The organism is Pseudomonas sp. BP8 (assembly GCF_017875955.1).
Lineage (GTDB): Bacteria > Pseudomonadota > Gammaproteobacteria > Pseudomonadales > Pseudomonadaceae > Aquipseudomonas.
In genome coordinates this window covers 4124817-4181913 of record NZ_JAGINK010000001.1, presented here as the reverse complement: position 1 = coordinate 4181913, position 57097 = coordinate 4124817, and the positions used below count along the sequence as shown (strand labels likewise).

The 57097-nt window shown below is 63.2% G+C and carries 50 protein-coding genes (2 of these 50 only partly in view); 19 read left to right on the top strand and 31 right to left on the bottom strand.

Features of this window, described 5'->3' with window-relative positions; genetic code table 11:
- A protein-coding gene (locus J3B00_RS18205; protein ID WP_209869755.1) for an LLM class flavin-dependent oxidoreductase crosses the window boundary here: on the bottom strand, positions 1 to 488 show its start. The gene continues 556 nt to the left of window position 1, outside the view; only the first 488 of its 1044 coding nucleotides appear in the window; its start codon is at positions 486 to 488; the stop codon falls past the left edge of the window.
- 95 nt (positions 489 to 583) lie between these two features.
- Positions 584 to 1069, bottom strand: a complete 486-nt coding sequence (locus J3B00_RS18200; protein ID WP_119141391.1) for a flavin reductase family protein — start codon at positions 1067 to 1069, stop codon at positions 584 to 586.
- A 317-nt stretch (positions 1070 to 1386) separates the two neighbouring features.
- Here J3B00_RS18200 and J3B00_RS18195 point away from each other — a divergent pair, with 317 nt between their 5' ends.
- A complete protein-coding gene (locus J3B00_RS18195) occupies positions 1387 to 2790 on the top strand; it encodes a cytosine permease (RefSeq protein WP_209869752.1) in 1404 nt (467 codons plus the stop codon).
- Between the two features lie 81 nt (positions 2791 to 2871).
- On the opposite strand, the gene J3B00_RS18190 is transcribed toward J3B00_RS18195, so the two are convergent.
- The 3 genes from J3B00_RS18190 to argC all read right to left on the bottom strand — a co-directional run bounded on the left by J3B00_RS18190 (position 2872) and on the right by argC (position 6887).
- Positions 2872 to 4497 carry a methyl-accepting chemotaxis protein gene (locus J3B00_RS18190; RefSeq protein WP_209869749.1) on the bottom strand — a complete coding sequence of 542 codons (1626 nt, stop codon included), beginning with the start codon at positions 4495 to 4497 and terminating at the stop codon, positions 2872 to 2874.
- Between the two features lie 703 nt (positions 4498 to 5200).
- A complete protein-coding gene (locus J3B00_RS18185; protein ID WP_209869746.1) occupies positions 5201 to 5887 on the bottom strand; it encodes a GNAT family N-acetyltransferase in 687 nt (228 codons plus the stop codon).
- A 73-nt stretch (positions 5888 to 5960) separates the two neighbouring features.
- Positions 5961 to 6887 carry an N-acetyl-gamma-glutamyl-phosphate reductase gene (gene argC / locus J3B00_RS18180; RefSeq protein ID WP_209869742.1) on the bottom strand — a complete coding sequence of 309 codons (927 nt, stop codon included), beginning with the start codon at positions 6885 to 6887 and terminating at the stop codon, positions 5961 to 5963.
- A gap of 105 nt (positions 6888 to 6992) precedes the next feature.
- On the opposite strand from argC, the gene J3B00_RS18175 reads away from it, so the two are divergent.
- Positions 6993 to 7874 (top strand): LysR family transcriptional regulator, encoded by an 882-nt coding sequence (locus J3B00_RS18175; protein WP_209869737.1) that lies wholly within the window; start codon positions 6993 to 6995, stop codon positions 7872 to 7874.
- Positions 7875 to 7954: 80 nt separating this feature from the next.
- On the opposite strand, the gene J3B00_RS18170 is transcribed toward J3B00_RS18175, so the two are convergent.
- Entirely contained in the window at positions 7955 to 9082 is a 1128-nt protein-coding gene (locus J3B00_RS18170; protein WP_245362473.1) for a DDE-type integrase/transposase/recombinase, read from the bottom strand.
- 338 nt (positions 9083 to 9420) lie between these two features.
- Between J3B00_RS18170 and J3B00_RS18165 the strand changes: the two genes are divergently transcribed.
- From J3B00_RS18165 to J3B00_RS18150, 4 genes are all read left to right on the top strand, one after another.
- Complete coding sequence (locus tag J3B00_RS18165; protein ID WP_209869733.1) at positions 9421 to 9933, top strand: sigma-70 family RNA polymerase sigma factor; 513 nt, start codon at positions 9421 to 9423, stop codon at positions 9931 to 9933.
- The gene (locus J3B00_RS18160) at positions 9934 to 10908 is read left to right on the top strand and encodes a FecR family protein (protein ID WP_209869729.1); all 975 of its coding nucleotides are present in this window, start codon (positions 9934 to 9936) and stop codon (positions 10906 to 10908) included.
- A gap of 101 nt (positions 10909 to 11009) precedes the next feature.
- Entirely contained in the window at positions 11010 to 13442 is a 2433-nt protein-coding gene (locus J3B00_RS18155) for a TonB-dependent receptor (protein WP_209869726.1), read from the top strand.
- A gap of 77 nt (positions 13443 to 13519) precedes the next feature.
- The gene (locus J3B00_RS18150) at positions 13520 to 14455 is read left to right on the top strand and encodes a 5'-nucleotidase (protein WP_209869723.1); all 936 of its coding nucleotides are present in this window, start codon (positions 13520 to 13522) and stop codon (positions 14453 to 14455) included.
- Between the two features lie 3 nt (positions 14456 to 14458).
- On the opposite strand, the gene J3B00_RS18145 is transcribed toward J3B00_RS18150, so the two are convergent.
- The 6 genes from J3B00_RS18145 to J3B00_RS18120 form a co-directional block, all read right to left on the bottom strand.
- Complete coding sequence (locus J3B00_RS18145; RefSeq protein WP_209869719.1) at positions 14459 to 15109, bottom strand: TIGR04211 family SH3 domain-containing protein; 651 nt, start codon at positions 15107 to 15109, stop codon at positions 14459 to 14461.
- Between the two features lie 185 nt (positions 15110 to 15294).
- Positions 15295 to 16668, bottom strand: a complete 1374-nt coding sequence (ppnN, locus tag J3B00_RS18140) for a nucleotide 5'-monophosphate nucleosidase PpnN (protein WP_209869716.1) — start codon at positions 16666 to 16668, stop codon at positions 15295 to 15297.
- A 379-nt stretch (positions 16669 to 17047) separates the two neighbouring features.
- On the bottom strand, positions 17048 to 19228 hold the full coding sequence (locus J3B00_RS18135) for an ATP-binding protein (protein ID WP_209869713.1): 2181 nt from the start codon (positions 19226 to 19228) through the stop codon (positions 17048 to 17050).
- A 276-nt stretch (positions 19229 to 19504) separates the two neighbouring features.
- Positions 19505 to 20002 carry a signal peptidase II gene (locus tag J3B00_RS18130; protein ID WP_209869709.1) on the bottom strand — a complete coding sequence of 166 codons (498 nt, stop codon included), beginning with the start codon at positions 20000 to 20002 and terminating at the stop codon, positions 19505 to 19507.
- Positions 20003 to 20180: 178 nt separating this feature from the next.
- Positions 20181 to 21425, bottom strand: a complete 1245-nt coding sequence (locus J3B00_RS18125; protein WP_209869706.1) for a saccharopine dehydrogenase family protein — start codon at positions 21423 to 21425, stop codon at positions 20181 to 20183.
- A 31-nt stretch (positions 21426 to 21456) separates the two neighbouring features.
- Complete coding sequence (locus tag J3B00_RS18120) at positions 21457 to 22554, bottom strand: carboxynorspermidine decarboxylase (RefSeq protein ID WP_209869703.1); 1098 nt, start codon at positions 22552 to 22554, stop codon at positions 21457 to 21459.
- Between the two features lie 269 nt (positions 22555 to 22823).
- Between J3B00_RS18120 and J3B00_RS18115 the strand changes: the two genes are divergently transcribed.
- Positions 22824 to 23096: a PepSY domain-containing protein gene (locus J3B00_RS18115; RefSeq protein WP_209869700.1), complete on the top strand. Its 273-nt coding sequence runs from the start codon at positions 22824 to 22826 to the stop codon at positions 23094 to 23096.
- A gap of 736 nt (positions 23097 to 23832) precedes the next feature.
- Here the strand turns inward: J3B00_RS18115 and J3B00_RS18110 are convergent.
- The 3 genes from J3B00_RS18110 to J3B00_RS18100 form a co-directional block, all read right to left on the bottom strand.
- Positions 23833 to 24756 carry a pyridoxal-phosphate dependent enzyme gene (locus tag J3B00_RS18110; protein ID WP_209869697.1) on the bottom strand — a complete coding sequence of 308 codons (924 nt, stop codon included), beginning with the start codon at positions 24754 to 24756 and terminating at the stop codon, positions 23833 to 23835.
- A 16-nt stretch (positions 24757 to 24772) separates the two neighbouring features.
- A complete protein-coding gene (locus J3B00_RS18105) occupies positions 24773 to 25474 on the bottom strand; it encodes a PAS domain-containing protein (protein ID WP_209869694.1) in 702 nt (233 codons plus the stop codon).
- Between the two features lie 238 nt (positions 25475 to 25712).
- Positions 25713 to 27416, bottom strand: coding sequence for an amidase (locus J3B00_RS18100; protein WP_209869689.1), 1704 nt, complete (start codon positions 27414 to 27416; stop codon positions 25713 to 25715).
- A gap of 224 nt (positions 27417 to 27640) precedes the next feature.
- On the opposite strand from J3B00_RS18100, the gene betT reads away from it, so the two are divergent.
- Positions 27641 to 29611, top strand: coding sequence for a choline BCCT transporter BetT (gene betT / locus J3B00_RS18095; RefSeq protein WP_209869686.1), 1971 nt, complete (start codon positions 27641 to 27643; stop codon positions 29609 to 29611).
- A gap of 156 nt (positions 29612 to 29767) precedes the next feature.
- On the opposite strand, the gene yghU is transcribed toward betT, so the two are convergent.
- Positions 29768 to 30607 (bottom strand): glutathione-dependent disulfide-bond oxidoreductase, encoded by an 840-nt coding sequence (gene yghU / locus J3B00_RS18090; RefSeq protein WP_209869683.1) that lies wholly within the window; start codon positions 30605 to 30607, stop codon positions 29768 to 29770.
- Positions 30608 to 30868: 261 nt separating this feature from the next.
- Here yghU and J3B00_RS18085 point away from each other — a divergent pair, with 261 nt between their 5' ends.
- The 6 genes from J3B00_RS18085 to J3B00_RS18060 are packed head-to-tail and all read left to right on the top strand — an operon-like array spanning position 30869 to position 36299.
- Positions 30869 to 31720, top strand: a complete 852-nt coding sequence (locus J3B00_RS18085) for an STAS domain-containing protein (protein WP_209869680.1) — start codon at positions 30869 to 30871, stop codon at positions 31718 to 31720.
- A gap of 4 nt (positions 31721 to 31724) precedes the next feature.
- On the top strand, positions 31725 to 32087 hold the full coding sequence (locus tag J3B00_RS18080) for an STAS domain-containing protein (protein ID WP_209869677.1): 363 nt from the start codon (positions 31725 to 31727) through the stop codon (positions 32085 to 32087).
- Positions 32084 to 32488, top strand: a complete 405-nt coding sequence (locus tag J3B00_RS18075; protein ID WP_209869673.1) for an anti-sigma regulatory factor — start codon at positions 32084 to 32086, stop codon at positions 32486 to 32488. Before J3B00_RS18080 ends, J3B00_RS18075 begins: the two co-directional genes overlap by 4 nt.
- Positions 32479 to 33495, top strand: coding sequence for an ATP-binding protein (locus tag J3B00_RS18070; protein WP_245362583.1), 1017 nt, complete (start codon positions 32479 to 32481; stop codon positions 33493 to 33495). The genes J3B00_RS18075 and J3B00_RS18070 overlap by 10 nt, the downstream gene beginning before the upstream one ends.
- Positions 33488 to 34363, top strand: a complete 876-nt coding sequence (locus J3B00_RS18065) for an ATP-binding protein (protein ID WP_209869670.1) — start codon at positions 33488 to 33490, stop codon at positions 34361 to 34363. The genes J3B00_RS18070 and J3B00_RS18065 overlap by 8 nt, the downstream gene beginning before the upstream one ends.
- Complete coding sequence (locus J3B00_RS18060; RefSeq protein ID WP_209869666.1) at positions 34353 to 36299, top strand: response regulator; 1947 nt, start codon at positions 34353 to 34355, stop codon at positions 36297 to 36299. Before J3B00_RS18065 ends, J3B00_RS18060 begins: the two co-directional genes overlap by 11 nt.
- A gap of 125 nt (positions 36300 to 36424) precedes the next feature.
- Here J3B00_RS18060 and J3B00_RS18055 read toward each other — a convergent pair whose 3' ends face one another.
- Positions 36425 to 37516 (bottom strand): tartrate dehydrogenase, encoded by a 1092-nt coding sequence (locus tag J3B00_RS18055; protein ID WP_209869663.1) that lies wholly within the window; start codon positions 37514 to 37516, stop codon positions 36425 to 36427.
- 97 nt (positions 37517 to 37613) lie between these two features.
- On the opposite strand from J3B00_RS18055, the gene J3B00_RS18050 reads away from it, so the two are divergent.
- Positions 37614 to 38525 carry a LysR substrate-binding domain-containing protein gene (locus J3B00_RS18050; RefSeq protein WP_209869659.1) on the top strand — a complete coding sequence of 304 codons (912 nt, stop codon included), beginning with the start codon at positions 37614 to 37616 and terminating at the stop codon, positions 38523 to 38525.
- Positions 38526 to 38611: 86 nt separating this feature from the next.
- On the opposite strand, the gene J3B00_RS18045 is transcribed toward J3B00_RS18050, so the two are convergent.
- From J3B00_RS18045 to ribBA, 5 genes are all read right to left on the bottom strand, one after another.
- Positions 38612 to 39760, bottom strand: a complete 1149-nt coding sequence (locus J3B00_RS18045; RefSeq protein WP_209869656.1) for an ABC transporter ATP-binding protein — start codon at positions 39758 to 39760, stop codon at positions 38612 to 38614.
- A 19-nt stretch (positions 39761 to 39779) separates the two neighbouring features.
- Positions 39780 to 40589, bottom strand: coding sequence for an ABC transporter permease (locus J3B00_RS18040; RefSeq protein ID WP_209869652.1), 810 nt, complete (start codon positions 40587 to 40589; stop codon positions 39780 to 39782).
- Between the two features lie 6 nt (positions 40590 to 40595).
- On the bottom strand, positions 40596 to 41513 hold the full coding sequence (locus J3B00_RS18035; protein ID WP_209869648.1) for an ABC transporter permease: 918 nt from the start codon (positions 41511 to 41513) through the stop codon (positions 40596 to 40598).
- The gene (locus J3B00_RS18030; protein WP_209869645.1) at positions 41510 to 42535 is read right to left on the bottom strand and encodes an ABC transporter substrate-binding protein; all 1026 of its coding nucleotides are present in this window, start codon (positions 42533 to 42535) and stop codon (positions 41510 to 41512) included. Before J3B00_RS18030 ends, J3B00_RS18035 begins: the two co-directional genes overlap by 4 nt.
- A gap of 199 nt (positions 42536 to 42734) precedes the next feature.
- On the bottom strand, positions 42735 to 43856 hold the full coding sequence (gene ribBA, locus J3B00_RS18025; RefSeq protein ID WP_209869641.1) for a bifunctional 3,4-dihydroxy-2-butanone-4-phosphate synthase/GTP cyclohydrolase II: 1122 nt from the start codon (positions 43854 to 43856) through the stop codon (positions 42735 to 42737).
- A gap of 78 nt (positions 43857 to 43934) precedes the next feature.
- On the opposite strand from ribBA, the gene J3B00_RS18020 reads away from it, so the two are divergent.
- A complete protein-coding gene (locus tag J3B00_RS18020; protein WP_209869638.1) occupies positions 43935 to 44228 on the top strand; it encodes a DUF1330 domain-containing protein in 294 nt (97 codons plus the stop codon).
- A 124-nt stretch (positions 44229 to 44352) separates the two neighbouring features.
- On the opposite strand, the gene J3B00_RS18015 is transcribed toward J3B00_RS18020, so the two are convergent.
- Positions 44353 to 45075 (bottom strand): pirin family protein, encoded by a 723-nt coding sequence (locus J3B00_RS18015; RefSeq protein ID WP_209869635.1) that lies wholly within the window; start codon positions 45073 to 45075, stop codon positions 44353 to 44355.
- Positions 45076 to 45130: 55 nt separating this feature from the next.
- Entirely contained in the window at positions 45131 to 46150 is a 1020-nt protein-coding gene (locus J3B00_RS18010) for an alpha/beta hydrolase (protein ID WP_209869632.1), read from the bottom strand.
- Between the two features lie 144 nt (positions 46151 to 46294).
- Here J3B00_RS18010 and J3B00_RS18005 point away from each other — a divergent pair, with 144 nt between their 5' ends.
- A complete protein-coding gene (locus J3B00_RS18005; RefSeq protein WP_209869628.1) occupies positions 46295 to 47170 on the top strand; it encodes a LysR family transcriptional regulator in 876 nt (291 codons plus the stop codon).
- 126 nt (positions 47171 to 47296) lie between these two features.
- Here the strand turns inward: J3B00_RS18005 and J3B00_RS18000 are convergent, their stop codons facing one another.
- From J3B00_RS18000 to J3B00_RS17970, 7 genes are all read right to left on the bottom strand, one after another.
- Positions 47297 to 47899: a sarcosine oxidase gene (locus J3B00_RS18000; protein ID WP_209869626.1), complete on the bottom strand. Its 603-nt coding sequence runs from the start codon at positions 47897 to 47899 to the stop codon at positions 47297 to 47299.
- 3 nt (positions 47900 to 47902) lie between these two features.
- Positions 47903 to 50806, bottom strand: a complete 2904-nt coding sequence (locus tag J3B00_RS17995) for a 2Fe-2S iron-sulfur cluster-binding protein (protein WP_209869623.1) — start codon at positions 50804 to 50806, stop codon at positions 47903 to 47905.
- Positions 50803 to 51108 carry a sarcosine oxidase subunit delta gene (locus tag J3B00_RS17990; RefSeq protein ID WP_209869618.1) on the bottom strand — a complete coding sequence of 102 codons (306 nt, stop codon included), beginning with the start codon at positions 51106 to 51108 and terminating at the stop codon, positions 50803 to 50805. The genes J3B00_RS17995 and J3B00_RS17990 overlap by 4 nt, the downstream gene beginning before the upstream one ends.
- 12 nt (positions 51109 to 51120) lie before the next feature.
- A complete protein-coding gene (locus J3B00_RS17985) occupies positions 51121 to 52362 on the bottom strand; it encodes an FAD-dependent oxidoreductase (protein WP_209869615.1) in 1242 nt (413 codons plus the stop codon).
- Positions 52344 to 53255 (bottom strand): bifunctional methylenetetrahydrofolate dehydrogenase/methenyltetrahydrofolate cyclohydrolase FolD, encoded by a 912-nt coding sequence (gene folD, locus J3B00_RS17980; RefSeq protein WP_209869612.1) that lies wholly within the window; start codon positions 53253 to 53255, stop codon positions 52344 to 52346. Before folD ends, J3B00_RS17985 begins: the two co-directional genes overlap by 19 nt.
- Positions 53252 to 54118 (bottom strand): formyltetrahydrofolate deformylase, encoded by an 867-nt coding sequence (gene purU / locus J3B00_RS17975; RefSeq protein ID WP_209869609.1) that lies wholly within the window; start codon positions 54116 to 54118, stop codon positions 53252 to 53254. The genes folD and purU overlap by 4 nt, the downstream gene beginning before the upstream one ends.
- A gap of 416 nt (positions 54119 to 54534) precedes the next feature.
- Entirely contained in the window at positions 54535 to 55128 is a 594-nt protein-coding gene (locus J3B00_RS17970) for a cupin domain-containing protein (protein ID WP_209869606.1), read from the bottom strand.
- Between the two features lie 259 nt (positions 55129 to 55387).
- Here J3B00_RS17970 and glnT point away from each other — a divergent pair, with 259 nt between their 5' ends.
- Positions 55388 to 56722 carry a type III glutamate--ammonia ligase gene (gene glnT / locus J3B00_RS17965; RefSeq protein ID WP_209869603.1) on the top strand — a complete coding sequence of 445 codons (1335 nt, stop codon included), beginning with the start codon at positions 55388 to 55390 and terminating at the stop codon, positions 56720 to 56722.
- 128 nt (positions 56723 to 56850) lie between these two features.
- Positions 56851 to 57097, top strand: the start of a protein-coding gene (locus tag J3B00_RS17960; RefSeq protein WP_209869600.1) for a glutamine amidotransferase family protein. Its footprint extends 659 nt past the window's final position; 247 of the gene's 906 nt are visible here — the first part of the coding sequence; it begins with the start codon at positions 56851 to 56853; the stop codon falls past the right edge of the window.

The window sequence follows — 57097 nt, the reverse complement described above, 5'->3', positions numbered from 1 at the left end:
TTGGGCACGCTGGTGGACAACGGGAACTTGTACACCTCACCTTCAAAGGCATAGTCACCTTTCCACAGCTCGCGCACCGCCGGGACCATCTCGCGCAGGGCCTTGCCGCCGTCGGTGGCGGGCATGCCGTTGGCCATGCGGTCGAACTCGAACTGGTAGGCGCCGCGGGCCAGGCCGACTTCCATGCGACCGTTGCTGATCACGTCGAGCAAGGCGCATTCGCCGGCAACCCGGATCGGATTCCAGAACGGCGCAATGATGGTGCCAGCACCCAGGCGGATTTTCTCGGTGCGCGCGGCAAGGTAGGCCAGCAGCGGCATCGGGCTCGGCGAGATGGTGTATTCCATGGCGTGGTGTTCGCCGATCCACACGGTGCTGAAACCGCCGTCTTCGGCCATCAGGGTCAGTTCGGTGAGGTCTTCGAACAGCTGGCGGTGGCTGACCTGATCATCCCAACGTTCCATGTGCACGAACAACGAAAATTTCATGGGGCTTTCCTCGAAACTTGAAGGTCACGCCGGCCGGGGCCGACGTCAGGAATCTCGACGGGCACGCCCGGTACCCGTCAACAGAATAGGTAGCTTCAGGCGAAGGCGGGCAGGCTGGCCATCTTGCCGCGGCAGTAGATCATCGGCAGTGGCGCTTGCTCGGGGACGATCAGGTTCTGCACCTTGCCGACCATGATGGCGTGATCGCCACCTTCGTACTCGCGCCACAGTTCGCATTCGATGATGGCCGTGGCGTTGGCCAGCAGCGGGTTGCCCAGCGCGCTCAGGGTCCACTCGATGCCGGCGGCCTTGTCCTTGCCTTTTTTCGCGAAGGCATAGGCTTCAGCTTGCTGGTCACCGGAGAGCAGGTGAATGGCGAAGCGCTTTTTCGCGATCAGCACAGGGTAGGAGTCGGAGCTGTAGTTGGGGCAGAACAGCACCAGCGGCGGGTCCATCGACAGCGAGGAGAAGGCGCTGGCGGTCAAGCCCACGATCTGGCCGTCATCGTCCAGGGTGGTGATGACGGTAACGCCGGAAGGGAAGGAGCCCAGGACGTTCTTGTAGACGGTTGCGTCGATCATGACGTGTTCCTCGGATGGGGCAGCGGTGATCCGCTTTTTATCGTTGATGTGTCTGATGGTATACCGTAATACTCGATTTGCAAGCGGAATTTTGCTGCTGCAAAAAATCACGATGAATGGCGCAAGCCCACAGAATCCGTGGCCTTGCTGTTAAAGCGCGAAGATTGATGGAGTTGCTGAACCGGATCAGTTACTGATTTTTCAAGCGGAGCAGTGTTGTCAAAAGTTTGGAATACCATAATATGGTCCGCAGCTGAGAGGCCGCCCAGAGCGGTTTCCTACAACGATAAAAAACGACCCTTTCGAGCTGAAAACCTATGTCCCAGTCGTCTTCGCAACACCAGTTTGTCGAAAATCACACGGTCGATTACGTTCCACCTGCCGAGCGCCATGGGAAGGCGCGCGACCTGTTCACTCTCTGGTTCAGCACCAATATCGCGCCACTGCCAATCGTCACCGGTGCCATGGTCATCCAGGTGTTTCACCTGAACCTGGTGTGGGGGCTGCTGGCGATTGTCATCGGCCATTTGCTGGGCGGCGTAGTCATCGCCCTGGCGTCTGCGCAGGGCCCGCAACTGGGCATCCCGCAGATGGTCCAGAGCCGTGGTCAGTTTGGCCGCTACGGCGCCTTGCTGATCGTGTTCTTCACCGCGCTGATCTATGTCGGCTTCTTTATTTCCAACATCGTCCTGGCGGGCAAGTCGATCCATGGCATCGTGCCGAGCGTGCCGATGCCCAGCGCGATCGTTATCGGCGCATTGAGCGCGACGGCGATTGGGGTGATCGGCTACCGCTTCATCCACGCCCTGAACCGCATCGGTACCTGGGTGATGGGCACGGCCTTGCTCGCCGGCTTCATCATGATGTTCGTCCAGGACCTGCCGGCCGACTTCTATAGCCGTGGCAGCTTCAACCTCTCGGGCTTCATCGCCACGGTGTCGCTGGGGACCATCTGGCAGATCAGCTTCTCGCCCTACACCTCCGACTACTCGCGCTACCTGCCGCGTGAGGTGGGCATCGCCAAGCCGTTCTGGGCCACCTATTTTGGCGCGACCCTGGGCACCATCCTGTGCTTCAGCTTTGGCGCCATCGCCGTGCTCTGCGTGCCGGAAGGCACCGATGCCATGGTTGCAGTCGAGCAGGCTACAGGTTGGTTGGGGCCGATCCTGATGGTGTTGTTCCTGCTCAACATCATCAGCCACAACGCGCTCAACCTGTACGGCGCGGTGCTGTCGATCGTTACCGCGATCCAGACCTTCTTCGCCCAGTGGACGCCGAGTATCAAGGTGCGGGTGATCCTTGCTGCGGTGATCCTGGCGGGCTGTGGGCTGGTGGCCTTGAATGCGTCGGCTGACTTCATCGGCCAGTTCATCGGCCTGATCCTGGCGCTGCTGCTGGTGCTGGTGCCGTGGGCATCGATCAACCTGATCGACTTCTACCTGATCAAGAAAGGCGTGTATGACATCGCCTCGATCTTCCGCGCCGACGGCGGTATCTATGGGCGCTTCAACCATCACGCGATCATTGCCTATGCGTGCGGGATCCTCGTGCAACTGCCGTTTGCCAACACCGCATTGTATGTCGGGCCGTATTCGAACCTGGTGGAAGGGGCGGACCTGTCGTGGTTGTTCGGGCTGCTGGTGACCTGCCCGCTGTATTACTGCCTGGCGACTCGGGGCAAGACCGAGAAGGCGGGGCGGGCGGTTGGCGTTAACGACTGACTCGGCGTAGTGGGGCTGCCTTGCAGCCCTTCGCGGGCCCGCGAAGGGCCGCAAGGCGGCCCTCGCTATTTCAGGGCACGATCAAACCTTGAACTGCGCGACCATCCCATTGAGGTCTACCGCCAGCCGCGACAGATCCTGCGCCGCCGCGCTGGTCTGGTTGGCCCCAGCCGAAGTCTGCATGGCCAGGTCGCGGATGTTCACCAGGTTGCGATCCACCTCGCGCGCCACCTGCGCCTGCTGCTCGGAGGCACTGGCGATGACCAGGTTGCGTTGGTTGATCGAGGCAATCGCCTCGGCAATCACTTCCAACGCCTGACCCGCCCCTTGCGCTACTTCCAGGGTGCCATTGGCGCGCCCGCGGCTGCTGTGCATGGCACTGACTGCGCGTTCGGTACCGATCTGGATACCGGCAATCATCTGCTCGATTTCTGCCGTGGACTGTTGCGTGCGGTGGGCGAGGGCGCGCACCTCATCGGCAACCACGGCAAAGCCGCGGCCTGCTTCACCGGCCCGTGCAGCCTCGATCGCAGCATTGAGCGCGAGCAGGTTGGTCTGCCCGGCAATCGAACCGATTACATCGAGCACACGGCTGATGTCGCTGGCGTTGCTGGCCAGTTGCTCGATCTCGGCGGACGTACCGCTGACATCGTCGACCAGGTGCTGGATCGAGGCCAAGGCCTGGTTGACCTGGTCGCGGCCGTCACGGGTGGTCTGATCGGCTCCCCTGGAGGCATCGGCGGTGCTCACCGCGTTGTTCGCCACCTCTTCGACGGCAGCGGTCATCTGGTTGACTGCCGTGGCAGCCTGGTCGATTTCGGCGCTCTGTTGGTGCAGGCCGCGGCTGGTGTCTTCGGTCACGGTGTGCAGCTCTTCGGAGGCCGACGCCAACTGGTCGGAAGAGGCGGCAATCTGGCGCAGGGTGTCGCGCAGGCTGTCCTGCATGCGGCTCAGCGCACCCAGCAGCAGGGCTGGTTCGTCACGGCCGCGCACTTGAATCTGACGGGTCAGATCGCCAGTGGCCACCCGTTCTGCGACGGCCACGGCTTCTGCCAGCGGGACGACGATGCTGCGGGTCAGCAAGGTGGCGATGGCGACCAAGGCAAGAATGATCACCAGCAGTGACCCGACAATGACCGAGAACGCTTCATCGGCCACGTCGCTGCTACGTTGCGAGGCGCTTTCGGCGCCATTGCCGTTGTAGCTGATCAGTGCGGCCATGGCTTGCATCATGGCGTCTGCGGCCTGGGTCAGCGCGCCGCTGATCTGCGCCCGGGCCTGGCTGGTATTACCCATCGCGAGGCTTGCCAGCACCTGCTTCTGCACCTCGCTGTAGTGCTGGTATGCAGTCGTGAAGGCGTTGAACAGCGCGCGGTCATCGGCGGCGATGATCGTGTCCTGGTATTCCTTGATGCTGGTGTGCAACCGCTGGTTGATGCCGTCGAGCATGGCCACGGTGCGTTGGCGGTCACTGGCATCCTCATCCAGTGCGGCGCGCAGGGTTACCGCGCGGGCGCGGCCGAGGTTGCTGCTGATGTCGTTGAGTGCGACAACGGCGGGCATCCAGGTTACCCGGATCTCGTCGGTGGCACTGTCCATCTGACGGGTTTCGTACAGCGATACCAGGCCCATGGCCAAAACCATGACACCCAGTAGCGCGAACACGCTGGCTGCCCGATTGCCGATCTTCATATTCCGGAACTGCATTGGAATGCTCCTTGACGGTGGCGTGCAGGCGTCAAGAGCATGGTCGGCGAAGCCGGGTCACCGTGGGGTGGCCAGGCTCTCGAGGCGCTGCAAAAAGTGTGGTTGGTCCTCACCCTTCGTTAATCGTTTTATTTTCGATGATGCCATAGCGCCATTATTATTGACCAGTCATTCAATGTAACAACACGTATGGACAGGTAAGTCATAATCTGGCTGATCGGACAGGATATTTGCCGTCAGACGATAGCTATCGCGGGGTCTGCCGCCGCCAGTGCAGTGGCTCGATCCGCAGCGGGCGGGTAGATCCACACCGAGTTGATCTGGCCCGCCGCTTTGGGCATAAGGCGTCGGCCGAGTTTGGCCAGAAAGACAATGACCGGTGGGTAAGCGGCGTGAGGACAAGGGTGGGAGGGGAGATACCACTGACCCAGGTGTGAGTGTGTGCCTGGACTGGCCCCTTCGCGGGGCAAGCCCGCTCCTACAGGGGCAGCACATGCCTCAAAACGTCGCCATCCCAGATCCTGCAGGGACAGCATCTGCCTAAAAACGTTGCCATCCCCAAATCCTGCAGGGGTGGCACATGTCTCAAAACGTCGCCATCCCCGGATCCTGTAGGAGCGGGCTTGCCCCGCGAACACCGGCGAAGCCGGTGCCAGACACCGCAGTCCCTGCTTCGCGAGCCAATTCGGTCCCTCCAGCCTGCCTAATGCACCAGTCGCCGCTGCCGCACGCACGCTTGCGCCTGCAACCCCAGCTGATCCAGGCGCTCATCGCGCAGGCGCTCTGCCTCGATCATCGCCTCTTCACCCTGCTGCTTGAGCAGGTACGCGTGGATCTGCCGCACCTCGACGGTCTGGTAGATCGGCGCGATATCGAGCCTGCCGACCAGCGCACCACTGGCCTGGCCGGTACTGCTCATCAGCACCTGCGGGCCCCTGGCTGCGACCACCTGCATGCCTCGCTCCTCGAACCACGGCACCTGCGCCGCGAAGGCATTGAGTTCGACGCACTCATAGCGGCTTTGCACGTCGCCCAGCAAACCGCAGCCAACGCCTTGGCGGCGATGGCTGGCGCCCACGGCCATGAACGCCAGGACACAGGCCTGAGGGTTATCCTGCGCCGGCAAGGCCAGGGCAAAACCGAGCAGTTGGTCGGGCGCCTCGGCATCCAGTGCCAGCAGCAGTTCGACGGCCAGGCCGCGGGTGCCATCCATGGCCTGCAGGTACTGGTGGACCTCCAGGCCAACGCCGTATTGATACAGCGGGTACAGTGCATTGTCGGCGCTGATGGCGACGCTGCTCAGTTCGCCAACATGGTCTATCACCAGTTGGCGGATCTGGTTCTGGAAGGATTCGGGCGGCACGCTGTCGAGGCGGCGGAGGATGTACATCGCAGGCTAAGCTCCGGCTGGGCAGAAACACCCCGCGCCGGTCGTGGCGCGGGGCTGACCAGTCTACCCGGTTTTACCCGGCAAGCATCAGGTCGAGGTTTTGCACGGCTGCACCCGAGGCGCCCTTGCCGAGATTGTCGAACACCGCCGTGAGTACCACCTGGCCGTGTTCGGCATTGGCAAACAACGCCAGGCGCAGGTCGTTGCTGTCGTTCAGCGCCTCCGGGTCCAGCGCCGCTGCCGGCCCATGCTGGTGCAGGGGCATTACCTGCACATGACGGGCGCCCTGGTAGTGCTGCTCCAGGCACGCCTGAAGGTGCTCGGCGTTCACCCCGGCAGGCAGCAGGCGCAGTTGCAACGGGATGCTCAGGACGATGCCCTGGCGATAGTCGCCATAGCCTGGGAGGAACACCGGCCGCGCGCTGAGACCGGCATGCTGCTGGATCTCCGGGACATGCTTGTGGGCCAGGTCCAATCCATACAGTTGCAGGGTCGGCAAGCTGCCTTGGCGAGGCTGCTCATGCCGTTCGACCGCCGCGCGGCCGCCCCCAGAGTAGCCCGATATGGCGTGTACGCTGAGGGGGTAGTCCGCGGGAACCAGCCCGGCGCTGATCAGCGGGCGCAGCAGGGCGATGGCGCCGGTCGGGTAGCAACCCGGGTTGGTCACCCGTGTGGCCTGGGCGATGCGCTCGGCTTGATGGGCATCCAGTTCGGGCAAGCCGTAGACCCAGTCGGGGCTGGTGCGGTGCGCAGAGCTGGCGTCGATCACCCGCACGGCGGGGTTGTGAATGGCCGCCACTGCATCGATCGCGGCGGCGTCGGGCAGGCACAGCAGGGCGATGTCGGCGCTGTTGATCGCTTCAGCCCGGCGCTGCGGGTCTTTGCGTTCGGCCTCGGCCAGGGTCAGCAGGCGCAGGTCGTCGCGGCCGTGCAGGCGTGCATGGATCTGCAAGCCGGTGGTGCCTTGGTCGCCGTCGATGAAGACAAGAGGTGTAGCCATGGTCGATGTCCGTGTGAAGAAGTGATGGCCTATGCTCGCTTGCTGCTGGACGAAAGAAAATTTGAATATCATGATGCTGATCTTCATAAAAACTGAATCTCGGCCATGCGTGAAATCAGCCTCGACCGTTTGCGTACCCTGGTCGTCATCGCCGACCTCGGCTCCTTTGCCGAAGCTGCCCGCCAGCTCAACCTAGCACCGCCGACCATCAGCCTGCACATCGCCGAGCTGGAGGCACGGGTCGGCGCCGCGCTGCTCACCCGCACGCGTGGCCAGGTACGCCCGACGACGCTGGGTGAGACGTTGCTGGTCCGTGCCAGGCGGCTGCTGGCCGATGCCGATATGGCCCTGGAGGAAGTGCGGCGTCAGGTCGAAGGCTTGACCGGGCGCGTGCGTCTGGGCGCTTCGACGGGGGCCATCGCCCATTTGCTGCCGCGTGCGCTGGAGGTATTGCGGGTTGAGCATCCGGGGATCGACGTGCAGGTTCAGGTGCTGACATCACAGGCTTCCCTGGCCCGGCTGCGCGAGGGCAGCCTGGACATCGGCCTGGTGGCCTTGCCCCAGGTCGCAGGCAAAGGCGTGCGGATCACGCCGTGGCGGCGCGACCCGATCATGGCCTACGTGCCCAGCGACTGGCGTCCGCCGGCCAAGGTCACCCCGGCATGGCTGGCGCAACGCGCGTTGATCCTCAATGACAGCGGCACCCAGTTGTCGCGGGTCACTTCGGAGTGGTTTGCGGCGGTGGGGTTGTACCCGCAGGCGAGGATCGAGCTGAACTTCAACGATGCGATCAAGAGCCTGGTGGCGGCGGGGTACGGGGCTACCTTGCTGCCACAGGAAGGCGAGGCGGTCGAGCTGGACCCGCGTGTGGCGCGACGGCCACTGCGGCCGGGGTTGTGGCGGCAGTTGGGCATTGCCTGTCGGCAGGGCGAGGTGGAGCGGGGGGTCGGTTATGTGCTTGAGGCATTGGAGCGGTTGCGCCAGTGAGTATTGTGCGGTGTCAGGGGCGGCCTCTTCGCGGGTGTACGACCGGAGACATCCTTTACATCTTAAACCGGGGACATGGTTTACACATTTGAGGCTTGAACGCGGTTTTCACCCCGTTCCAGCCTCCCCAGGAGATGGTCACACAGAAACACATCCCAAATATCATCCTCCACCTCTTTCAGGCCAATCCTCTCGCCAGACAAGGCCTCGCTGATGAACAGCAGCTTGCCTTTCCACTTGATCGAGCCATTTTGCCTGACACTGCGGACAGCCATTTCGGCGGGATACTCCACGACAGGCAGACATCCGGGGTAAGGCCGATTGGATGGTACATACAGCTCAAATGGACGCTTCATCCCCAGTGCTTCGTGGGGACGGACATAGTTGAATTCGTGGCGGAAATGCTCAAGCAACAATTGTTGATGGATCAGATTGTGACCCAGAGGCAGTTCAAGCTTCATGCTGCGATGCATCCGCTCGTGACGACCATTCTGATCTGGGCGCGCGGGAGCGGTCCGTTCGGGAAAAATCCCGAGGCGGATCAACCAAACAGCGATAGTGGACATCCTTGCCAGCCCGACTGAAGCAAATGGGCTGCCGTTGTCAGAGCGGATTACCTCTGGCATTCCATGCTCCTGAAAAAGCCACTCAAGCGTCTGTATGACCGGCTGCGTCATGATGTTCTTGTGGGCTTTGCAGGCCAAGAGGAGGCGCGAGGCGTGGTCCGTGACTGTTAGCGGGTAGCACCACTGGCCGTTGAGCATTTTGAACTGGCCCTTGTAGTCGATGCACCAGGTCTTGTTCGGCTCGTTGGCCTCTCTCATCTTTGTGGGGCTTTTCCCGTATCGCCGCTTTGGCCCACGTTTGTGAACCATGCCCAGTCGGTCTAGCCACTGCCCTGCGGTGCTCGGGGACGGCCAGTCAACGGATGGATCTTCAAGGCGCAACAGCTCAATGAGCTTCTTGGGGCCCCATTTGTCGTGCGCTTCTTTCATCGCAACAATGCGGGCCAACAGCTCATCACTTGTCTTGTTAGGACTGTTGTCGGGACGCCGTGAGGCATCGGACAGCGCTTCAACGCCGCCCGCAGAATATCGCGATATCCATTTGTCGATCGTGGGGCGGCTGACGTTGTACCGGCGAGCAAGCTGACTCTTGGTGTAATCACCGGAAAGCCATTCGCCAATCAATCTGACTCGTTGATCCATGGGGGACTCTTGGTTCCAGGGCATGATCAAATACCTCCTGATCATGCGTATTAGCCTGTAAACCATGTCCCCGGTTTGAAATGTAAACGATGTCTCCGGTTTGTACCGGGACAAGCCCGCTCCTACAGGGGTAGCGAAACGCTGCGGGGGCGTTGTGGGGTGTCAGTGCCGGCCTCTTCGCGGGACAAGCCCGCTCCTACAGGGTTTCGCTACCCCTGTAGGAGCGGGCTTGTCCCGCGAAGAGGCCGGCACTGGCAACCCGCAGAAATGAGTTTGCCATCGATACCGGCTTTAACTTAACATTGGAAATAGTTCTCAATTACAAAAAATATCGCCCCATGAGCGAAGCCCTGCCTCCCTCCGATAGCCGCCTACGCAACGTCGCAGCCCTCTACAGCGGCCATCAAGGCTGGTTGTACGCGCGCCTGTACCGCAAGCTGGGCAATGCCCTCGACGCGGCCGACCTGGTCCAGGATACCTTCACCCGTATCCTCGCCTCCAAGGTCTCGGTGTTCAACGAACCGCGTGCTTACCTCAATTGCGTGGCAGGCGGCATTCTCGCCAACTGGTGCCAGCGCAAGGCGTTGGAGCGTGCTTATCTGGCGGCCCTGGAGCAAGTTGCGCCCGCCGAGGCGCCTTCGCCTGAGTCGCGCTACCTGATCCTGGAAACCCTGCATGAAATCGACGCCATGCTCGATACCTTGCCGCCCATGGTCAGGCGCGCGTTTCTGCTGTCGCAACTGGCCGGCATGAAGTACGAAGCCATCGCCGAGCAGCTCGACGTGTCGCTGATCACCGTCAAGCGCTACATGAAGCAGGCGTTCCTGCAGTGCTTGAGTGTGGTCGAGTAAATGGCCGCCAATCAGCCTGACCCGATCGACCCGCAAGCCCTCGAGGAGGCTGCCGAGTGGTTGATGAGCATGAATGCCGGTGAGGCTTGCGAGGCACAACAGGCGGCCTGGATGATCTGGCGCAACAGCAGCGTCGAACGCGAGCGTGCCTGGCAGCGCGCCGAGCTGCTGATGGGCAAGCTGGCCGGTTTGCCGCCGGCTGTTTCACTGTCGGCGCTGGAGCGTCCGGCCGATCAGGGCAGGCGCGTGCTGATCAGTCGCCTGGCGTTGTTGCTTGCCGTTGGCCCTGCCGGCTGGATGGCTTGGAACCTGGCAGAACGGCAAGCATGGGCAGCCGATTATCGCTCAGCGATTGGCGAGTGCCGCGAGCTGGTCCTGGCCGACGGCAGCCAAGTCTTTCTCAACACCGATTCTGCAGTCGACGTGCGCTTCGACACCCACCAGCGGCTCATCCACCTGCGGCGTGGCGAGATTCTGGTGCAGACCGCCGTGGATACCCTGGTGCCGGCGCGGCCGCTATGGGTTGCTACCGCTGAAGGGCGGATGCAGGCGCTGGGCACCCGCTTTGTGGTTCGCGAAGCCGCCGGCCGTACCTACCTGGCGGTGATCGAGGGCGCGGTCCGGGTGCAGCCGAGCAATACGCAGCACGCCGGATCACGGGTGGTCATGGCCGGTGAACGCACCGACTTCGATGGCTCCGCCCTACGCCCCGTGCAACCTGCCGACAAGAGCGTGGGGGCGTGGATCCAGGGCATGCTCCTGGCGGACAAGATGCGTCTGCAGGAGCTGGTCAGCGAACTGGCGCGCTATCGTCGAGGGTTCATCCGTTGCGACCCGCTGATTGCCGATCTGCCGGTCTCGGGGGCTTTCCCGGTCAGCGACTGGCGGCGCACCGTGAACATGCTGGTGGCAACCTATCCAGTCGCGGTGAGCGAGCACATGAATGGCTACTGGACTCTGCTCTCAGCCCGCTGAGCCTGGGTCCTGAAAAAAATTCCAGCGTGGCTGATACTTTTTTCCTTTTCGACTGGCAACAAGAGTGACAACCACTTTTTACCCAGAAGGATCCATCCGCCATGCCTGTTGCAAGTCGTCCTCGTGCTGAACGCGCCTTAGCCCTTGCCGTGCGTAGCGCTGTGTTGGGCATCGCCTTGGCTGCGGCCGGTGCCAGTTGCTGGGCGGCCGCGCCTGCCCAACTGGATGCCGTCGAAGTAAAACGCTATGAGATCCCCGCGGGTGCCTTGGGCCGTGCGCTGTCCAGTTTTGCCATGCAATCGGGCATCGCCTTGTCGTTCGAACCGGCCTTGACTGAAGGACTGCAGAGCCCGGGCCTGGCGGGCAATTTTTCGCCGCGTGAAGGCATTGCGCAACTGTTGGCTGGCAGCGGCCTCGAGCTTGCGGCGCTGGGCGATGGGACGTTCATGCTGGTGCGCCAACCTGAGGTCAGCGCTGATGGCCTGACCCTGGCCGCGACCAACATCGATGCGAGCAGCCTGCGCACGGGGGGCTTGCCCGATGCCTATGCCGGCGGCCAGGTGGCGCGCGGTGGGCGCGTGGGCATGCTGGGCAACAAGGATGTGCTGGACACACCCTTCAGTGTCACCAGCTACACCGCCAAGACCTTGGCCGACCTGCAGACGGTGACCGTCGCCGATGCCCTCGAGCGCGACCCTTCGGTGCGCTCCACAGGGCAGGCCGGCGGCATCGTCGACTCGTTTTTCATCCGCGGCTTTCCGGTCGGCGAGGGTAACCTGGGCGAGCTGGCGTTCGACGGCGTGTATGGCGTGGCGCCCAACTACCGGGTGTTCACCGAGTACGCTGAACGTGTCGAAGTGCTCAAGGGGCCTGGCGCGCTGATGTACGGCATCTCGCCGAACAGTGGCGTCGGCGGGGTGATCAATATCGTGCCCAAGCGCGCTCTGGCCGAAGACCTGACACGCCTCACGGCGAGCTATGCCTCCGACACCCAGGTGGGCGGTCATGTCGATATCAGCCGCCGTTTTGGTGCCGAAAGGCAGTGGGGCGTGCGCTTCAACGGCAGCCTCGCACAAGGCGACACTGCCATCGACAATCAGCAGCGGGCGCTGGACATCGGCGCGATTGCTCTGGATTACCAGGGTGAGCGGCTGCGCTTGAACCTGGATTTCATCAGCCAGAAAGAACAGTGGGACGCCGCGTCGCGACCGTTTACCGTTGCGGCGGGCACCGAGGTGCCCTCGGCACCAAACGGGCGCAGCAACCTGCCACAGGATTGGGGCTGGTCGGAGACTCGCGAGCAGTCGGCGTTGCTCGGTGGCGAGTATGACCTCAACGATTCGCTGACGCTGTTTGCCCATGCCGGTGGGGGCAGGGCGGACGTCGCGCGGATGTCCGACCAGGTGCCACGCATTCTCAATGCCGCGGGGGACACCAGCAATACCCCGGGCTACTACAAATTCAACGTCGATCGCTCGACGGCGGATATCGGTCTGCGCGGCCTGTTTGAAAGCGGCCCGGTCAACCATACCGTGACCTTGATGGCCACCCGTTACCAGGATGAGCTGTCTCGGGGCATCACCAACGGCACGGAGGTCTTCTCCAATATCTACCATCCGCTCGACAGGTCGAAGCAGTACCTTCTGGCCCCGAAGGTGCTGCGGGTATCCGAGACCGAGCTGTCGGGCGTCGCTCTGACCGATACCCTGGCAGTGCTCGATGACCGTGTGCAACTGACGCTGGGCCTGCGCCGCCAGGCGATCGAGTCGCGCAACTACAGTGCTGCCGGCGTGGTCACCTCGCGCTATGACGACAGCGCCACGACACCGGTGGTGGGGCTGGTGGTCAAACCGTGGGACAACGTATCGTTCTACTACAACTACGTCGAGGGCCTGAGCAAAGGCGATGTGGCCCCGGCCACTGCGGGCAATGGCGGTGAGGCCTTTGCGCCCTACGAGACCAAGCAGCACGAGCTGGGGGTGAAGTACGAGCACGCGACGTTCATGACCACTTTGGCGCTGTTCCAGATCGAGAAGCCCAGTGGTGAGGTGGGCGCCGACAATCTGTTTTCAGTCCAGGCCGAGCAGCGGAATCGCGGGGTCGAGCTGAGTATGTTCGGTGAGATCGCGCCCGGCACGCGCCTGCTGGGTGGAGTGACATTGCTTGATGGCGAGCTGACCGATTCGGCGACTGCCGCTAATCGGGGCAATGAACCGGTGGGAGTGCCAAATGTTCAGGCCAACCTGTGGGCAGAGTGGGACACGCCGTGGGTTGAAGGCGTAACCCTCACGGGCGGAGCGATCTACACCGCCAGCCAGTACATCAACCAAGCCAATACCCAAGCGCTCGATGCCTGGACGCGGTTTGACCTCGGCGCGCGCTACGTCACGCGTATCGACGGTCGGCCGACCACGTTCCGGGCCACGGTGCAGAACGTGTTTGATCGTGAGTACTGGTCGGGGGTTGCTTCGTATGGGGCTATTTCGCCGGGTTATCCGCGGGCGTTGCAGCTGTCGGCCACGGTCGATTTCTGACGGCATATCGGCAGTGCGCCGGTCTCGGGTAAGCTGGGCTATTGAATAGCGTTGTCGGCTCGATAAAGGAACACCCCATGGCCTATGAAGTAGATGACCGCCTGGTGATCGGCGTGGCGTCGAGTGCGGTATTCGACCTGAGCGACTCCGATGCTGTGTTTCGCCGCGAAGGCGAGGCGCAGTACCGCAAGTACCAGCAGCAGCACCTGCACGTGCCATTGGCGCGCGGCATGGCCTATCCGTTCATCAAGCGCCTGCTGGCGCTCAATGACCTGTGCGACAACCCCGAAGACCCGCTGGTCGAAGTCGTGCTGTTGTCGCAGAACGACCCCGACACCGGTCTGCGGGTGATGAAAACCATCGAACACTACGGGCTGAACATGACCCGGGCGATCTTCATGCAGGGCCGGTCACCCTACGAGTACATCCCGGCGCTGAACATCGCCTTGTTCCTGTCCGCGGACAAGCAGCACGTCGATGCCGCGATCAAGGCCGGCTACCCGGCCGGCCAGGTGCTCGACTCGCAATTCGATGATGACGAGCGCGACGATGGCCTGCGCATCGCCTTCGACTTCGATGGCGTGCTCGCCGGCGATGAATCGGAAGCAGTGATGCAGCGTGACGGCCTGGTCGGCTTTCACGCCCATGAAGTGACCAACGTCACCCAGCCGCACAACCCCGGGCCGCTGAAGGAGTTCTTCGTGCGTATTGCGCGGATCCAGGCGGCTGAGGAACAGTACAAGCTTGCCCATCCCGGCTACGAGAACCGCCTGCGGGTGTCGATCGTCACCGCGCGCAATGCGCCTTCGCACGAGCGCGCCCTGAATACCCTGAAGAGCTGGGGAGTGATGGCCAACGATGCGTTCTTTCTCGGCGGCATCGAGAAGCGCCGGGTGTTGCAGGTGCTCAAGCCGCACATCTTCTTCGATGACCAGTCGGGGCATCTGTCCAGTGCGCGCACCGTGGTGCCCTCGGTGCACGTACCTTTTGGCGTCACCAACCAGCCGGTCTGAGCCTCAGAACCAGCGGTCGTTGCGCTTGCGCCCGCGCGTCAGCGCCGGCAGGATCAGGCCAAGCAGCAGGCCCGCGCCGGCAATGCTGCCGCCGTAGACCATGTAGCGCATCATCACCTGCTTGTTCTCGTCACCCAGGCGCGCCTGGGTGTCGCGCAAGGACGACTGCGCTTGGTCGAGCTGTTCATTCAGGTCTTTATTGCGGGTTTGCAGTTCGTCGATCAGCGCCTTGCGTGAGTCTAGGGTCTCCTGCATGCCCTGGACACGGGTCTTCCAGCTGTCATCGATGGTCTTCAATTGCTCGGACACCTGTGCCGCTTCGCTTTCGAGCTGAGGCAGGCGCTCGGCTTGGCCAGGCACGGCTTGCAGGTCGCTGGTGAGGATCCACACCAGGTCGCCGCTCTGCCCGCGGACTTGGCTGTAGTCGCCCTGGCTGGTGACCAGCGTGACTTTTTGCCCAGACTTGATGCTGCCGACAATGCGGTGGCCGTTGGTCGGGCCACTGCGTACATAGGTGCTGAGGCTGTCGCTGACCCAGCGGGCGTCGCTGCTCGGCTCTTCGGCATGGACCGGGGCGGCGAGGGCGATCAGGGCGGCGATCAGGCTGCCACGCAGGGCAGTCAGGGCGAATGGGGTCGGGCGGGAGTCGGGCATGATGGTCTTCGCTGAAACTGGACAAAAGTAGGCCCGGTGGCTGGGCCGATGAACCGGTCGGTGATTTGACCGTCAGCGAAAGACCGTTTTTTTGTAGGCAGGTTCACTGCCCAGTGCGGGAAATGTCAGCAGAGTGTTGCTGAATTGTTCAAAACAAAGGGGCCGCACTGCGGCCCCTCGGGTGATCAGGTCACAACCTGATAACACGGCACGTACTCTGCACCACCCGGCAATTTCATCCGGTGCTGATCGACAAATGCCTGCAGCAGCCGACCCAAAGGATCGAGCACCGCGCTGTCCCCACGAATCTGATAGGGCCCGTGCTCTTCGATCAGGCGGATGCCATTGTCCTTGACGTTACCGGCAACAATGCCCGAAAACGCCCGACGCAAATTGGCCGCCAGTTCATGCGGTGGCAGCTCGCGACGCAAGGCGAGGTTGGCCATGTTCTCGTGGGTGGGGTCGAACGGGCGCTGGAAACCTTCCTCGATCTTCAGCAGCCAGTTGAAGTGGAAGGCGTCATTGCGCTCGCGGCGGAACTGCTTGACCGCCTTGAGGCCCTCGACCATCTGCCGGGCCACCTCGGCCGGATCATCGATGATGATCTGGTAATGGCGCTGGGCCTCTTCGCCCAACGTCGCGCCAACAAATGCACTCAACTGTTGCAGGTAGGCCTCAGCGCTGCGCGGCCCGGTCAGTACCACCGGGAACGGCAGGTCCTGGTTGTCCGGGTGCATGAGAATACCCAGCAGGTACAGGAACTCTTCGGCCGTACCGGCGCCACCGGGGAAGATGATGATGCCGTGGCCAACCCGCACGAAGGCTTCGAGGCGCTTCTCGATATCGGGCAGGATCACCAGCTCGTTGACGATCGGGTTTGGCGCCTCGGCGGCGATGATCCCCGGTTCGGTCAGGCCCAGGTAGCGGCTGCCGTGCATGCGCTGCTTGGCATGGGCAATGGTGGCGCCTTTCATCGGCCCCTTCATCACGCCCGGGCCACAGCCGGTGCAGACATCCAGCTTGCGCAGGCCCAGCTCGTGGCCGACCTTCTTGGTGTACTGGTATTCCTCGGTGCTGATCGAGTGACCGCCCCAGCACACGACCATTTTCGGCTCTACGCCGGGGCGCAGGGTGCGCGCGTTGCGCAGCAGGTGGAAGACGTAGTCGGTGATGCCCTGGGAGCTTTCCAGGTCGATGCGCTGGCTGGCCAGTTCGCTTTCGGTGTAGACGATGTCGCGCAGGGCGCTGAACAGCATTTCGCGGGTGCTGGCGATCATTTCGCCATCGACGAAGGCATCGGCGGGCGCGTTCAGCAGCTCAAGGCGCACACCGCGGTCTTGTTGGTGGATACGCACTTCGAAGTCTTTGTAGGCTTCGAGGATGGTCTTGGCGTTATCGACGTGGGCGCCGGTGTTGAGAATCGCCAGGGCGCATTGACGGAACAGGGTGTAGAGGCTGCCGGTACCGACCTCACTCAGTTGCTGGACTTCACGTTGCGACAGCGTTTCAAGGCTGCCTTTGGGGCTGACGGATGCATTGATTACATTGCGTTGGGGCATCTAAGTCTTTCCTGTGCATGTAAAATTCCTACTTGGTTACCACCATACCGAGAAATGCGCGTCGCAACGAGAGGGGCACACAAAAAGGTGCGTGGTGCCTGAGGGCAATGTCCGCCACTGGCTGATTGTCAGGCCGGCCTTACGCCCATCCCTTTCAGGGTCTTTGCGATACCTCCAGATTTCATCATGGAGGCCAGCAGTGCTGGGGGCGCTACGCACCCCTTTCGCGACACAAGGCCGCTCCCACAAGGGCAAACCGCGCCGCTCTTGAGGCATGCGCTATCCCTGTGGGAGCGGCCTCGTGTCGCGAAAGGGCTGCAAAGCAGCCCCGGCTCACTCAAGCCAGACCAAATTTCAAAGACCTTGAAAGGGATGGGCCTTACGCCGACCCAAGGATCTTGCCCAGCATCCGGCACAGCTGCTCCGCCGAGTATGGCTTGGCCAGAAAATCGAAGCCCTGATGGCCACCTTCGGCCATGGCCTCGCTGTAACCCGAGGTCAGCAGCACCGGCAATTGCGGGTAGTCCAGGCGCAGTTGCCCGGCCAGCGCGAGGCCGCCCATGCCAGGCATCACCACATCCGAAAACACCACGTCAAACTGCGCCGACGGCTCGCTTAACAGGCTCAGCGCGGCTTCGGCCGAGACAGCCCAACTGACGGCATAGCCGTGGTCGGTAAGCACCTGCGCAGTAAAGCTGCCGACATCAGGGTTGTCCTCGACCAGCAGGACCCGCTGCCCGCCACTGTCACCTGGCAGCCCCGCAGCGCAGCTCTCGTCAGGCTGGTGCAGCTGCCCCGCAAGCTGCTCCTGGGGCAGGTATAAGGTGAACGTGGTGCCTTGGCCCGGTACGCTACTGACCTGCACATCGCCACCCGATTGCTTGGCGAAGCCAAATACCTGCGACAGGCCAAGGCCGGTGCCTTCGCCTGCTGCTTTGGTGGTGAAGAACGGATCGAAGATCCGCTCCAACAGCTCCGGGGCGATGCCGGTACCGCTGTCGCTCACCGAAATGGCCGCGAACTGGCCGGCGGCTGCCGGCTGGCCTGGCATCGGCTGATCGGCGCGCAGGCGCAGCAGCAGGCTGCCTTCGCCGGCCATGGCATCGCGGGCGTTGATCATCAGATTGATCACTGCCGTTTCCAGCTGGCCGAGGTCTGCGCGAATATGGCAGGGCGCGTCAGGCAGCTCCAGGCTCACCTGGATGCGCGCACCGGTAGTGGTATCGAGCATTTCAGCGATGGCCTCGAGCCTCGGCCCCGCGTCGAACACCTGCGGGCTGAGGGCCTGGCGGCGGGCAAAAGCAAGCAGTTGGCCGGTCAGCTTGGCGCCGCGGTCGACCGTGTCGGACATGGTCTTGAGGTAGCGCTGGCGCCGGTCGTCGTCCAGGCCCGGCCGCTGCAGGAAGTGCAGCGACGAGCGAATGATGGTCAGCAGGTTGTTGAAGTCGTGGGCCACGCCCCCGGTCAGTTGGCCAATCGCTTCGAGCTTCTGCGTCTGGCGCAACACCGCCTCGGTGTGCTGCAACTGTTGCGTGCGCTGTTCTACACGCTGTTCCAGGGTGGCGTTGAGCGCCTCCAGGGCCGCGGCCGTTTCGCGCACCTGGGCATACGCCTGGACCCGCTGGATGTGCGCCCAGCAGCGCTCGGTAACTTCGCTGATCAGCACCTGTTCGTGGTTGGTCCAGGCGCGCGGGTGGCGGTCATGGATCGCCATCAGAGCGGTCAGGCGACCGTCCTTGATCAACGGCATGCAGATGGTCGCGGTGATGCCGATGGCCTGAAAGGTCGCCGCTTCCTGTGGCGCCAGCTCGCTGACGTTGTCGTTGATCACCAGGGGCAGGCCGGCGCGCAACTGCTGCACTGCCAGTTGGCCAAAGTCGGCGAGGCGGTACTGGCCGATCAGGCGCGGTGAACCGGGAGCTACCGAGTCGCCACAAATGGTGAAGCCGTCCTGGTCGGCGTCCATCACTGCATAGGCGCTACTGGACAACTGCAAGTGCTCTACCAGCATGCGCGTGGTGGTGGCCATGATCCACGCCGGATCGGTGGCGTTGCTCAGCGCGCGGCCCAGCTGGTCGAGAAAGTTCAGGCGCTGGTTGGCGACCACGTTGGAAGTGGTTTCCGTGACGGTGTCGAGCATGCCGACGATGTGGCCGTTCTGGTCGCGAATAGGGCTGTAGCAGAAGGTGAAATAAGCCCGCTCAGGGCCGCTGTGTCTTTCGATGATCAGCGGAAAGTTCTCGATGAACACCGCATCGCCGGCCAGTGCCTGATTCGCCATGGCGCGGATGTTGTCCCAGGCTTCCTGCCAAACGTCTTGAAACGGGCGGCCCAGGGCGGACGGCTTGTCGCCGAGGATCTCCAGGAAGGCATCGTTGTGCAGCGTGATCAGCGCATCGCCCCAAAGTACAGCCTGGGGAAAGTGCGAGCCCAGGCACAGCGCGACTGTGGTCCTGAGTGTATCGGGCCAGGCCTCGAGCGGCCCCAGCGGTGTGGATGCCCAGTCGTGCTCGCGAATGCGCTCGACCATCAAGCCGCTGCCTGCCAACCATTTTGCCATGTGCGTTGCCGATCAATTCTTTGAGAAACCCAAGGGTGCACTGAGACGCAGGGGATTGGCGAGTGATTTGTACTGGCACCTCGCTTCAGGCGCTTTCTCGGGCCACCAGCTCGCAGTGCAGCAGGTTCAGCCGTTGTACCTCACCAGTGGGTTCGATTGCACCCAAGTGCATGTCGGCAAAAGCGTAGTCGCCAATTGTCCAAGCCGGTAGAAATTGCCGGGGCGTTCTGGCAGCGCGACGGTGTGGTCTGTAGTCCAATTCCAGCAGGCCTGCTCTCAGGCCTTTACCGGCTTCTTCAGACCATCCAAGGCCAGCACCGCCGCCCCGACCATGATGGCAATGTCGGCAATATTGAACACGCCGGTGTGTAATGGGCCGAGATTGATCACCAGGTAGTCCACCACATGCCCCTCGCGTACCACCCGGTCGATCAGGTTGGACAGCCCGCCGAGGGCAATGAAATAGGCCGCCGCGGCTTTCGCCGGGGTGCGCGTCCAGCGTGACAGGGCCCAACCGATCGCCCAGCAGCAGACCACGCCGACCGCGAGGACGAAGATCAGTTGCTTGAGGCCGGGCGCCAAGTTGGCGCCAAGGCTGAGAAAAGCGCCAGGGTTGAGGCTCAGGGCAACGTCCAGCCAGGCCAGGCTGTTGCCGAAGGTAAAGCTCTGCGCCTGAAGGCCTGCGAGGGCGAGCAGCTTGACCCATTGATCGAGAAAGACGAAGGCTAAACCGATAAGCACCGCGATGTAGCGGCTTTGCAAAACCTGTGGCATTGACGACAGTCCTGTTCGTGCGCCTGTGTGGCCGGGATTGGCAGGCGGGTGCGCAGCGCCGGGAAGATAGCGCAGGCCAGCCAGTGCGTCTATCTGGCAGCAGCACGGTGCAGGCGCAGCCGGTTAGCCCTGCACAATGCAGAAGGGGCGCCATGATGGCGCCCCTTCGGCTTGTTGCTTAGGCTTCAGCGTCCCAAGGACGATCGCCGTTTTCATCCTTGATGCGGGTCGGCAGACCCATCACGTCCAGCGCCTTGAGGAACGGCTCTGCTGGCAGCTCCTCGACGTTGGCCATGCGCTGCACGTCCCACTGACCGCGCGCGACCAACAGCGCAGCGGCTACCGGAGGGACGCCTGCGGTATAGGAAATACCCTGGCTGTCGGTCTCGGCGTAGGCCTCTTCGTGGTCAGCTACGTTGTAGATGAACACTTCGCGCGGCTGGCCGTTCTTGGTGCCCTTGACCAGGTCACCAATGCAGGTTTTGCCGGTGTAGCCCGGCGCCAGCGAGGACGGGTCAGGCAGCACGGCCTTGACCACTTTCAGTGGCACCACTTCCAGGCCTTCGGCGGTCTTCACCGGTTGCTCGGAGAGCAGGCCGAGGTTTTTCAGCACGGTGAACACATTGATGTAGTGCTCACCGAAGCTCATCCAGAAACGCACGTTCGGCACGCCAAGGTTCTTCGACAGCGAATGCACTTCGTCGTGACCGGTCAGGTACAGGTTCTGCGAACCTACCACCGGCAGGTCGTCGGTGCGCTTCACCTCGAACATGGTGTTGCTGGTCCATTGGCTGTTCTGCCAGCTCCAGACCTGACCGGTAAACTCACGGAAGTTGATTTCCGGGTCGAAGTTGGTGGCGAAGTACTTGCCATGCGAACCGGCATTGACGTCGAGAATGTCGATCGAGTCAATCTGGTCGAAATACTGCTGCTGTGCCAAGGCGGCATAGCTGTTGACCACACCCGGGTCGAAACCGACGCCGAGAATGGCTGTGATGTTCTTTTCCTGGCACTCGTTGAGGTGTTTCCACTCGTAGTTGCCATACCACGGCGGGGTCTCGCAGATCTTGCCCGGTTCTTCGTGGATTGCGGTGTCCAGGTAGGCGACACCGGTATCGATGCAGGCGCGCAGCACCGACATGTTGAGGAAGGCGGAGCCAACGTTGATCACGATCTGCGATTCGGTCTCGCGGATCAGCGTCTTGGTTGCTTCGACATCGAGGGCATTGAGCGAGAAGGCCTGGATGTCGGCGGGTACCTTGAGGCTACCCTTGGCCTTGACGCTGTCGATGATGGCCTGGCATTTGGAGATGTTCCGCGACGCAATGGCAATACGACCGAGTTCGTCGTTATGCTGCGCGCACTTGTGGGCCACCACCTTGGCGACACCTCCTGCACCAATGATAAGAACGTTCTTCTTCAATTTATCCCTTGCTCCTTACTAAAGGCCGGTCTTACGACAGGCTGGAAACGTAGTCTTCGAAACCGAACTCGCGCACCACTTCGACGCTGCCGTCGAGCTGCTTGACCGCGATGGAGGGCATCTTCAGACCGTTGAACCAGTTTTTCTTGACCATGGTGTAACCCGCCGCGTCGACGAACGACAGGCGATCACCGATGGCCAGCGGGCGCTCGAATTGATACTCGCCGAAGATGTCACCGGCCAGGCACGATTTGCCGCAGACCATGTAGGTGTGCTCGCCATCGTTGGGGGCCATCTTGGCGTCGAGGCGGTAGATCAGCAGGTCGAGCATGTGTGCTTCGATCGAGCTGTCGACCACGGCGAGGTTCTTGCCGTTGAACAGGGTGTCGAGCACGGTCACTTCGAGCGAGGCGCTCTGGGTGATCGCCGCTTCGCCCGGCTCGAGGTAGACCTGCACGCTGTACTTCTCGGAGAAGCCCTTGAGGCGCGCGCAGAAGGCGTCCAGTGCGTAGCCTTCACCGGTGAAATGAATGCCGCCACCGAGGCTGACCCACTCGACCTTGTGCAGCAGGTGGCCGAAGCGTTCTTCGATGTGCGAGAGCATCTGGTCGAACAGGCTGAAGTCGCCGTTCTCGCAGTTGTTGTGGAACATGAAGCCGGAGATCTGCCCGATGACTTTCTCGATCTTCTCCGGGTCCCACTCGCCGAGGCGGCTGAACGGGCGCGCAGGGTCGGCCAACAGGTAGTCGGAGCTGCTCACTTGCGGGTTGACGCGCAAGCCGCGGACCTTGCCCCCGGACTGTTCGCTGAAGCGCTGCAACTGGCCGATCGAGTTGAAGATGATCTTGTCGCAGTTCTCCAGCATTTCTGCGATTTCGTCGTCGGCCCAGGCCACGCTGTAGGCGTGGGTTTCGCCTTCGAATTTTTGCCGACCGAGTTTGAGCTCGTACAGCGAGGACGAGGTGGTGCCGTCCATGTACTGCTGCATCAGGTCGAACACCGACCAGGTGGCGAAGCACTTGAGTGCCAGCAGGGCCTTGGCCCCGGAGTTTTCGCGCACGTAGGCGATCTTCTCGAGGTTGCCCAGCAGCTTTTGTTTGTCGATGAGGTAGTACGGCGTCTTGATCATTTAAGGCCCCCGGCCAGGCCGGCCAAAAAAAGGACACGCATTGTGCCTTCCCTTGCCGCATATCGAAAGGGTCGAAGACGCATTTCGTCTGAGTTCTGTGTCTCGTTGCTACTGGATAGCCAGCAGGCGCAGTTGAACATGCCAATGTGACCATCGTAAGCGCTGGCGCCAGGCGTTCCGCGATAATCGGATGAGCGCGAGAAAGCGACTGAACAAATGCTGTGAGCGGCCGGTCGGAAGTCATACCTTCACGCAAAAGGACGTTCACGATGAAAGCATTGACTCGAATGTTTACCGGTCTGGCCCTGGTGGGTGCGCTTGGCGCCAGTGCGGCTTGGGCTGATCAGCCTGGGGCCGACTGGAAGATCAGCAAGGATCAGGCGGAGGCCAGCCTCAAGGCTAAGGGCTACACCCAGATCACCAAGATCGAAGCGGATGATGGGCACTGGGAAGGCGAGGGCATGAAGGCCGATGGCATGAAGTACGAATTCCATGTTGATCCGCACAGCGGGCAGGTTACCAAGGATGAAATGGATCACTAAGGTTCTGTGGTGGTAGTGCTCTTGCCCGTGCTGGTCATGGGCTTTTTTTTGGGTTCTTCACGGATTGTTCGGGGGGGCTGCTGGCTTGGTTTGGCTTGCTTAGGGCCCTTCGCTGCGCTACGGGTCCCCTCGCTCCGGTCTTGCTTCGGGAGGACCGCGCTGTACGGCCCATCCTGGGCCTCAGCGCTTTCCGGCCATCCATGGCCTCCACCTCCCTGCGCAAGACCTCCGCTCGGCCTCCTGAAGTCGCGAAGTTACGGGTGGTGTCTGGGCTGGCGTTGTTTTCGATAGTGGCATTGGTGGTGGATATTCGGGCCTCTTCGCGGGACAAGCCCGCTCCTACAGGGTCGGCGCAAATTTTGAATTCGGCGCAATCCCTGTAGGAGCGGGCTTGTCCCGCGAAGAGGCCGGTACTGCCAATACAAATCGCAGGGCACAGCCCTGCCATGCCACCCCACAAATCCGCTGGTAAATAAACAAAGCGAGAGCGCAGCGATTCGCCAGCCGTTGCCCTGGCTGTTGATCTTGATCTTGCTCTTGATCTACAGCGACTTCAGGAGCAAGACCGGAGCGAGGGGACCCGTAGCGCAGCGAAGGGCCGGATGATGGAGCAAGCGGTTTTTGGTTACTTTTTTCCAAGAAAAAAAGTGACCCGCCGTAAGGGCGGAAGGGGCCCGAAAAGCCACTACATCGAATGGATAAGCCCCCAATCTACAAGCCCGAGTCGCCACGCCTGTCAGTCTTGCCCAATCGCCCCCAGCCAAGCCTGGATCTGCTCCAACGTCGCAGTAGCCCCGCCGCACACCACCACCAGCACCTGCTTGTAATCGCTCAACGCCCCAACCTGATAAGCCAACGCCAAGGCTGCCCCGCAAGCCGGCTCCACCAGCAGCCGATGATCAAGCAAGAACCGCTCGCAGGCCTCCAGCGCTTGCCGATCACTGACCCGGTGGCACTGCACAGGGTGAGTGCGCAGGCACTCCATCGCCTGTTCGGCCACACGTTTGGCGCCCAGCGAGGTCGCCACCGAAGCCAGCTGCTCCAGCTCTACCGTATGGCCCGCCTGGGCAGCGGCATGCAAAGAGGCCGCCCCGTCGGTTTCCACCGCCAGCACCGGCACATCCCCCCAGCCATTGCGCTTGAGCCCTTCGACCACACCACTGAGCAGGCCACCGCCACCTACCGAGAGCACCACCGCATCCGGCTTCAAACCCGCCTCGGCCACCTCGTCGATCATGCTGGCGTGGCCAGCCCACAACAGTGGGTCGTCGAACGGATGGATAAAGGCGTCATGCGGCCCGACCAGGGTCTGCGCCAGTTCATTGGCTTCCTGCCACGAGCCACCGTGCACGACCACCTTGACGTCTTCCAGGCGCAGCAACTGCTTGGCCCGCTCGGTGGTGGTCTGCGGCACGACCACGGTCACCGGCACGCCAAGGCGGCGCCCGGCATAGGCTACTGCCAGCCCGGCGTTGCCGCCCGATGACGAAACGAAATGACGTGCGCCGCGGGCGTGATGAATTTCACAGGCGTGACCCACCCCGCGCAACTTGAACGAGCCGCAAGGCTGCAGGGCCTCGAGCTTGAGCCAGATCGAGCGCCCGCCAGCCATGGAGAGTGGTCGCGATTCGATCAGTGGCGTATGGATGTGCAAGGGCATGGTGATCTCCGTGAAGTCAGTCGTCACGAGCCGCTGCGGTGGGCTCGCCACGCAGTTGCTCAAGGTAGTTGTAAACGGTGTAACGGGTAACGCCGAGGGCCGCAGCGGCCTTTTCCACGCCACCCTTGACGATGAACAGGCCACGCTCCTGCATGACCCGCACGGCTTCGACCTTGGCCTGTTTGTTCATTCGGCCATGGCCCGCGCTGTTGAGGGCGTTGTCGATGATCTCGGCCATCAGCACGGTCATGTCGGCAGGCTCGTCTGGCACGCTCGAAATCTGGCTGACCCCCACTGGCTGCAACTGCTGCAGGAACTCCAGCGCAGCATCCAGGCCGCTGTTGTCGACGTTCACGCACAGGCTGGCGAAAGGTTGCCCTTCGCTGTCGCGCAAGATCGCCGTGGCACTGCGCAAGGTGCGCCCTTTGAGGGTGGTGGGATAGTCGGGCAAGACCACCGGCTCGCAGCCGTGCTTCTGCCCAGCGCGCATCAGCGCCTTGAAGCCTTGATCCTGTTCGGGTGCGGCAAGGATCGGGCTGCCGACGACGCGGCCGGAAAGATGCCCGTTGACGATGGCGACCACCGATTGCTCAGGTTGCTCGAGATCGTGCAGCAAGATCTCCATGTTGCGTCCGGCGACGCTGCCAATGGCAGCAATGGCGGCTTTCAAGGTGGCGAGCACGAGTTCGCGTTCGCGCAGAAGGTGAGGCGCAGGCATATAATGTTCAACAGAATGTCAATTTCTAACATTCTGTTGAATTTGGCTCGGCGCGTCAATGCAATACATCGCCGCTGGATCGGCGCACACCCAGTGGAAATCGCCCCGATACCCTGTAGGAGCGGGCTTGCACCCGCGAAACCGGCAGAGCCGGTGCCCATGAACCACGGCGGCCGGACTGGCCTCTTCGCGGGGCAAGCCCGCTCCTACAGGAATTCGGTTGCTTTACAAAGCGCTATCAGTCCAGGACGGGAGTACGCGGCGGAACCACGCGGCGCGAGCCGGTCGACTCGAAGGCGGCTGCAAAGCCAAGCAGGGCCGAGTCATCATAGGCGCGGCCAGCAAAAGTCAGCCCCACCGGCATGCCGATATCGGCCATCACGCCCATGGGCACGGTCACCGTTGGCACACCCAAGTGGCGGATCGCCAGGTTGCCATTGGCTACCCAGATTCCGTTGCTCCAGGCGATGTCCGCCGAGGCCGGATTGACGTCGGCGTCGGCCGGGCCGACGTCGGCTACGGTCGGGAACAGCACCGCATCCAGGCCGAGCGCGTCCATCCAGTCTTCAAGGTCGAGCTTGCGGGTTTTCTCCAGACCGCGCAGGCCGTCCGGGACGGTCGCGATCTGATCCCAGCTCTTGAGGCCACGCTTGGCCATGTTGACGTACTCGTCCATGCCCGCCGCGAGGTCATCTTCACGGTTGGGCAGGGTGCCAGGGTCATGCGGGAAGATCTGTGGCCCGTCGACATCGGCCAGGCGGTTGAGGTTGGGGTCGTCGTTGGCCCCCAGGAAGTCATCGAACGCCCAGCCCGAGAGTTCCCACAGTTCGTCGTGGAGAAATTCCTTGGAGACGATGCCGCGGTTGTACACGGTAGGTGCGCCGGGGCGGTCGCCCTCGCAGTTGGATACCAGCGGGAAGTCCACCTCGACCACCTCGGCACCGGCAGCCTCCAGGGCTTGGCGTGCCTGATGCCAGAGGTCGATGACGCTGGCACGGGTGTTGATGCGCTGGCCGGTCGGGCCGCCGATACCCGGTTTTTCCGAGGTGCCGGCTTCGTCGTCGGCATTGATGTACATGCGTGGCACGCCGAAGCGCTTGCCCTGCAGCGAACTGGCAGCGAGGGCGAGGTCGAGGTAGGACGCCGGGCGCACGGCCGACGCTGCCGGGATCGGTACCCACGGCTGCAGGCGCCACAGGTCGCCACGGCTGTCCGGGTCGTCGGCGACCACCACATCGAGGATCTCCAGCAGGTCGTGCATGGTCCGTGCATACGGCACCACCACGTCCATGGTCGGCGTCAGTGGCCAGTTGCCGCGCACCGAGATCACCCCGCGCGACGGCGTGTAGGCGCACAGGCCGTTATTGGACGCCGGGCCACGGCCGCTGGACCAGGTCTCTTCGGCCAGGCCAAAGGCGGCGAAGCTGGCGGCGGTGGCGGTACCGGCGCCGTTGGATGAGCCGGAGGCGAAGGGGGCCGTCAGGTACGCGGCGTTGTAGGGGCTTTCGGCGCGGCCATAGACGCCGCGCTGCATGCCGCCGTTGGCCATCGGCGGCATGTTGGTCTTGCCCAGGCAGACTGCTCCGGCAGCACGCAGGCGCTCGATGGTGAAGGCATCGCGCTGGGCCACCAGCTTGGCGAAGGCCGGGCTGCCCGATGCCGCGGTCAGGCCCTTGACCAGGTAGCTGTCCTTGGCGGTATAGGGAATGCCGTCCAGCGGACCCAGGCATTCTCCACGGGCGCGGCGGGCGTCGGAAGCCTCGGCTTCCTTGATGGCTTCAGGATTGCGTACCACCACGGCGTTCAGGGCCGTGGCGGTGGCTGCGCCGTCATAGGCGTCGATGCGGGCCAGGTAGGCCTTGACCAGCTCGACCGCCGTTGTGCGGCCGCTCTCGAGCGCAGCGCGCAACTCGGCAATGGAAACCTCGGTTACCTCGATCATGCTGTCACCAACTGTGCAGGTGGAAAATCATGGCCGCGAGTGTAGCAAGAAGCCTATCCCAGGGCAGGCTTGCAGCGCTGAAATGGTTTGTTGCATTACGGCACGGTGGCGAGGGAACACGCGGCCTGTCGCGCAGGTCGCAGTCTGTTACCTGGCCAGAAAACTGGCCGTCCCCGCCTGACGGGGCCGATCCACGCATGACGCCGATCCGGAGCTTGCAACGCATGTCCAATTCGCAACGACCCGAAACACCCTCATCCATCAACCCCCCGGTCTTCTGGATCTCCGCCATCCTCCTGCTCGTGCTGGTGATATACGCAAGCGTGTTCCAATCGAACGCGCAAAACCTGTTTGCCGTGGTTCAAGGCTGGATCATCACCAATGTCAGCTGGTTCTATATCCTGGCGGTGGCGATCATTCTTGGCACCGTGGTATTCCTTGGCATCAGCCGCTATGGCGACATCAAGCTGGGCCCGGACCACAGCACGCCCGACTACAGCAGCACCACCTGGTTCGCCATGCTGTTTTCCGCCGGCATGGGTATTGGCCTGATGTTCTTCGGCGTGGCCGAACCGGTGATGCACTTTCTCAAACCACCGGTGGGGGATGCAGGCACGGTGATGGCGGCGGGCGAGGCGATGCGCATCACCTTCTTCCATTGGGGGCTGCATGCCTGGGCGATCTACGCCATCGTCGCGCTGATCCTGGCCTACTTCAGTTACCGCCACGGCCTGCCGCTGACCTTGCGCTCTGCGTTGTACCCGCTGATTGGCGAGCGTATCTATGGGCCTATCGGTCATGCCGTGGACATCTTCGCGATTATCGGCACGGTACTGGGCGTGGCCACGTCGCTGGGCTTTGGCGTGGCGCAGATCAACACCGGCCTGAACGCGCTGTTCGGCGTGCCGGTGTCGATACCGGTGCAGATCGCCTTGATCATCGGCACCACCTTCCTCGCGACGCTGTCGGTGGTTTCCGGCCTGGACAAGGGCATTCGCCGGCTCTCTGAGCTCAATCTTGGCCTGGCCGTGCTGTTGTTGCTGATGGTGGTGTTGCTTGGGCCGACCGTGCTGATCCTGCAGACGTTCGTGCAGAACACCGGCGGCTACCTCAGTGAGATCGTCAGCCGCACGCTCAACCTGTACGCCTACCAGCCGAGCGACTGGATCGGAGGCTGGACCCTGTTCTACTGGGGCTGGTGGCTAGCCTGGTCGCCCTTTGTCGGCCTGTTCATCGCGCGGATTTCCCGCGGCCGGACCATTCGCGAGTTCGTCACTGGCGTGCTGTTGGTGCCGACCGCGTTCACCTTGCTGTGGATGACCGTGTTCGGTAATACCGCGATCCACATGATTCTCGACCAGGGCTTTCAGGACTTGGCCCAGGCGGTCGAACAGGACACCTCGTTGGCGTTGTTCGCGTTCCTCGAGCACTTCCCGTTTACCGCCGCCATCAGCACCTTGGCGGTAGTGATGGTGGTGGTGTTCTTCGTCACATCGGCTGACTCCGGCGCCATGGTGGTCGACATGCTGGCCTCCGGCGGGCAGGAGCAGACGCCGGTCCGCCAGCGTATCTTCTGGGCGTCGAGCATGGGCCTGGTGGCCATCGCCCTGTTGCTGGCCGACGGCCTCAAGGCCTTGCAGACCGCAACCATCGCCAGTGCGCTGCCGTTTACCATTGCCTTGCTGTGTAGCATGCGCGGGCTGCTCAAGGCGCTGAAACTGGATGCCACCAAGCGCAGCCTGCGCCATCAGGCGCTGGCCATTTCGCCAACAGCGTCGCGTGGCGCCAGTAACTGGCAGCGGCGCCTGCGCACCCTGGCGATGTTCCCGCGCCGGGCGCATGTGCAGCGCTTCATCAGCGAAGTGGGCCTGCCGGCTTGTCAGTCGGTGGCGCAGGAGTGGCGCGGGCAGGGGTACGAATGCAGCGTCGAGGAGGGCGAAGAGGGCAGTATCATGCTCAAGGTCGGCCCCAGCGATGACCCGTTCATCTATCAAATCAAGCCGCAGGCTTATGCCATGCCGAGTTTCGTCATGAGCGATACGCCGGGCGAGGAGCGCAAGTACTTCCGCGCTGAAGTGCATTTGCGCGAAGGTGGCCAGGATCATGATGTGATGGGGTGGTCGAAGGACGAGGTAATCGGGGACATCCTCGATCACTTTGAGCGGCACCTGCATTATCTGCATTTGGTGGGGTAGGAAGTTTGCAGGGATTCTTGGGGTTGTCAGTTGTCGGCTGATTCATTCGCTGTGCTGTGACTGGTGGCCCCTTGCGTCCTTGATCGTGATTCGTCGTGCAAGCCTGCATTGCCGGGGGCTGCTCTGCAGCCCCGGTATTCCGAGTGACGCCACAAATCAGTCGAGGTCGGCCGCGCTATGGCGTTCAGCCACCTGCGAAGCTTCATCTCCCCACGTGCGATTGACCCGGGTGCCGCGCTGCACCGCCGGCCGTTGTGCGATCGCCTCGGCCCAGCGTTGCACATTGCGGTACTCATCGACCGCAAGAAACTCCGCAGCGTCATACAGCTTGCCGCGCACCAGTTGGCCATACCAGGGCCACACGGCGATGTCGGCGATGCTGTATTCATCGCCCGCCAGGTAACGGCTCTCGGCCAGGCGCCGATCGAGCACATCCAGTTGACGCTTGGCTTCCATGGTGAAGCGGTTGATGGCGTACTCAATCTTCTCTGGTGCATACGCATAGAAGTGGCCGAAACCGCCACCCAGGTAGGGCGCCGCGCCCATCTGCCAGAACAGCCAGTTCAGCGTCTCGGTACGTGCGGCCGGTTCCGTTGGCAGGAACGCGCCGAATTTTTCCGCCAGGTAAACCAGGATCGAGCCCGACTCGAACACCCGGATCGGGGGTTCGACACTGCGGTCGAGCAGGGCAGGGATCTTTGAATTGGGATTGACCGCGACAAAGCCACTGGAGAATTGCTCGCCCTCGCCGATGCGAATCAGCCAAGCGTCGTACTCGGCTCCGGCGTGGCCGAGGGCGAGCAGCTCTTCGAGCAGGATAGTGGCCTTGACGCCATTGGGTGTGGCCAGTGAATACAGCTGCAGAGGTTGTTTGCCAACGGGCAACTGTTTGTCATGGGTCGGCCCGGCGATCGGGCGGTTGATGTTGGCGAACTGGCCACCGGAGGCGGCGTCGTTGCTCCAGACCTTGGGCGGGACGTAGGCAGGCTTGCTCATGCACGGGTTCTCCTGAAGGGGCGCGAAGCGGTCACGCAAGGACGTTGACCCGCATCTATGCCACGGGTTCGCGCTACAGGGCAAATGGATTGCGCCTATTGCCCGCCCAGCCGCGGATCTTGGCCTAGAGTTAGCTGCACGGCGCAGCGCCACTGCAAATATTTCCCTGTCAGCAAAACTGTTTTCACCGGCAGATGTCGATCTTTGCGGGTCGCAAAATTACCGGTACCCCGGCAAGCATTTTTCAGGAGAGCAAGGCACATGGCAGCACTGCAGAACAGCACCTTGGAAGCGATCATCGGCAATCAGGCACAATTGCTCGGGGACTGGATTGCCGGGCTGGAGGCCAACGGCGCTACACGCAATATCAAGGACCACGACTTGCGTCAGGAAACCCGCGAATTTCTCCAACTGATGATCGATGGCCTACGCCATGAAAGCGGCGGCAATATCGCCGCCGCAGGCTGGGAAGAAACCCGCCGATTCCTCGACAAGCTCTCCACCAGTCGCGCCCAGATCGGCCAGGAATCGCACCAGACGGCGTACTTCATCTTCGCCCTGAAGGGCCCGCTGTTCACCTTGCTGCAAAGCCATTACCGCGAGCAGCCGGCGCTGTTGGCCGAGCAGCTGTGGGAAATCTCGCAACTGCTCGACGCCTTCGGTCTGCAGACCATCCGCACCTATCAGAAGACCCGTGAAGGGGTGATCAAGCGCCAGCAAGAGGAATTGCTCGAGCTGTCGACGCCGGTGGTCAAGCTGTGGGATGGCGTGCTCGCCTTGCCGCTGATCGGCACCCTGGATTCGGCGCGCAGCCAGACCGTCATGGAGTCGTTGCTGCAGCGCATTGTCGACACCGGTTCGGAGATTGCTATCATCGACATCACCGGGGTGCCCACCGTCGATACCCTGGTGGCCCAGCACCTGCTAAAAACGGTCACCGCTATTCGCTTGATGGGCGCCGATTGCATTGTCAGTGGCGTGCGTCCGCAGATCGCCCAGACCATCGTTCACCTGGGCCTGGACCTGGGTACGCTGACCACCAAGTCGAACCTCGCCGATGCCCTGAAACTGGCCCTGACTCGCCTGGGCACCAGCCTCGGCGAGCGAGGCTGAGCGGATGGAGCGTATCCCGATCCTGCAGATGGGCGAGTTTCTCCTGGTGACGATCCAGGTCGACATGCATGACCAACTGGCCCTGCGCCTGCAGGACGACCTTACCGAGCGTATCGACAAGACCAGTGCCCGCGGGGTGTTGATCGATATCTCGGCGCTGGACATGGTCGACTCCTTCATCGGCCGGATGATCGCGAGCATTTCCGGGCTGTCGCGGATCATGGATGCGCAGACCGTGCTGGTCGGCATGCAGCCTGCGGTGGCGATCACCCTGGTCGAGCTCGGCCTGACCTTGCCGGGGGTGAGCACGGCGCTCAACGTCGACCGCGGCATGACCCTGCTACGCCAACGGGTAGGCCGGCCATGACCGTTCGCGACAGTGGCAGCCAAGCAGTGTGCCTGGAGCAGGATGTGGTCCTGGCTCGCCAACTCGCACGCAAACTCGCCAGCGACTGCGGCATGCGCCTTGTCGACCTGACCAAGCTGGTCACGGCCGTCAGCGAGCTGGCGCGCAATACCGTGGTATATGGCGGGGGTGGCGACATGGATTGGGCGGTGCTCGAGGAACTCGGGCGAGTTGGCCTGCGCCTGACCTTTCGCGACCAGGGCCCTGGCATCGCCGACATCAAGCAGGCGCTGACTGACGGCTGGACTTCCGGCGGCGGCCTGGGCCTGGGCCTGACCGGTGCGCGGCGGCTGGTAGACGAATTCGAGCTGGACACCGCGCCCGGACAAGGCACTCGGGTAACGATCACCAAATGGACATGAACCTTGCCGCGAGCCTGACCCAGGTGTTGGCGCTCGATGATATCAGCCAGGTCGGCTATGCCCGCCGGCTCGTGCAAAAACTGGCCGAAACTCACGGTTTCAACCCCGCAGACGCCGGCCGTGCCGCCATCGTCGCCACCGAACTGGCCAGCAACGTCCTCAAGCACGCCAAGCGCGGCGAACTGCACCTGCGGGTCTGGCCGCACGGCGCGGGCCACGCTATCGAGCTGCTCACGGTCGATCGCGGTCCGGGGTTCGACCTGCACGCGTGTCTCGCTGATGGCTTTTCGACCGGAGGTACCCAGGGTATCGGCCTGGGCGCGGTCAGCCGGCTGGCGCAGGTGTTTGACGTGTATGCCGACGAACGCGGCGCGGTGGTGCTGGCCCGGCTCTGGCGCCAGGACGCTGCTGGCGCAGACCTGCGCATCGGCGTCAGCCAGCACTCACTGCACGATGACCCGGCCTGTGGCGATACCTGGTACGTAGCGCTCGCGGAGCAACGGCTGAGCGCGCTGGTGATCGATGGCCTGGGCCATGGCGTGGAGGCCGATCGCGCCGCCAAGGCAGGTGAGCTGGAGTTCGCCCGCACGCCCTTCAGCGAGCCAGCGGGCCTGCTTGGCGAGCTGCACCACGCCATGTCCGGTACCCGAGGCGGGGCAGCAGCCATTGCCCAGTACGATGCTCACAGCGACCGTCTGGCGTTTATCGGCATCGGTAACATAGGCGCCACCCTGATCGGCGGCGAGCGGCCGCGCGGCCTGGCCTCGCATCCGGGCATCGTCGGCGGGCAATACCGCAAGGGCCAGGTGTTCGACTACGCTCACCTCAAGGGAAATCTGTTGATCATGTTCAGCGACGGCCTGCAATCGCGTTGGAACCTTCAAGCCTACCCCGGGCTGGCCTTGCGCCACCCGGCCGTGATCGCCACGCTACTGCACCGCGATTTCTGTCGCGGTCGTGACGATGTGACGGTACTGGTCATCGACCTGGAGAGCGTGCATGCCTGAGCCAATGCCAAGCAGTGCCGCCGAGCAGGCCGCGCTCATCACGCGGCTGCAGGCAGAAAACCAGTCCCTGCGCGGCGAGCTCGAAGAGACCAACCAGGGCGTGCTGGCGTTGTACGCCGAGCTGGACATCCAGGCCGAGCAGTTGCGCCAGGCCTCGGACCTCAAGAGCCGCTTCCTGTCGTACATGAGTCATGAATTCCGCACGCCGCTAGGCTCGATCCTGAGTATTACCAGCCTGCTCGCCGATGAGGTCGACGGGCCGCTGAGCAAGGAGCAGCAACTGCAAGTGGCATTCGTCAGTACCGCCACCCGCGAGCTCAGCGACATGGTCGATGACTTGCTCGACCTGGCCAAGATCGAAGCCGGGCGCATCACCATTTCCCCGGCCTGGTTCGATATGCTCGACCTGTTTTCCGCCTTGCGCGGGATGTTCCGGCCAATCGTCGACACCGGTGCCGTTGACCTGATCTTCGAAGAACCACATGGCCTGCCGCAGCTCTACACCGACGACAAGAAGCTGATGCAGATCTTGCGCAACTTCATCTCCAATGCGTTGAAGTTCACCCTGCGCGGCGAGGTGCGGGTCTCGGCGCAACTACTCGGTAGTGCGCAGATCCGCTTTGCCGTCACCGATACCGGCATCGGTATCGCGCCCGAGCTGCTCGGGGCGCTGTTCGAGGATTTTGCCCAGGTCGATTCGCCACTGCAGAAGCGCTTGCGTGGCACCGGCCTGGGGTTGTCGCTGTGCAAGCGCTTTGCCGCCCTGCTGGGCGGGGAGGTCGGCGTCGACAGCGTGCCAGGGGTTGGCTCGTCGTTCTTTGTCATCATTCCGCTGGCCATCGCGCAGGAGAACGCTGATGAACCCTGACATCCGCGTGCTGATCGTCGATGACAACGCGGCCACGCGTTACGCACTGCGCCGGCGCCTGGCGCTGCACGATTATCAGGTGCTGGAAGCCGGTACCGGCGGCGACGGCCTGGCAATGATCCGCGACGAGCAGATCGATGCGTTGATCCTCGACGTCAACCTGCCGGACATGAGCGGCTTCGATATCGTCCGCCTGCTGCGCGCCGACCCTGCGACGGCACTGTTGCCGGTGATCCATGTGTCCGCGGCATCGATCCAGACCGGCGACATCATTACCGGGCTGGATGCTGGCGCGGATGCCTACCTGGTGCATCCGATCGACCCCGACGTGCTCCTGGCGACCCTGCGCACTTTGCTCCGGGTGCGCGACACCGAGCGCGAGTTGCGTGAAAGCGAGGCGCGTTTTCGCGAGATCTTCAGCAATGTGTCGGCGCCGATCGCGGTGCTCGATGCACAGCTCAAGGTGCATGAATGCAACCAGGCCTTCGCCCAGCTGATCCAGGACAACCGTGACCCTGAGGCGTTGCTCGAATGCTTTGCCGAAGGCCAACTGCCGGCCCTGGCCGGATTACGCCAGCACCTGGCCGACGGCGAGCGCTGGCGCGGTACCTTGGCCATGACCGTGCAAGGCCAGCCACGCGATACCGAATGGCAGCTTTCGCCCTATCGGGCTCCAGGGCTGTGCCTGGTGTTCGTCGAGGACGTCACCGAGCATCGCCACCGGGAACGCTCGCACCTGGCACGTCTGGACGATGCCACCAGCCAGCTGGCCCGCGAAGTTGCCCAGCGTGCGAGCACCGAGGCGCAACTGTTGCAACTGCAGAAGATGGATGCCCTCGGCAGCCTCACTGGCGGCATTGCCCATGACTTCAACAACCTGCTGACCGGGATCATCACCAGCCTGGAGCTGATCCGTAAGCGGGTCGCGGAAAACCGCCTGGAAAAAGTTACCAGCTACGCCGACGCGGCGTTGAGTTCGGCCATGAGCGCGGCCTCGCTGACCCACCGCTTGTTGGCGTTTGCCCGCCAGCAGCCGCTGGATACCTGCCCGGTGGACATCAATGAGCGAGTGCGCTCGCTGGAAGACCTGATCACCCGCACCATCGGTGAGCGGATCGCCCTCAAACTGCAGCTCTCGAGCCGGCCTGCGGTGGCCATGGTTGACCCGATCCAGCTGGAAAGCGCGGTGCTCAACCTGGTGATCAATGCCCGCGACGCATTGGCCAAGGGCGGGCATATCTGGGTCAACACCGCAGCGACCTGGTCGTACGGCGACCCCAATCTGCAGAACGGCCCTTATGTGGCGGTGACGGTACGTGATGACGGCTGCGGCATCCCGCCCGAATTGCTGGAGAAGGTCTTCGATCCGTTCTTCACCACCAAGCCGGTAGGCCAGGGCACGGGCCTGGGCTTGTCGACCATCTATGGCTTTGCCCGTCAGTCGGGCGGCCATGTGGCGCTCAACAGCGTGCCGGGGCAGGGCACCGCAGTCACCCTGATGTTGCCGGCCAGTACCCGCGCGGCAACCAACGAGCTGCGTACCCCGCAGTTGGAACAGAAGGGCGCGGGCGAGCATGTGCTGGTAGTCGAGGACATGGCCTCGGTACGCCTGTCGGTGGCCGAGGCGTTGGCCGACGCGGGCTACCGTTGCACCCTGGCCGAGACCATCGAGCAGGCGCTGGACCATTTGCGTGAAGATGGCGGGATTGAACTGTTGCTGACTGACGTCGGTTTACCCGGGATCAGTGGCCGTGAGCTGGCTGACATGGCCCGGATCTACCGGCCGGGTTTGCCGGTGCTGTTCATGACCGGTTATGCCGAGACCGCGCTGGATCGCCAGGCGTTTCTCGGCAGTGGCATGGACATGCTGATCAAGCCGTTCCAGATTGGCGAGTTGCTGGACAAGGTGCGGCGCACGCTTGGGCAGAAAGTTTGAGGGCGTGGCAATGCCGGCCTCTTCGCGGGGCAAGCCCGCTCCTGCGGAATTCGTGTACGGCGCTAACCCTGTAGGAGCGGGCTTGCCCCGCGAAGAGGCCGGCATTGCCACCCGCTATCTGCGTCTCAGCCCTCCAGCAACGCCGCAATCGCCTTGCCCACCTCCTGGGTCGACCGGCTCCCCCCAAGATCGCGCGTCGTCTCGCCACGGGCGATCACCGTCTCGATAGCCCGCAAGATGTCATCATGCGCCGCTTGATAACGCGCATCCTCACGCCCCTGGCCCAGGAATTCGAGCATCATCGCTCCCGACCAGATCATCGCTATCGGGTTGGCGATGTTCTGCCCGAAGATGTCCGGCGCTGAGCCATGCACCGGCTCGAACAACGACGGGAACCGGCGCAGCGGATCAAGGTTGGCCGACGGCGCGATACCAATGGTCCCCGCACACGCTGGCCCCAGGTCAGAGAGGATATCGCCGAACAGGTTGGACGCCACCACCACGTCAAAGCGCTCCGGCTGCAGCACGAAGCGCGCGCAGAGGATATCGATGTGCTGTTTGTCCCAGCTGATCTCCGGGTAGTTAGCGGCCATGGCGGCAGTGCGCTCGTCCCAGTAGGGCATGCTCACGGCCATGCCGTTGGACTTGGTCGCTGACGTCACGTGCTTGCGCTCGCGGGTCTGCGCCACTTCGAAAGCGTACTTGAGGATGCGGTCAACGCCGCGCCGGGTGAATACCGACTCCTGCAGGACAAACTCGTTGTCGGTGCCCTCGAACATGCGCCCGCCCAATGACGAATACTCGCCCTCGGTGTTTTCGCGGATGACCACGAAGTCGATATCGCCCGGCTTTTTGTTGGCCAACGGGCAGGGCACACCGGGGAACAGCCGCACCGGGCGGATGTTGACGTACTGGTCGAAGTCGCGGCGGAACTTGAGCAGCGAACCCCACAGGGAGACGTGGTCGGGAACCTTGTCTGGCCAGCCGACCGCACCGAAGAACAGCGCATCGAAGCCCTTGAGCTGGTCGAACCAGTCGTCCGGCATCATCTTGCCGTGGGCCAGGTAATAGTCGCAGCTGGCCCATTCGAAGAACTCGAACTCGATCGCCAGACCGTGCTTGCGCGCGGCGGCCTCGAGCACACGCATACCTTCAGGGAGGACTTCAGTGCCGATGCCGTCGCCGGGGATGGCGGCGATTCTGAATGGCGTGGTCATGGTGCGCACCTCATGGCTTGGGAACAGATGCTGGCCATGCTATAAGGACTTGAAGCGGAGATAATCTGCCTGACTATTTATTCTAAGTGCACGAATCGTGAATAATCTGCCCAACCTTGACGACCTTGACATCTTCCTGCAGGTCGCCCGCCGCGCCAGCTTTGCCGCAGTTGCCGAAGAGCGTGGCATGTCTGCTGCATTTGTCAGCAAACGCATTCGCATGCTTGAAGCGAACCTGGGCGTGCGCCTGCTGCACCGCACCACGCGGCGGGTGTCGGTGAGCGAGGAGGGCGAGCGGGTCTATCAATGGGCACTGCAGATTTTCGAGGCCTTGCAGCGTATGGGGGACGACCTCAGTGCCGGCCAGCGCGAGCCGGCCGGCCAGCTGCGGATCGCCAGCAGCCTGGGCCTGGGCCGACGCTTCGTCGCGCCGGCGCTGTCGGAGCTGGCGGCGCGCTATCCGCAATTGGACATCCGCCTGGACGTGCACGACCGCCTGTTCGACCTGGTCGCCGAGGGTGTCGACCTGGATATCCGGGTGGGCAATGTCATCGCCCCGCACCTGATCGCCAAGCGGCTGGCGCGCAATCGGCGGGTGCTGTGCGCTGCCCCGGCCTACCTGCAGCGACGGGGGGCGCCCAAGAGCCTGGCGGATCTCGCCAGCCATGACTGCCTGGCGATCAAGGAGCGCGATCATCCCTTTGGTCTGTGGCATCTGCAGGGGCCGGATGGCGAGGAAAGCGTGCGCGTGACCGGCTCGTTGTCGAGCAACCATGGCGAGGTGGTGCACCAGTGGTGTCTGGATGGGCGCGGGGTCTTGCTGCGTTCGTGGTGGGATGTGCAGGACAGCATTGCCGACGGGCGTTTGCTACAGGTGCTGGAGGAATATCAGCAACCAGCGGATATCTGGGCGGTGTACACCGCGCCCCTGGCCGGGTCGGCCAAGGTGCGGGTGGCGGTGGAGTTTTTCAGGGAGTATTTTGCCGAACGTTATCAGTTGCCTGGTTGAACGCTTTCGCCGGGCAAGCCCGCTCCTACAGGGGGAGCGGTGAACCTGTAAGAGCGGGCTTGCCCCGCGAAGAGGCCGCTATGGCCTCAGTGAGCCCCAGCCGCCTTGCTCAGGTCACTCTCGGCCCACTCGGTATAGATACAGGCATCCGCTACTGCCCAGCGTACCTTCACGGTCTCCCCAGGTTGCATCGGCATCCCCGCGGCGGACAGCGCCTTGACGGTCATTTCCGTCCCGCCCGCAGTGACCACATGGCAGGTCTGGCTCTCACCGAGGAACAGCACTTCGGTGACCTTGGCACTGACTTCGTTCCAGCCCGCCGGCAGCGGCTCGCGCGCCGCCTGTTCGGCGCTCAGCGCCAGGGCCTTCTCCGGACGCACCATGATCAACGCATCCTGCTCGGCCACCAGCCCAGGCGTCAGGCGAATCGCCAGCGACTGCCCCTCGAAGCTTCCGGCCCCATTGCTGCTGGCCTTGATCTGAAGGAAGTTGGAGTTGCCCAGGAACGAAGCGACAAAGGCATTCGGTGGGTTCTGGTAAAGGTCGTAACCGCTGCCCAGGCCGACGATCTTGCCGTGGCTGAAGATCGCAATGCGCTGCGACAGGCGCATGGCTTCTTCCTGGTCGTGGGTCACGTAGACGATGGTGATGCCCAGGCGGCGGTGCAACTGACGCAGTTCGTCCTGCAGGTCTTCGCGCAGTTTCTTGTCCAGCGCCCCCAGCGGTTCGTCCATCAGCAGGATGCGCGGCTCGTAGACCAGCGCCCGGGCAATTGCCACGCGCTGTTGCTGGCCGCCTGACAGCTGCGCCGGGCGGCGATGGGCAAACTGCTCGAGTTGGACCAGCTTGAGCATCGCGTCGACCCGCTTGGCGATTTCGGCGCTGCTGAGCTTGCGAATGGCCAGCGGGAAGGCAATGTTGTCGCGCACTGACAAGTGCGGGAACAGCGAGTAGCGCTGGAACACCATGCCGATGTCACGCTTGTGCGGTGGCACGTGCACCAGCGACTGCTCGTCGACCAGAATCTCACCGCTGCTGGGGGTCTCGAAGCCGGCCAGCATCGACAAGGTGGTGGACTTGCCCGAACCGCTGGAACCAAGGAAGGTGAGGAACTCGCCGTCCTCGATCTCCAGGTTGATATTGTCGACCGCGGCGAAGTCACCGTAGTGCTTGTTGAGGTTGCGCAGGCTGACCAGGGTCTTGTTGGGCGCGTTGTCTTTCATCACTGCACTCATGGTTGTTGTCTCCGGGCGCTCAGGCGCTGACTGGGTTGCGCCGGCGCAGGGCGGCGGCGATGAGCATGACGAGCACCGACAGGCCGATCAGCAGCGTCGAAGCGACGGCGATCACCGGGGTCAGGTCCTGGCGCAGGGTGGTCCACATCTTCACTGGCAGGGTTTGCAGGTTGGGGCTGGCCATCATTACGCTGAGCACCACCTCGTCCCACGAGACCAGGAAGGCGAACAGGCCGCCGGCGATCATGCCTGGGCGAATCGCCGGGAAGGTCACCTTGAAGATCGCCTGCAGCCGCGACGCACCGCAGATCACCGCGGCATCCTCGATCGACTGGTCGAACAGCTTCAGCGAGTTGATGATCGAGATGATGGTGAACGGCAGCGCGACGATCACGTGGCTGACCACGAAGGCGAACAGCGTGCCGGTATAGCCGAGCTTGAGAAACAACGCGTAGACCGCCACGGCGATGATCACCAGCGGCACGATCATCGGCAGGGTGAACAGGCCGTAGAGCATCTCCCGGCCCGGGAAGCGCCCGCGCACCAGGGCAAACGCGGTTGGCAGGCCCAGCGCCACGGCACAGAGGGTGGTCAGCACAGCGACCTTCAGGCTGGCCAGGGCAGCGTCCATCCACTCCGGGTTGGAGAAGAACTGCCCGTACCACTTGAAGGTCCAGCCTGGCGGTGGAAACACCAGCCACTGCGAAGAGCCGAATGACAGCAGAACGATGAACAGGATCGGCAGCAGCAGGAAGGCTGCGATGGCCCCGGTGGTCAGGTACAGGCCAACCCGCAGCGGGCGGCCCATGGCATTAGGCGTCAGGAGCATGGCGGCTTACCTCGCGTTGCCGACCGGGGATTCCGGTTGCAGCTTCAGGTACAAGTAGAAGAGCACCAGGGTGATCAGCACCAGCAATGCGGCGGCGGCGCTGGCCAGGCCCCAATTGAGGAACGACTGCACCTGCTGGACGATGAATTCGGGCAGCATCATGTTCTGCGCACCGCCGAGCAGGGCCGGGGTGACGTAGTAGCCGAGCGACATGACGAACACCATCAAGGCCCCGGAGAACAGCCCCGAGCGGCACAGCGGCAGAAACACCTTCCAGAAGTTGGTCCACGGGCTGGCACCACAGATCGAGCCGGCCTGCAGCACCATCGGGTCGATGGCGTGCATGGTTGCCTGCAACGGCAGGACGATGAACGGGATCATGATGTAGCTCATGCCGATCACCACACCGGTGAGGTTATGCACCATCTCCAGCGGCGCATCGATGATGCCCATGGCCATCAACGCCTTGTTGATCACGCCCGAGGCTTGCAGCAGCACCAGCCACGAGTAGGTCCGGGCGAGCAGGCTGGTCCACATCGACAGCAGCACGATGTTCAGCAACCAGCGGCCCCAGCCCTTGGGCACCAAGGTGATCGCCCAGGCCAGCGGGAAGCCCAGCAGCACGCTGATCAGGGTCACCAGGCCGGCCACCGAGAAGGTGTTGAACAGCACCCGCGCATAGGCCGAGTTGGCGAACAGTTGTTCGTAGTTGCCCAGCCCCGGCACCGGCTCGAGCACACCGCGCAGCAACAGGCTGATCAGCGGCGCAAAGAAGAACAGGCCGAGGAACAGCAGGGCCGGCAGCAGATTGCGGCTGCCGCGCCAGCGTTGGCTCAAGCTCGGCGGTGGCATGGCCGCTCTTGGTGCGCCGGTGCCACTGGGGGCACCTTGCGCGTTTTGCAGGGCGTTGATGGCGACTTTCATTTGACCAGCCACTCATTCCAGCGGGCAGCGATGGCCTGGCCGTTTTTCGCCCAGTAGGCGAAGTCCAGCGTCACCTGATCTTGCGCGTAGGCGGTCGGCAGGTTGGGCGCGAGCTCAGGCTTGAGCAGGCTGACGCTGTCGAGGTTGACCGGGGCGTAGGCGGTGAGGTTGGCGAACTCGGCCTGGCCTTGGGCACTGGCGGCATTGGCCAGGAACTTCATTGCCGCGTCCTTGTTCTTGGCGCCTTTGGGAATGACCAGGAAGTCGGCCATGACCAGGTTCTGCTTCCAGCTCACGCCCACCGGTGCACCGTCTTGCTGCAGCGCATAGATCCGGCCGTTCCAGAACTGCCCCAGGGATGCTTCGCCAGACGCCAGCAGTTGCTGCGACTGGGCGCCGCCGCCCCACCAGACGATGTTCTGCTTGATCGTGTCGAGCTTCTTGAAGGCGCGGTCGAGGTCCAGCGGGTAGAGCTTGTCGGCGGGCACGCCGTCGGCCAGCAGGGCCAGTTCAAGCACACCTGGGCTTGGCCATTTGTACAAGGCGCGCTTGCCGGGGAAGGTCTTGGTATCGAACAGCGCCGTCCAGTCGACCGGCTTGTTGGCACCGAGCTTGCCTTCGTTGTAGCCGAGTACAAAGGAGAAGAAGAACGAACCGACGCCGTGGTCGGAGACAAAGCGCGGGTCGATCCGGTCGCGCTTGATAGTGTTGAAGTCGAGTGGTTCGAGCAGGCCTTCGGCGGCGGCGCGCAAGGCGAAGTCGGCTTCGACGTCGACCACGTCCCACTGCACGTTACCGCTCTCGACCATGGCCTTGAGCTTGCCATAGTCGGTCGGGCCGTCCTGCACGACCTTGATGTTGCTCTGCTTCGAGAAAGGCTCGGCCCACGCCTGTTTCTGGGCGTCCTGGGTGGTACCACCCCAGCTGACGAAATTGAGGCTGTCGGCGGCTTGGGTAGCCTGACATGCCAGGGTCAGCAGGCTGGCGGACAGCACTGCGGTTACACGTTTGCTCAACAGCATGGTTACGCCCTCGTTGCTTTTGTTATTCGAGGCGGGTTCTGTCACCCGCCATGTGTTCGGGGAGCAGCTTTTGCAAAATGTCGTGTGGCCGTTGTGATTGTAGGTGCCGGCCTGCAAATTAAGGTCTACGGGATATCATATTATGGTATTCCAAACTTTTGGCAAGAGGGGACCACCTACCGGTGGTCAGCGCCTGCCATCAGTTTGCCGCTGGAGGCTCGAACGGAATGCTCTGCACCACTTCCAACTCATAGCCAGCGAGCCCCGCGTACTTCAATGGCGGGCCCAGGTGGCGCAGCTTGCCCACGCCCAGGTCCTGCAGAATCTGCGCGCCGGTGCCGACCTCGGAGTACACCTTGACCTGGCCACGCTGGTACGGCCGCAGCGGCTGGGTGAGGTGCGGCACGCGCTCGAGCAGGGCCTGCGACGACTCATGGTTGGCCAGCACCACCACCACGCCTGCGCCTTCCTCGGCGACCCGCTGCAGGGCGGCCCACAGGGTCCAGTTGGCCGGCCCGGCGTATTCGGCGCCGACCAGGTCGCGCAACGGGTCGATCACATGCACGCGTACCAAGGTCGGCTGCTCGCGGCGGATATCGCCCATCACCATGGCCATGTGCACGCCACCTTCGATGCGGTCTTCATAGGTGACCAGACGGAAGGTGCCGTGCACGGTCGGCAACTCGCGCTCGCCGATGCGCTTGATGGTCTGCTCGGTGCTCAGACGGTAGTGGATCAGGTCGGCGATGGTGCCGATCTTGATGCCGTGCTGGGCGGCGAATACTTCCAGGTCCGGCCGGCGGGCCATGGTGCCGTCGTCATTGAGCACCTCGACGATCACCGAGGCGGCGCTGAAACCGGCCAGACGAGCCAGGTCGCAACCGGCCTCGGTGTGGCCGGCGCGGGTCAGCACGCCGCCTTCGCGGGCGCGCAGGGGGAAGATGTGGCCCGGCTGGACCAGGTCGTCGGGGCGGGCGTTGGCGGCCATCGCCGCTGCCACGGTGCGCGCCCGGTCAGCGGCGGAAATACCGGTGGTGACGCCCGTGGCAGCCTCGATGGACACGGTAAAGGCAGTGCTGAACGCGCTGCCGTTGCTTGGCACCATCTGCTCCAGGCCAAGCCGCTGGCAGTGCTCGTCGGTTAGCGTCAGGCAGATCAGACCGCGCGCTTCGCGGGCCATGAAATTGATCGCCGAGGCGTCGCAGCGTTCGGCGGCAATCAGCAGATCACCTTCGTTTTCGCGGTCTTCGTCGTCCACCAGCAGGACCATCTTGCCTTGCCGGTAGTCCTCGAGAAGTTCTTCGATGCTGTTGAAAGGCATGCTGCACGCTCGCTGTGGTCGGGTGATTATTATGGTATACCATCATACACAAGAATCCCGAAAACAGGAGAACAGCTGATGAAGGCTTACTGGATCGCCCATGTTCATGTGACCGACCCCGAGCAGTACCAGCAGTACACCCAGCGTGCGCCAGCGGCGTTCAAGCTCTACGGAGGGCGCTTCCTGGCCCGGGGCGGCCGCAGTGAGGCGATGGAGGGACGGCCGACGCCGCAGCGCAGCGTGGTGATCGAGTTCGAATCCTATGAGCAGGCGCTGGCCTGCTACCGCTCGGCGGAGTATCAGGAGGCCTGCAGCCATCGCCAAGGGGTGGCGAAGGCTGAGGTAATCATCGTCGAAGGATTTGAGCCCTGAGGCGTTGCTGATGGCCTCTTCGCGGGGCAAGCCCGCGCCTACAGGGTTTGCACAATTCTGTAGGAGCGGGCTTGCCCCGCAAACACCGGCAACGCCGGTGCCATCCACCGCGGCACACTGCCAATCACGGCATCCCAGGCAACTCATGCGGCCGCAGGTCAAACACCAGCACCTCCGCATCCTTGCCATTGGCCAGGCTCAGCACCTGCTCATGGCGCAAGCGCACGCCGTCACCTTCACCGAGCACCTGCCCATTGAGCTCGACACTGCCGCGCGCCACGTGGACATAGGCATGGCGGTTATCCGGCAAATTCAGCGTGGCTGATTCCTCGCCATCGAACAGCCCGGCATAGACCTTGGCGTTCTGCCGCACCTGCAACGACCCCTGGGCGCCATCCGGCGAGATGATCAGGCGCAGCCGACCGCGCTTGTCCTCAGGGCTGAAGTGGCGCTGCTGGTAGCGCGGCTCAGCGCCGTTGACGTTGGGCACGATCCAGATCTGCAGGAAGTGCACCGGGTCCTGCTGGCTATGGTTGTACTCGCTGTGGGCGACGCCGCGCCCGGCGCTCATCAGTTGCACGTCACCTGGGCGAATCACCGAGCCGGTGCCCAGCGTGTCTTTGTGTTCCAGCGCGCCTTCCAGCACGTAGGAGAAAATCTCCATGTCGCGGTGCGGATGCTGGCCGAAGCCCTTGCCGGGGATGACCCGGTCGTCGTTGATCACCAGCAGGTCAGAAAAACCCTGCTCGTCGGGGTTGCGATAACCGCCGAAGGAGAAGGTGTGGAACGATTTCAGCCAACCATGGAAGGCCAGGCCGCGGTCTTTTGCATTGCGTACGGTAAGCATGACGGATCTCCTCGACGGGGCAGGGCGTGTGGCCCTGCCGCATCATTGATTGACGTTATTGAAGGTGGACTTTCAGTTCGCCTGCCGCCTGGCGCAGCGAAGCCTGAACGGCGGGCACCTGGTGCAACGGGTTGAGCAGGCCGAAGTCGTGGATCATGCCGTTGTAACGCACCGCAGTAACGGTCACCCCGGCGGCATTCAGGTGCCGTGCATAGGCCTCACCCTCATCGCGCAACACATCGAATTCGGCTGTTTGTACCAGTGCGGGTGGCAGGCCCTTGAGCTGCTCGCTACTGGCGCGCAGTGGCGAGGCGTAAATCTGCGCCCGTGCGGCGGTGTCGGTTGTGTAGCTGTCCCAGAACCACTTCATCATGCCGCTGGTAAGGAAGTGCCCCTCGGCAAACTGCTTGTACGATGCGCTCTCGAAGCTGGCATCGGTCACCGGCCACAGCAGCAGCTGGAAGCGCAGTTTCGGTGTGCCGGCCTCCTTGGCCTTCAGCGCGACCACCGCCGCCATGTTGCCGCCGACGCTGTTACCGGCTACCGCCAGGCGGCTGCTATCGACGTGAATCTGTTTGCCATGCTCGGCAACCCAGCGGGTGGCGGCGTAAGCCTGGTTGATCGCGGTGGGGTAGTGGGCCTCGGGCGATGGCGTGTAGTCGACATACACCGCGACAGCGCCGGAGCCGACCACCAGGTCGCGGATCAGCCGCTGGTGGGTCGGGTAGTCGCCGAGCACCCAGCCGCCGCCATGGAAGTACATGAACACCGGCAGCTCACCCTTGGTCTTGGCTGGGCGGACGATGGTCAGCTTGATAGGTTGGCCATCGGCCTGGATCGTCCGTTGACTGACTTCGATACCTGAAAGATCAACCTTCACCGACGCCTGGGCGCCGGTCAGCACTGCGCGGGCATCCTTGGGGCTGAGTTGCTCGAGCGGCTTGCCACCGCCTTGCGCGAGTGCCTCGAGGAAGGCCTGGGTATGCTGTTCGACGCCTTCACTGCCAGCGGCGAAGGCCTGGCTGACGGATACGGCGAGGAGGCTGGCGGTGAGCGCCTGGCGGACAATGTTCATGCTGAATCCTTTTCTTTGCGAGTGCGTTGAGTTGGCTGCTTGCCTGGCCTTGAGGCCATCGCTGCAAGATGTGCGTAGATTAAGCAGGTGCCGTGATGGGAAAAAGCCGGTATAAGGCGTTTGACTGTCAACCGGAACGCGACAATGAACCCCTACGAAGACATGCGTATCTTTGCCCAGGTTATGGAAGCTGGCAGCTTCACGGCGGCGGCCGAGCGCCTGGGGCTGTCCAAGCAGTTCGTCAGCCGCCGCCTGATGCAGCTCGAAGAGCGCCTCGGCGTGCGCTTGCTCAACCGCTCGACCCGGCGTCTGGACGCCACGCCGCTGGGGCAGCAGTACTACGAATCAGCGTTGCGCCTGCTCGGCGAGGTGCAGCAGGTCGAGCAGGACATCAGTGGGCAGACGCCTTCGTTGCGCGGCACCTTGCGGCTGAGCGCGCCGCTGTCGTTTGCCATGAGTCATCTGGGCTGTCTGCTCACCGAATTTCTCCAGTTGCATCCGCAGCTCATTGTCGAAATTGATTTGAGTGATCGGGCCGTGGACCTGATCGGCGAGGGCTATGACCTGGCGCTGCGGATTGGCTCGCTGGAGGATTCCAGCCTGGTGGCGCGGCGCATTGCCAGTGTCGAGCGGCTGTATTGCGCCAGCCCTGACTATTTGGCGGCGCGCGGCACACCACTGGCACCGGAAGACCTGCGCGGGCATGACTGCCTGCCGTATGGTCATTCGCGGCAGGTGCAATGGCAGTTCACCGGGCCGGCAAAGGGGACGGCGATTGCCGTCAGTGGGCGCATGCGCGCCAACAATGGTGAGCTGCTCAGGGATGCGGCGATTGCCGGGATGGGGGTGACCTACCTGCCGGCGTTCATCGTCGAGCAGGCGTTGGCCGAGGGTCGGCTGGTGCCGTTGCTGGAGGCGTTCACACCACCGGCCTTGCAGCTGTCGGCGGTGTACCCGCAGCACCGCCAGGTGGCGCGGCCGGTGCAGGGGTTTGTGGAGTTCTTGCGCGAGCGTTTGTAGTGACCATTGCGTGGGGTGTTCCGGCCATGGGGCCGCGCAGCGGTCCTTTCGCGACACAAGGCCGCTGCCACAGGTGCTATGTCTGCTTCGAGAGCGGCGGGGCCTGTGGGAGCGGCCCCGGTGGGCTCAAGCCAGGTGCAACGCATCAACCTCCACCATCCGCCCGCCGAACTCGTCCATGGCATCCAGCACCGCTGCGTTGAAGTACTCCCGCGAAGCCCGGTCAAACAGGATCCACAACACCGGCAGGTCTTCATCACCGACGTTGACCACAATCACATTGATCCGCGCCGCCGACGTCTGTGCAACGGCACCCAGCGCAAACGCCTGCGCGCGCAGGTCAACCCCGCACAACTTGGCCATCACCGCGCTGCAGTCATTTCCCGACAACTGCAGCCAGGCATGGCTGTCCTGGCGCGGCAGCAGATAGTTGCGCTGAGCATTCTGTACCCAGCGCGCTTCCTCACTGGCGATACGCGCGCCGCCCTCGGCACCTCCCGCCAACAGCAGGTACTCGGTCTGCGACAGGCGCGCCACCCAGCTGCCGTCAGCCTGGCGCACCGCCTGGTTGGGGTGCTCCGGCAAGCGATAACCGAGCGCCCGCAGGTACTCGGCGCTGTCCGCCCCCCTGAAACCCACGCGCGGCAATTCGCTGAGGTCGGTCAACAGGCACGGCTGAAGCTGCGCCGGGCTCGGTTCGAGATAACGTTCGGCTTTCAGGCTGGTCATGGCTCAGAGCTCCTGGCGCTGGGATTGTGGGTCGTAGAAGGGCAGCGACACTACTTCGGCGTGGACGATCTCACCGCCCTCGACGCGAATCGGAATCTGCATGCCCAGGCTCGCCTGATGGGCGCCGGCGTAAGCCAGGCCGATGATCCGGCCAAGGGTCTGCGAATACTCGCAGGAGGTGACGTTGCCGCTGATGTCCGCGCCGTCCAGCACCAGGTGGCCTTCCAGCGGCTGACGGCTGCCCTGGGGCAGGGTGAAGCCGACCAGCTTGCGCTTGAGCGGCTGCGCTTCGAGGATGCGGATCGAGCGCTGGCCGACGAAAAACGGTTTCTTGCGGCCAAGTGCCCATTGCATGTCGATCTCGGCCGGATGGGTCATGCCATCGGTGTCCTGGCTGATGATCACGTGGCCCTTCTCCAGGCGCAGCAAGCGTTGGGTTTCAACGCCAAAAGGGCGAATACCCAGCGGCGCGCCGGCCGCCATCAGCACATCCCAAAGGCGTTCGGCATGACGCGCGGGCACGTGGATCTCATACCCCAGCTCACCGACAAACCCGACCCGTAGAATCCGCGCGGGGATCCCGGCCACCGTGCCCTGGCGCACGCCGAGGTAGGGGAAGGCCTCGGCGCTCAGGTCGACATCCTCGCAGACCCTGGCCAGCACCTGGCGTGACAAGGGTCCGGCCAGGTTGACTGCGGCCAGCGCTGCGGTGACGTTGGTGATGTCGACGTCCAGGCGCCACTGGGCATTCCACTTGAGCATCTGCTGGTAGATCCGATCAACGCCGCTGGTCGTGGCGCTGACATAGAAGTGCCATTCGCCGAGGCGTGCGCAGACGCCGTCATCGATCACCACGCCGTGCTCGTTGGTCATCAGCGCGTAGCGCGTGCGACCGACCGCCAGCTTGGCGAAGCCGAAGGTGTACAGCCGTTCGAGCAGTTCGGCGGCATCCGGGCCGCGCACATCCAGGCCACCGAGGGTAGACACATCGATCAGGCCGACCTGCTCGCGCACATGCCGTGCTTCTTCCTGCATGCAGCGTTCACGCTCTTCGGGCTTGCCGTAATAGGCCGGGCGCTGCCAGCTGCCGGCCGGCATCATCTTGGCGCCGGCCTGCACGTGGCGGCGATGCATCGGCGTCTGCCGGTAGGGGTCGAAGGCACGGCCGGCGACATGGGCGAGTTTCTCTGCCTGGAACGGCGGGCGTGCGGTGGTGACGCCGGTCTCGCTGATGCTGCGGCCAGTCGCATGGGCGACCAGGCGCGCCGTCGGCAAGGCCGAATGACGGCCTTGGGAAGGGCCCATGCCGACCGTGGAAAAGCGTTTGACCAATTGCACATCGCGGTAGCCGCTGCGGGTGGCGTTGACGATGTCACGCACCTGCAAATCTTCGTCGAAGTCGACGAAATCCTTGCCTTTGGGGTGGGCGAAGATCGGCCACGGATGGTTGACCTTGGCTTCGGCAACCAAGTGCGGCACGTGCGGCACGGCCAGGCCAAGGCCGGCCAGGGCTTCGCCGGCCGCGCGGCTGGCGTCGGCGAGGACGTTGGCCAGCACGTGGCGGCCGTTCACCGAACCGGCGATACCCAGCCCGGCGGGCAGGTTGCTGATGGCGAATTCGTCGCGTGCCGGCTCATAGGCGAGCTTGCCGCCCGCCTGGCACAGCAATTGGTACACCGGCATGTAGCCGGCCGACATGCACAGCAGGTCGCAGGCCAGGGTGGTGCCGCGCGCGGCCACCTTGCCCTGGCCGGTGATCGGCCGGATGTCGACGCCGCTGACGTGGCGCATGCCGGCTTCGTGCAGCGCCTCGTAGACCGTGCTGCCCAAGTGCAGGGGGATACCCCGGCGCTTGAGCTCGGCGGCCAGTGCAGGGTCGGCCGGCGCTGCGCGCAGATCGACCACAGCGGCCACGACGACCCCTTGCTCCTGCAGGTCGAGCGCGGCCAGGTAGCCGTCGTCATGGCCGCTGAGGAGCACTGCGCGGTGGCCGGGCTTGACCGCGTAGAGCTTCATCAGGCGTTGCGCGGCGCTGGTCAGCATCACCCCGGGCAAGTCGTTGTTGCGAAATACTACCGGCTGGTCGAATGAGCCCGCGGCCACCACGCAGCGGCTGGCGCGGACCTTGTACATCCGCCGGTGCTGGATCACCGGCAGGTAGTTGTCGGTGAACCAGCCGTTGCAGGTCGCCTCAAGCAGGACCTGGATGTTCGGATGGCCCTCGACCGCAGCGAGCAGTTCAGTGCGCAGGGCGCTGGCGCGGCTGCCGGCGATATCGAAGCGGGCGTAATTGAGCGAGCCGCCGAGCAGCGGCTGTTGCTCGATCAGCAGCACCTTGGCCCCGGCATTGCCGGCGTCCAGTGCGGCGCGCAGGCCCGCCGGGCCTGCGCCGATGATGGCGATATCGACGAACAGATAGGCCTTGTCGTGGTACTGCGGCTGGAAGCCCAGGTCGAGCACGCCGAGCCCGGCCTTCTTGCGAATCAGCGGCTCCCAGACCTTCCACATGCCCTTGGGCTTGTAGAACGAGCGGTAGTAGAAACCCACCGGCATGAACCGGGAGAACTTGCCCAGATAGGCGTCGCGGTCGTGGTCCAGGCTGCCAGAGAAGTTCTGCCCGGCGACTACCAGGCCGTCACTGACGGTGTGCATGTCGGCCAGTACGTTGGGCTCGTCGGGCAATTGCACGAGGGTGTTGGCGTCCTGTCCGGCGAGGCTCAGCGGGCCGCGTGGGCGGTGGTACTTGAACGAGCGCGACAGCAGCCAGCGGCCGTTGCCGAGCAAGGCGCTGGCGATGCTGTCACCGCTGAAGCCCTGATAATCCTGGCCGTCGAAACTGAAACGTACAGGGCGCTCACGGTCGATCAGCAGGCCCATCGGTGCAGGGAGGCGAGTAGGGCTGTTCATCCGGCGATCTCCGCAGGGGTGGTGGCGGCGAAGTCGATGCGCCGATGAAAAAGCTCTTTGGGGTCGAAGGTGCGCAGCACCTGGTCACTGACGGTGTGACGCTCGGCCAGGAACCAGTAGCTGGAGGCGTTGTGCAACCACCACTCAAGGACCACCCCGGCAAGGTTGTCGCTGTTGAATACGTAGTCGGCCCACTCGACGTCGCTGCACTGGGCAGGGTCCGGCATCGGCTTGAACTCGCCGCCATAGCTGAACTCGCTGATGTTGCGCGGGCCGTTCAGAGGACAGGTGAGAATCTTCATTGCGCGTTCCTCTTAGTGGCTGGCCGCCGTGGCGCCCATTTCGTTGACCTGCTGGAAGCGGCTGAAACGCTCCAGGGCGAATGGCGCGATCAGCGCGGGCACCTTGCCGCCGCTGGCAACCAGCTCGGCCATGGTCTTGCCGCAGATCGGCGTGGCCTTGAAGCCCCAGGTGCCCCAACCGGCGTCGAGGTAGTAATTGTCGACCGGCGACAGGCCCATGATCGGGCTGTAGTCCGGGGTCATGTCGGTCATCCCGGCCCACTGGCGCATCAGCTTGGCATTGGCCATGAACGGGAACATCTCAATGGCATGGGCGAGCAGACTTTCCTTGAGGTCCAGGGTCGAGCGGGTGTTGTACAGCGGGTAAGGGTCGGAACCACCGCCAAAGACGATCTCGCCGCGGCTGGTCTGCTGCACGTAGCAGTGCAGTGCCGAGGAACTGACCAGCGGATCGAGGAATGGCTTGAACGGCTGGGTCACCATCGCTTGCAGCGGGTAGGTGTGGATCGGTGCGCGGATGCCGGCCTTGGCCATCAACAGTGAACTGGCGCCGGCCACGGCCTGCACCACGCAGCCGCACTGCACGGTGCCGCGGTTGGTCTTGACCGCTTCGATGCGCCCGCTGCGGATCACCAGGTCTTGCACTTCGGTCAGCTGGTGAATTTCCACACCGCGCTTGGCCGCCTGCTTGGCGTAACCCCAGGCCACGGCATCGTGGCGCGCGGTGGCGCCGTCGATATGCCACAGCCCGGCAATGACCGGCAAATGACCGGGGTCGAGGTTCAGGCTGGGCACCAGCTCACGGATCTGCTGGCGGTCGATCATCTCGGTGCGCCCGCCGAAGTGCTTGTTGACCTCGGCGCGCTGACGGAAGGCACGCACGGTGGCGTCGGTGTGGGCCAAGGTCAGCTGGCCCCGCTCGGAATACATGATGTTGAAGTCGAATTCGTTGGACAGGTTCTGGAACATCCGCACCGATTCGGCATAGAAACGCACGCCTTCACTGGTGAGGTAGTTGGAGCGGATCACGGCGGTGTTGCGCGCGGTATTGCCACCGCCCAGGTAGGCTTTTTCCAGCACTGCGACGTTGGTAATGCCGTGGTACTTGGCCAGGTAATAGGCGATGGCCACGCCGTGGCCGCCGCCGCCGATGATCACCACGTCGTAGCGCGGCTTGAGTTCGCAGGGCGGTGGCAGGTCGACCTCTACCGGGTAGTCGGCGCTCAGGCCATGTTTCAGCAGGGCGAATGGCATGCGGTGCGCTCCCGTTGGGCGGCCTGCTGCTGCAGGTCGAGGGCCAGCAAAGTGTTTTTCATCAGGTAGGCGATGGTCATCGGCCCGACACCACCCGGCACCGGCGTGATGGCCGCGGCCAGGGGCAGGGCGGCAGTGAAATCGACATCGCCGACCAGCCGGCTGCGGCCATCTTCCTCGATGCGGTTGATGCCCACGTCGATCACCACCACACCGGGCTTGAGCCAGTCGGCACCGATCAGGCGCGGCTTGCCCACCGCGCTGACGAGGATGTCGGCCTGGCGGCACAGGGCCGGCAGGTCGTGGCTGCGCGAGTGCACCACGGTCACCGTGCAGTCGGCCTGCAACAGCAGCGCCGCCATCGGTTTACCGACGATGTTCGAGCGTCCTATGACCACCGCGTGCTTGCCGCGCAGCTCGCCACAGGCATCGCGCAGCAGGCGCATGCAGCCGCTCGGGGTGCACGGGGTGAGCACGTCGCGGCCTTGGGCCAGGCCGCCGACGTTGGCACTGTGAAAGCCGTCGACGTCCTTCAGCGGGCTGATGGCCTGCAGCACCTGGTGCTCGTCGATGTGCCCCGGCAGTGGCAGCTGCACGAGGATGCCGTTGATGGCCGGGTCGCGGTTGAGCTGTTCGATCACGCCGAGCAGGTCGGCTTGCTCGGTGTCGCTGGGCAGGCGCTGTTCGAGTGAGCGGATGCCGACCTCTTCGGCGCGCAGCACCTTGTTGCGCACGTACACTTGGCTGGCCGCATCCTGGCCCACCAGCACCACGGCCAGGGCCGGCTGCATGCCGCCGCGGCGCAGGCTGTCGACCTGTTCCCGGACCTCGGCCAGCACCCGCGCCGCGGTGGCCTTGCCGTCGATCAGTTTGAGGCTGGGGAAGGCGTTCATTTGAAGATCACCGTGCGGTCGTGGTTGAGGAACACCCGGTGTTCGAGGTGGTATTTGACGGCGCGAGAGAGGGCGATGGTCTCGGTATCACGGCCGATCGCCACGAGGTCTTCGGGGTTGTAGGCGTGGTCGACACGCTGCACTTCCTGCTCGATGATCGGCCCTTCGTCGAGGTCACTGGTGACGTAGTGCGCGGTGGCGCCGATCAGTTTGACCCCGCGCTGGTAGGCCTGATGGTAGGGCTTGGCGCCTTTGAAACCGGGCAGGAACGAGTGGTGGATGTTGATGGCTCGGCCCGACAGCTGCCTGCACAGGTCATCAGAGAGGATCTGCATGTAGCGCGCCAGCACGACCAGCTCGGTGGCGCTGTCTTCGACGATGCGCATCAGCGCGGCTTCCTGCTCGGCCTTGGTCTCTTTGCTCACTGGCAGGTAGATGAAGCGGATGCCTTGGCGCTCGGCCATGCCCCGCAGGTCGAGGTGGTTGGAGACGATCGCGGTGATCTGCATGTCCAGCTCGCCTTTTGCATGGCGGTAGAGCAAGTCGGCCAGGCAGTGGTCGAACTTGCTCACCATCAGCAGGACCCGCAGCGGCCGTGCGCTGCTGTGCAGGCTCCAGTCCATGGCGAAGCGTTGCGCTACATCGTCAAAGCCGGCTTCGAGCTGGGGGGTGTCGCCGCTGATGCCGACGTTGTAGCGGAACACGGCGCGCATGAAGAAGCGGCCGTTGTCTTCGTCGTCGAACTGCGCCATTTCGCTGATGTAGCAACCTTGCTCGGCCAGGTAGGTGGTCACTGCCGCAACGATGCCGGACACGGCCGGGCAACTGATGCGCAGGATGAAATGGTCGGGAGCGGGGTGCATGGTCGGGTCCTCGTGGTGGAATGGGGCAGGTCGGGCACAAGGGCGAAAGGGCGATATCGGAATCAGTTTTATTTCTTGGTAGGAATATAAATTTCCTTTTGCGGATTTATAGGCGAAGTGGAGGGCAAGGTCTATACCTTGTGGGAAATTTTTTATCTTGGTAGGAAATTTTTCGGTGGGAGCAGTTTTCGGTTATGACGGGCTTGAGTGCGCCGGAACTGCTCTGCAGCCCTTTCGGGACACAAGGACGCTTCTACAATTTTTGCGGAGGAAAATGGCCTGCAATCCAGACATTTGTGTTGGTAATGGCTGCCTCTTCGCGGGGCAAGCCCGCTCCTACAGGGTCCGAGGCGTTGAAGAAAACTGTAGGAGCGGGCTTGTCCCGCGACGAGGCCGGCACGGCTTGCAGGGCAATCTCAATCGTTACCGTAGTTCATGATCGACAGCAACCGGATCGGTACCTGCACCAGCTCTTCAGGCCCATGCGGCGTATCGCCGTCAAAGGTCAGGCTGTCGCCGGCCTGCATCCGGTACAGCTGATTGCCGTGCCGGTACACCAGCTCACCCTCGAGCAAGTGCAAGAACTCCGTCCCCGGATGAGAGAAGGTCGGAAACTCCTCGCTGGCGTCGTCCATGCTCACCATGTACGCCTCGAAGTGCTTCTTCGGCCCCCGGGCATGATTGAGCAAATGATAGGTGTGGCCCTTCTCGGTCCCGCGCCTGACCACTTCAAGCCCGTCGCCCGCCTTGACCAACAAGGCGTTGCCATCCGGCTGGTCATACTGGGCGAACAGCTTGGACATCGGCATCCCCAGCACATCACACAGCCGACTCAGGGTATCCAGGCTGGTCGACACCTGCGCGTTCTCGATCTTGCTCAGCATGCCCTGGCTGATCCCGGCGATACGCGCCACATCTGCCAGCTTCAAGGCCTGGGCCTGACGCTGGCGCTTGATCTGCAAGCCCAGGTACTGCTCCAGGCGAAGACGCGGTTCGGTTTCGGTCGACATCAAAGCTCCTGCACGGTTTCAGTTCAAGAATAAATATTTCGCACTGAGAAAGTGCGTAGGCGACTTCGCTGGCCGCTTACTTTCCTCACGTGAAAGCAAGTTTCCCATATATACAGAAGTAAACGCCATTTTCAGCGCTTGAGCAGTCCGTGGGCAAAGTTGGCAAGGCAGTTGCATTCCTGTGATGAAAGTAAGTTTCCCGTGTGGAATTACTTGCAGGTTCAACCATGCCAGGCCCCTTTACCAGGAGTGATCATCCATGTTGCCAGCAGAAACCCAGCGCCTTCTCGACCAGCACGGCATCAAGTACGTGCTGGCGCAGTTTGTCGATATCCATGGGGCAGCGAAAACCAAGTCGGTGCCGGTCACCGGCCTCAAGGCGGTGGCCGAGGAGGGTGCCGGTTTCGCCGGCTTCGCCATCTGCGGCATGGGCATGGAGCCGCATGGCCCAGACTTCATGGCCCGTGGTGATCTGTCGACGCTGATCCCGGTGCCGTGGCAGCCGGGCTATGGCCGGGTAGTTTGCGTGGGCCATGTCAACGGCCAACCCTGGGCCTACGACAGCCGCCATGTGCTGCAGCAACAAGTGCAGCGCCTGGCCGACAAGGGCTGGACCCTGAACACTGGCCTTGAGCCCGAGTTCAGCCTGTTTCGCCGAGATGAAGGCGGCAAGCTGCAATTGGTCGATGCCTCCGACAACCTCGACAAGCCCTGCTACGACTACAAGGGCCTGTCGCGCTCGCGGCTGTTCCTCGAGCGGCTGACCGAGGCGCTGCAGCCGGTGGGCTTTGATATCTATCAGATCGATCACGAGGACGCCAACGGCCAGTTCGAGATCAACTACACCTACAGCGACGCACTCGAGTCGGCTGACCGCTTTACCTTCTTCCGCATGGCCGCCGGCGAGATCGCCAACGACCTGGGGATGATCTGTTCGTTCATGCCCAAGCCTGACCCCAAGCGCGCCGGCAACGGCATGCACTTTCACCTGTCGCTGGCCAGTGCAACCAACAAGAACCTCTTTCACGACGCCAGCGATAGCAGCGGCATGGGCCTGTCGAAGCTGGCCTATCACTTTGCCGCCGGCTTGCTCGCCCACGGCCCGGCGCTGTGTGCGCTGGCCGCGCCGACGGTCAACTCCTACAAGCGGCTGGTGGTCGGCCGCTCGCTGTCCGGCTCGACCTGGGCACCGGCCTTTGTCGCCTGGGGCGCCAACAATCGCTCGGCGATGGTGCGCATTCCCTATGGACGCCTGGAGTTCCGCCTGCCGGACGCGGGCTGCAATCCCTACCTGGTGACGGCCGCGATCATTGCCGCCGGCCTCGATGGCATCGACCGCCAGCTCGACCCGGGCCCGATGTGCAACGAGAACCTCTACAACCTGAGCCTGGAAGACATCGCCGCCCGTGGCATCGCCACCTTGCCGCAGTCGCTCAAAGAGGCTGCCGATGCCCTTGAGGCCGACCCGCTGTTCCGCGAGGTACTCGGCGCCGAGATCGTCGATGAGTTCATCAAGCTCAAGCGCATGGAGTGGGTGGAGTACAGCCGCCACGTCTCCGACTGGGAGATCCAGCGCTACACCGAATTCTTTTAAGCCACGCGTTTTCAAGCTGCAAGCCGCAAGACCAGGCAGTTCGCGGCGCACAGCCATTCCCCGTTCACCCCGGACAACTTGCAGCTTGTCGCTTGGCGTCAGCTGCCGAATGAAGTGAGGTTCTTTTTATGTGTGGAATCGTAGGCCTGTACCTGAAAAACCCGGCGCTGGAAGCTCAGCTCGGCAAACTCTTCGAACCCATGCTGCACGCCATGACCGACCGTGGCCCGGACAGCGCCGGTTTTGCCATTTACGGCGATGAAGTGGCCGACGGCTGGGTCAAGCTGACCCTGCAAGCCAGCGACACCGGCTATGCCTGGGCCGAGCTGATGAGTGCCCTCGAAGGCCAACTGAGCTGCTCGCTGGACTGGTTCC

Coding starts and splice junctions, on each gene's coding strand:
- J3B00_RS18040 (WP_209869652.1), bottom strand. CDS start 40,589: ATGCTCCTGACGCCTAATGCCATGGGCCGCCCGCTGCGGGTTGGCCTG.
- ppnN (WP_209869716.1), bottom strand. CDS start 16,668: ATGCCCCAACGCAATGTAATCAATGCATCCGTCAGCCCCAAAGGCAGC.
- J3B00_RS18190 (WP_209869749.1), bottom strand. CDS start 4,497: ATGCAGTTCCGGAATATGAAGATCGGCAATCGGGCAGCCAGCGTGTTC.
- J3B00_RS18060 (WP_209869666.1), top strand. CDS start 34,353: ATGAACCCTGACATCCGCGTGCTGATCGTCGATGACAACGCGGCCACG.
- J3B00_RS17985 (WP_209869615.1), bottom strand. CDS start 52,362: ATGCCATTCGCCCTGCTGAAACATGGCCTGAGCGCCGACTACCCGGTA.
- J3B00_RS18135 (WP_209869713.1), bottom strand. CDS start 19,228: ATGGCAAAATGGTTGGCAGGCAGCGGCTTGATGGTCGAGCGCATTCGC.
- J3B00_RS18115 (WP_209869700.1), top strand. CDS start 22,824: ATGAAAGCATTGACTCGAATGTTTACCGGTCTGGCCCTGGTGGGTGCG.
- J3B00_RS18065 (WP_209869670.1), top strand. CDS start 33,488: ATGCCTGAGCCAATGCCAAGCAGTGCCGCCGAGCAGGCCGCGCTCATC.
- J3B00_RS17990 (WP_209869618.1), bottom strand. CDS start 51,108: ATGAAGATTCTCACCTGTCCTCTGAACGGCCCGCGCAACATCAGCGAG.
- J3B00_RS18020 (WP_209869638.1), top strand. CDS start 43,935: ATGAAGGCTTACTGGATCGCCCATGTTCATGTGACCGACCCCGAGCAG.
- J3B00_RS18195 (WP_209869752.1), top strand. CDS start 1,387: ATGTCCCAGTCGTCTTCGCAACACCAGTTTGTCGAAAATCACACGGTC.
- glnT (WP_209869603.1), top strand. CDS start 55,388: ATGTTGCCAGCAGAAACCCAGCGCCTTCTCGACCAGCACGGCATCAAG.
- J3B00_RS17970 (WP_209869606.1), bottom strand. CDS start 55,128: ATGTCGACCGAAACCGAACCGCGTCTTCGCCTGGAGCAGTACCTGGGC.
- J3B00_RS18055 (WP_209869663.1), bottom strand. CDS start 37,516: ATGACCACGCCATTCAGAATCGCCGCCATCCCCGGCGACGGCATCGGC.
- betT (WP_209869686.1), top strand. CDS start 27,641: ATGTCCAATTCGCAACGACCCGAAACACCCTCATCCATCAACCCCCCG.
- J3B00_RS18105 (WP_209869694.1), bottom strand. CDS start 25,474: ATGCCTGCGCCTCACCTTCTGCGCGAACGCGAACTCGTGCTCGCCACC.
- J3B00_RS18170 (WP_245362473.1), bottom strand. CDS start 9,082: ATGGATCAACGAGTCAGATTGATTGGCGAATGGCTTTCCGGTGATTAC.
- ribBA (WP_209869641.1), bottom strand. CDS start 43,856: ATGCCTTTCAACAGCATCGAAGAACTTCTCGAGGACTACCGGCAAGGC.
- J3B00_RS18160 (WP_209869729.1), top strand. CDS start 9,934: ATGGCCGCCAATCAGCCTGACCCGATCGACCCGCAAGCCCTCGAGGAG.
- J3B00_RS18015 (WP_209869635.1), bottom strand. CDS start 45,075: ATGCTTACCGTACGCAATGCAAAAGACCGCGGCCTGGCCTTCCATGGT.
- purU (WP_209869609.1), bottom strand. CDS start 54,118: ATGCACCCCGCTCCCGACCATTTCATCCTGCGCATCAGTTGCCCGGCC.
- J3B00_RS18145 (WP_209869719.1), bottom strand. CDS start 15,109: ATGCCCGACTCCCGCCCGACCCCATTCGCCCTGACTGCCCTGCGTGGC.
- J3B00_RS18080 (WP_209869677.1), top strand. CDS start 31,725: ATGGAGCGTATCCCGATCCTGCAGATGGGCGAGTTTCTCCTGGTGACG.
- J3B00_RS18130 (WP_209869709.1), bottom strand. CDS start 20,002: ATGCCACAGGTTTTGCAAAGCCGCTACATCGCGGTGCTTATCGGTTTA.
- J3B00_RS18035 (WP_209869648.1), bottom strand. CDS start 41,513: ATGAAAGTCGCCATCAACGCCCTGCAAAACGCGCAAGGTGCCCCCAGT.
- J3B00_RS18075 (WP_209869673.1), top strand. CDS start 32,084: ATGACCGTTCGCGACAGTGGCAGCCAAGCAGTGTGCCTGGAGCAGGAT.
- J3B00_RS18010 (WP_209869632.1), bottom strand. CDS start 46,150: ATGAACATTGTCCGCCAGGCGCTCACCGCCAGCCTCCTCGCCGTATCC.
- J3B00_RS18070 (WP_245362583.1), top strand. CDS start 32,479: ATGGACATGAACCTTGCCGCGAGCCTGACCCAGGTGTTGGCGCTCGAT.
- J3B00_RS18175 (WP_209869737.1), top strand. CDS start 6,993: ATGCGTGAAATCAGCCTCGACCGTTTGCGTACCCTGGTCGTCATCGCC.
- J3B00_RS18005 (WP_209869628.1), top strand. CDS start 46,295: ATGAACCCCTACGAAGACATGCGTATCTTTGCCCAGGTTATGGAAGCT.
- yghU (WP_209869683.1), bottom strand. CDS start 30,607: ATGAGCAAGCCTGCCTACGTCCCGCCCAAGGTCTGGAGCAACGACGCC.
- J3B00_RS18045 (WP_209869656.1), bottom strand. CDS start 39,760: ATGAGTGCAGTGATGAAAGACAACGCGCCCAACAAGACCCTGGTCAGC.
- argC (WP_209869742.1), bottom strand. CDS start 6,887: ATGGCTACACCTCTTGTCTTCATCGACGGCGACCAAGGCACCACCGGC.
- J3B00_RS18120 (WP_209869703.1), bottom strand. CDS start 22,554: ATGATCAAGACGCCGTACTACCTCATCGACAAACAAAAGCTGCTGGGC.
- J3B00_RS18110 (WP_209869697.1), bottom strand. CDS start 24,756: ATGCCCTTGCACATCCATACGCCACTGATCGAATCGCGACCACTCTCC.
- J3B00_RS18165 (WP_209869733.1), top strand. CDS start 9,421: ATGAGCGAAGCCCTGCCTCCCTCCGATAGCCGCCTACGCAACGTCGCA.
- folD (WP_209869612.1), bottom strand. CDS start 53,255: ATGAACGCCTTCCCCAGCCTCAAACTGATCGACGGCAAGGCCACCGCG.
- J3B00_RS18185 (WP_209869746.1), bottom strand. CDS start 5,887: ATGTACATCCTCCGCCGCCTCGACAGCGTGCCGCCCGAATCCTTCCAG.
- J3B00_RS18000 (WP_209869626.1), bottom strand. CDS start 47,899: ATGACCAGCCTGAAAGCCGAACGTTATCTCGAACCGAGCCCGGCGCAG.
- J3B00_RS18155 (WP_209869726.1), top strand. CDS start 11,010: ATGCCTGTTGCAAGTCGTCCTCGTGCTGAACGCGCCTTAGCCCTTGCC.
- J3B00_RS18100 (WP_209869689.1), bottom strand. CDS start 27,416: ATGATCGAGGTAACCGAGGTTTCCATTGCCGAGTTGCGCGCTGCGCTC.
- J3B00_RS17995 (WP_209869623.1), bottom strand. CDS start 50,806: ATGAACAGCCCTACTCGCCTCCCTGCACCGATGGGCCTGCTGATCGAC.
- J3B00_RS18030 (WP_209869645.1), bottom strand. CDS start 42,535: ATGCTGTTGAGCAAACGTGTAACCGCAGTGCTGTCCGCCAGCCTGCTG.
- J3B00_RS18150 (WP_209869723.1), top strand. CDS start 13,520: ATGGCCTATGAAGTAGATGACCGCCTGGTGATCGGCGTGGCGTCGAGT.
- J3B00_RS18085 (WP_209869680.1), top strand. CDS start 30,869: ATGGCAGCACTGCAGAACAGCACCTTGGAAGCGATCATCGGCAATCAG.
- J3B00_RS18200 (WP_119141391.1), bottom strand. CDS start 1,069: ATGATCGACGCAACCGTCTACAAGAACGTCCTGGGCTCCTTCCCTTCC.